The organism is bacterium (assembly GCA_019695335.1).
GTDB lineage: Bacteria > CLD3 > CLD3 > SB21 > SB21 > JABWBZ01.
Window position 1 is genome coordinate 1 of sequence record JAIBAF010000007.1, and the last position, 57,671, is coordinate 57,671.

Consider the following 57,671-nt stretch of genomic DNA (forward strand, 5'->3'; position numbering starts at 1 on the left):
TATTCAATCAAGGCATCGAATCGTACAAACAGCGTGACTACGACAAAGCCCGGCAGTCTTTTACTCAGGCATCCACATCAAAAAAATTGTCGACAGCGCAAATGGTAACATTGCACAAACATCTCGCTTTTATCTACGCGATTCAGAAACAAAATGCCGAAGCAGCCGATGAATTTCTGAAAGCATTTACTCTCGACAAAAGTTTCACTCTCGACAAGGCGGAAATGGGTAATCCCTACTGGACCCCAGCTTTCGAAGACGCACAAAAACAATTTGGCCTTCTGAGCATCAGTGGCAATGATCTGTTTGCAACGGCTAAGGACCATTACGAAAAACGTAACTACGACGAAGCATTGAAATATTTTAATGTAATATTAAAAAAAATTGACCTGGCACTCGATAATAAAATTCAAAGTTATAAGTATCTGGCTTTTATTTATGCCATTCAGAAAAAAACAGATGCGTCTAAAGACGCTTTCAAAAAGGCTTTTCATCTGAATAAAAGCTTTGAACTCGACAAAGGAGAATATGGCAACCCGATCTGGACACCGATCTTTGACGAAGTTAAGAAAAGCATGAGTAAATAAAACAGGAAGAAATTTACAATGGCCTCATTAGTTTTGGTCGATAAAGAAACTGTTTCCCACCGCTATCCTCTTGAAAAAGCCGAGACGACTATCGGCCGCCGCACCGATAACGATATTTTGATCTCCAACATGATGGTATCCGGCAATCACGCCAAAATCGTGAAAAGCGGAGCACAGTTTTTCGCCCACGACCTCGGCAGCACTAACGGTACGTCCGTGAACGGTAAACGTATTAATGGAACCGTTGAAATTTTCCATAACGATCACGTCAATCTCGGCGGAATGGATTTTGTTTTCCTCGTGGACGACAGCGCAACGGTACAAGTTGGCAAAGAAAAGAAAAAACCTTCCGCAACCGATTTTTCGATCATTCGCCTGCGGCCTGACGACACCGGGTATGCCGATCGATTCAATTCGGCACAATTGATGGAGATGATCAATCTGCTTAAAACGCTTGTTTCTGCGCCTAAAACCGATACCAATAAAGTTCTGGCTCAGTGCGTCGAGATCGAACATGCATTGGTTATTCTCAAAGATCAACTCAAGGAATCGGAAAGATTTCAGCAAAAACTCAACACGTTGTATGAAATCGGCAAAATCATCAATCTGATCTTCGATGAAGAAGAATTGCTCAGTACCATTATCGACCTTGCGCTGAAAGTTATGAACGCCGATTGCGGATTCATCATGCTTTACGATGATGCCAAAGAACTCGTCCCTAAAATCTCCCGCAAGATCGAATCGGATGAATTCAGCCAGTCGTCTCCGACATTCAGCAAAACGATTGCTAAAAAAGTTGCCGAAACATGCCAGAGTGTACTGACATCCGACGCACAAAATGACGATCGTTTTCAGGACGGCGCAAGTATCATCTCTCATCACATTCGCTCCGTCATCTGTTCCCCTCTTAAAAATAAAGATCAAAAAGTTATCGGCGTCTTGTACGTCGGCTCCAATGTAATGTCCAATGTGTTTTCCAAAAGCGACGTGGAATTACTGGAAGCCTTTTCCAATCATGCTGCGATTGCTATCGAGAACGCCAAATTATATGAAGACCGCCGCCGCAAAGAAAATTTAAAAAACGCTCTCGAGCGGTATGTGTCGAAACAGATCGCCGAAATGATTATAAGCAATGACGATAACGGCAACTTCCGTTTTATTCCGGAACGCCGTGAAGTGACGCTGATCTTTGCCGACGTGCGGGGTTTTACCACGTTATCCGAAAACATGAGCCCCGAAGACATGGTTGAAATTCTCAATCGTTATTTTACGCGCATGATCAATATCATCTTTAAACACGGCGGCACGTTGGATAAATTTATGGGAGATTCCATCATGGCGTTATTCGGAGCGCCGGCTTCAACCGGTGACGACGCGTACAATGCCATCATGGCCGCGGTGGATATGCTCAAAGACCTGGTGCTTTTTAATCAGGAGCAGGAAAAGCTAGGCAAACCACCATTGCGCGTAGGAATAGGTATTAATACGGGCCATGTCGTTGTCGGAAATATCGGCTCGGATCAACGTATGGAATATTCTGCAATCGGCGATAACGTCAATCTTGCGTCTCGCCTTCAGGGCAGTGCGGCGGGCGGACAAGTTTTGATCAGTAAAGCAACCTATGACAAAGTCAGTGAACGTGTCAAAGCTAAAAAATTAGACCCGATCATGGTCAAAGGTAAAAGTAAGCCGATCGAAATTTACGAAGTTATTTATTAGATTTTTATACAAGACCCAACCCAACCTATAACTATGAATCTTGACCAATTAATTTACGATTGGAATGAAGAGGCGTTGCCGGGTAATCGCCCGCCGCAGCATATCGAACTGAACGACGAAACGTTGCGAGACGGCTTGCAGTCTCCTTCGGTCAAAACGCCGTCGATCGAGCAAAAAATCGAAATACTCCATTTGATGGAAAAGCTCGGCATTCACTCCGCCGATATCGGACTACCGGGCGCCGGGCCACACGTTCTCGAGCATGTAGTCGCACTGGCTAAAGAAATCGTTGCACACAAAATGGGCATTGTTCCCAATTGCGCTGCACGAACTTTGAAAGCCGACATTACACCGATCATCGAAGCGTCCCAGCGAGCCGGCATCAAAATCGAAGCCTGTACGTTCATCGGATCCAGCCCTATTCGCCAATTCGCCGAAGGTTGGTCGATCGATCAATTACTAAAATATACCGAGGAAGCTGTAACGTATGCCGTACAAAACGGGCTCGACGTCATGTTTGTGACCGAAGATACGACGCGAGCGCATCCGGATGACATCAAAAAATTATACCAGACGGCCATTCGCTGTGGAGCGCGGCGTGTATGTATTTCCGATACGGTCGGACATGCTACACAAGAAGGCATCCATCGCATTGTCAATTTCATGCGCGAAATTATCGATCAAACCGGTGAGAACGTCAAAATCGACTGGCACGGACACAACGATCGCGGATTAGCCGTAGCCAACGCCCTCAATGCCATTCAGGCCGGTGCGCACAGAATTCACGGAACAGGCATCGGCGTCGGCGAACGCGTCGGCAATGTGCAGATGGACCAATTGATGGTCAACCTTAAACTAAAAAAATGGATCGATAACGATCTTTCCATGTTGCCGCAGTATTGCAAAAAAGTTTCCGATTATACCGGCATTGCCATTCCGTGGAATTATCCGATTTTCGGACGTGATGCATTCCGTACCGGCACGGGCGTCCATGCCGCAGCAATTTTAAAATCGCTCAACAAAGGCGATATGGAACTGGTCGACCGCGTTTATTCCAGCGTGCCCGCCGGAATGTTTGGGCTCGAACAAGTGATTGAAATCGGCCCGCTTTCCGGAGAATCGAATGTGATTTTCTGGCTCAAACGCCGCAAAATAGAGCCCCGTGATGAATTGGTCAAAAAAATATTTAATGCGGCTAAACAGGCTACAACCGTTTTGACAGACGAACAAATATACGCTCTGTGCAAGTAAGGACGTTGAATGAAACTCATCGCATGCGTTTTGATCGTTTTAATTCACGAAACAGCCATCTCGCAGTCCAATAAATACTGGATTTTTTTTAGCGATAAACCCAATAATACTGTTTTAAAAAAATCTATCGTCGAAAACCTCCCCGAACGCACCGTTCAACGCCGTTTAAAAAATGCGTCCATTGATATCGCCGATGAATACGATCTCCCGATCGATGCATCGTATATTGCGCAAATTGAGTCTTCAGGAATTATTATTCAACGCCGATCCAAATGGTTCAATGCTGTCACGGCTTATCTCGATGCATCCGGTGTTAATACCGTCAAACAATTGCCGTTCGTTAAATCCATTCGTTTGGTTGCTAACGGTGTAAAGGACAATGTTACGCGATCGCGGAATCAATCCTCATCCGCTCTTAATCTGCAATACGGCGCATCACAGAAACAAAATGCCACCATCAATGTCGTCAATGCGCATATCTTAGGTTATTCGGGAAAGGGCGTATTGATCGGCATGATCGATACAGGATTCAATCTTACTCATGAGGCTTTCGACAGTATTAAAGTTGCAGGACAATACGATTTTATTGAAAATGACACGGACGTTTCCGAACCGGTTGGATCGAAAGGCGGCAGTAGTCACGGAACGCAGGTTTTATCGACCATTGCCGGTTATGCCGGCGGACATCTGATCGGGACGGCATTTGGCGCCACTTTCCTTTTGGCACGAACGGAAGATGATGATGGGATCGGCGAGAAAGCCGAGGAAGATCAATGGATCGAAGGACTGGAATGGTTAGAAGAACAAGGCGCCGATATCGTCAGCAGTTCAATTAGTTTTTTCGATGAATTTCAGAATTCCGTCGATAATTATTCTTTATCCGATCTTAACGGAAAAACGGCGCTCACCACGTTAGCGACCAATATCGCTTTTGATAAAGGCGTCCTGGTTTTTAATTCCGCCGGCAATATGGGAAGCCGTGGCGCGCGTTATCTCGGAACGCCATCCGACGGAAAAAAAATGATCGCCGTCGGCGCCGTCAATGGCGACAGCTCGAAAGCTAATTTTAGTTCGTACGGCCCGACAGCCGACGGGCGTAAAAAACCGGATGTGTCGGCGCTCGGCAGGTTCGTACGCGTTGTTGCCGTGAACGATGATTCGGGCTATGACAATTTTGACGGCACTTCCCTCTCAACGCCACTCGTCGCTGGTTTGGCCGCACTGGCGCTGGAAGCACATCCTGACTGGTCGTCAAAACAACTCTACGATGCCCTCCGTAAAACTTCTTCACTGGCTTCGGGCCCGGATAACGAAATCGGTTATGGTATTCCCGATGCTGTACGCCTTATTAATTATTCTCCAAGCGGATCCAGTATTCCTCTTATCGATATTAAAAGCTTTCCTAATCCGGCCAACGCCACGGTTTCGTTCTCATTCAAATCACTGACCAATTCCTCTTATTCGCTCAGTATCTATAATGTTCTGGGCGAAAAAGTTACTGAATTGGCAAAAAACGAATCGATTTCGTTTAATCAAACGGTAACCAAAACCTGGCTTGGAAAAAATCTGGCTGGAAAGGATGTTGCTTCAGGAGTGTATTTCTATCGCATCGTAGTGGACGGCAATGCTGTCGTGCAGAAATTAATGATCGTTAAATGAAGTTCATTCGCTGGATAGTTTAACGAGGCTGCTTTTTAATGCATCAATGATCGTCGGAATATCTTCTTCTTTGCTCGATCGTCCCAGCGTCATTCTTACGGCTCCCCTGCCGTATTGAGGTTCAATGTTCATACCTTTCAACACGTGCGACAATCCAACAGCACCGGATGTGCAAGCTGACCCCGTCGATACGGCTATCCCATTGAGATCGAGATGAATCAACAATTCATCACCTGCTGCGTTGTTGAAGGAAACATTCAGATGTCCGGGTAATCGCTGTTCGGGATGCCCGTTCAGACGGACATTGGGAATTTCTTTTTGTATCGCATCCCAAAGAAGAGTCTGCATTTTTTTTAAGCGCGGTATTTCAGCGTTCATTTCCAATCTGCACAACTCAGCTGCTTTTCCAAATCCAACGGCTCCTGCAATATTTTCCGTTCCGGCACGCTGACCCCGTTCTTGCGAACCGCCGTATAAAATCGGCATCACCTTCACGCCACGTCTTACCCACAAAGCCCCGATACCTTTTGGACCATAAATTTTGTGCGCCGACATCGACATCAGATCGATAGGCATGGTTTTGACATCCAGCGGTAATTTGCCGAAACTCTGCACAGCGTCAGTATGAAATAAAATATTCCTGTTTTTTGCGATGGAACCGATTTCCTGAACCGGATTGATCGTCCCGACTTCATTGTTTACGTGCATGATCGAAATCAGAGTTGTACCCGGTCGAATGGCCGCTTCAACTGTTTGGGGTAAAATCATTCCATATTGATCACATTCGACGTACGTGACCTCAAATCCTTCTTTTTCGAGTTCTTCGAAAATATGTAATACAGCATGATGTTCGATCCGGTTGGCAATTAGATGGTTTCCTCTTTCCCGATGAGCGCGTGCAACGCCGGCAATAGCAAGATTATCCGCCTCCGAACCGCCGCTCGTGAAAACGATTTCGCCCGGAGAAGCATTGATGACCGAAGCGATCTTCTGGCGCGCTTCTTCAAGCGCTACTTTCGCTGCCCGCCCAAAACTGTGCAAGCTCGAAGGATTGCCAAATTCTTCGGTTAAAAATGGAAGCATGGCTTCCAACACACGTTTGTCGACAGGCGTGGTTGCGCTGTGGTCTAAATAAATTCGCTTCATGCCATCAGTAATGTATTAAAAAATTTCGGTGTAATGATATTTAAAACGCGTAACATTGTCAAGCATGGATATAAACGCGAGGCACGCGGGCATTGATCATGCAGGTTACTTCGTACGGAATCGTGCCCATCTTATCGGCGATGTCATTGGCCGTGATTTCTTCGTCGCCCATCTGGCCGATCAAAATCACTTCGTCGCCTATATTGATTCGGTCATCGCCGACATCCACCATCAGTTGGTCCATGCATACGGCGCCTACGACGGGATACCGTTTTCCGCGGATCAAGACATCGGCTTTATTGGTCAACAAACGTGAATAGCCGTCACCGTATCCAATAGGAATTGTGACAATACTGGTTTCACGCTTAGTATAATATTTCAATCCATAACTGATGCCGGTGCCGGCTTGAACACGTTTGAGAAAAACCACTTTGGATTTTAGAGTCATCACTGGTTTCAGTAACAAATTATTTTTCATGTGCGATGACGGCGTCATTCCGTAGAGGACAATTCCCGGGCGCACCATGTCCATAATGCTGGACTGAAGATCGACAACGGCCCCGCTATTCGCCATATGTTTGATCGGAATTTCAATACCATTCTTTTTCAATGTATCGAGCACGTCGTTAAATCGTTCAAATTGAGTATGTGCAAACGATTTGTCCTCATCGTCCGCCGTTGCAAAATGAGAATAGATTCCAACGATTTCGATATTCGGAAGCCGCGCGACACGCGTAACAAATTCTACGGCATGGCGATGCGATACGCCGATACGTTCCATTCCCGTATCAATCTTCAGATGAACGCGCGCCTTCGTGTTCTTTACTTCATCGTTAATATGCTGCGCCAACTCGAGCGATGAGACAGTAATCTCCAGATCGTTCTGAATGAATTTTTTCACCTGATAACCGAGAATACCACCCATCACAAGGATCGGGGCTTCGACATCATGTTGACGAAGAAACATACCTTCTTCCAAAAACCCAACGCCGATATATTCGACGCCGCTCCGAACCGCTTGCTGCGTAACTTCCAGAATGCCGTGCCCGTACGCATTGGCTTTGACAATCGCCATGATTTTTTTAAATCCGACACGACCGCGAATTTGCCGGATATTGTGATCGAGCGCGCCTAAATCCACGATGGCATATGTTGGCCGAATTTCACGCAGAACGTTGAACAAAGTATCCATATTCTCACTTCTTCTTATGCGTGAAAAGCACCGTCAACAACACCACAATAATCAAAACGCTGTATTCCATTCCGCCGTTTCCCGCGCCGACCACAAACCACCCGTAATGACGGTGCACCAACACGATTCCCATAATCATTTGAAATACAAAATAAATGGTCAGCGGCATCACATAAAGATTGACAACCAGCGCAACGCCACCGACTAATTCGCTCAGTGTGATGAACCAGGCCAATATCGTACCTAGCGGGAATCCTTGTCCTCCAAGGAATTCGCCGAATCCGCCAACCGTACCTAAATACATCCGCGTAATACTGTGAATGATGAAAACCGAACTCACACCTAGCCGCAGCATCGCTAACGCAGGCGATGGCTGAAATAATTTGACCATACACACCTCCGGTTACATTTTTCGGATGATTTCTGAAATCAGGTTTTGAAACGATTCTTTGACTCTATTCGCCGTCTCCGTAACTTCTTGGTGACTGAGCGGCGTTGTGCTGATACCGGTGCCAAGATTTGTGATACAACTGATACCCAAAACACGCATAGCCTGATGCCGCGCGACGATTACTTCCGGGATCGTCGACATGCCGACGGCGTCAACACCCATTTTCTGAAACATTTTTACTTCGGATTTGGTTTCATAAGTCGGGCCCGAATGCGCGCAATAAACGCCGCGTTGCGTACGAACTTTCAATTCCAATGCGATCGATTCGGCCATATCGATATAGGCGCGATCATAATCCTCTTCCATATCCGGGAATCGCGGACCCAGACTATCGACATTCATTCCCTGCAACGGATTATCAAAAAAATAATTGACATGACTCGTAATAAACATCAGATCGCCCGGCGCAAATCGTGGATTCAATCCACCCGCAGCATTGGTAACGATCAGTGATCGTATACCTAGAAAATGCATCATCCGCGTGGCGTACGTTACTTGTTCCATCGAATAGCCTTCGTAATAGTGCACGCGGCCTTTGACGGCCAGAATATCTTTACCGTGAATTTTACCAAACACCAGTTCTCCCGAATGACCCTCGACAGTCGACAGAGGATAATGAGGTATTTCAGACGTACGAACCGACGTGGCCTGTTCTAGCATATCGGCAAAAGGACCTAACCCGGAGCCAAGAATAATTGCAATGGAAGGGCTCGATGAAATTTTCGTCCGGACAAATTCTACCGACTCCCGTAATCGGATCAATACATCAGACATGGTTAAATAAGTTTTGATGTGAATGAATACGAAATATTCTGAAGAAGGACTTGAATGCGCTCCGGTTCTTTGGGTGCCAGCTGTGATAATTCTTTTCCGACGCGTATCAGAAAATTATGCGGATCGGGATAGATGGACGCTAAACGTCTGACAATCGTTGCGATCAAAGTATCGACTGGTGCCTGGCACGTATTCTCAAAAATGATTTTAATAAAATTGGTCTCGACCGTGAAAGGATACCAGTCTTCTTCCGAGCACACCCACGCCGGTGATTTTTTGGTCGGTACGTGATCATGAGCAAGTGGCTGGGGCAATTCGTCCGGATGTTTCTTGGATCGTGAACCGATCAACAGAATTTGTAATTCCGTATGAAAAGTAAAAGGCCGATTACCGGGAGTTTCCGCATTGCGTACAATCGCATTACAGATAAAACCGTAAATCCAGCCGATGCCGTCATCAATTTTTACAAGACTTCCGAAAACCGGCGGCGGAATGTGCAACCGTGTATCAAATAACACCAGCGCCCGCCCGGGAGCGCTGTCCACAACATGTCCGAATGCGAGTTTGGAATGCATCATATCACGTAAAAAGTTTGATCACGTCAAAAATAAGTTTGGGTTTTGCTTTCAGGGCAGCTTTGAAAATTCGCATCAGGCTGCGGTCTTGCATCGGGATTTTCAATACTTCCACGGCCAGTTTATTGAACTGATCATCGGTAAAATCAAAAACAGCTTCTTTGATACGGTAAAAACGTTCGTGATCTTTGCCTATTGTCGAATGCCATTCGCGATCGTATTCATATAATCGTTTAGCTGAGAAATCACGTTCGCGGGATGCTTGACCCGCCGTTTTACCCGCCAGCATTCCGGCGTACATGCCGGAAACGATGCCGCCACCCGAAATCGGATTGACCTGATGCGCGGCATCACCAACGAGCATAAAACCATCGCCGGAGATTTTTTTACGCGTCATGGCACAGGGTACGCCGCCGCACAACGTCGATAAAATCGGTTTGCCTGGAAACCGTTCCTCCACAAAATCTTTCAGAAAACTCAGCGCCGAGCGTTTGCCGGAATAATCGCCCGAAATGCCGATGCCGACGTTGGCTGTGCGGTCCCCCTTCGGAAAAACCCAAATGTAACCGCCCGGAACTCTCTTCGTTGAAAAAATGAATTCGCAAGTGTCCTGATCGATGTTAAGATCGGCCATGGTAAATTGCGCGCACGATTCCATGTCAATCATTTTGGTAAATGTGTTATAACCCGCCCATCGCCCGATACGCGATTCGACGCCATCCGCGCCTACAACAATTCCGCTGCGAACATCGATATCAACGCCCATATGTTTGACTTTGACACCGATCACTTTACCGTTATCATCTTTCAGAAGTCCCGTGACATATGCTTTTGTGACGACTTCCGTTCCTTCTTTGGCAGCCATGTTGGCCAGTTCGTAATCGAAGACGCGTCGATCGAGACAATACCCGCTGTCTCCCCAACGCGCATCCACAGCCGTTCCGTTCGGTGCCACAAGGCGAAATCCCGTGATCGTTGCAGCGATCCATTTGGGATCGACGTAATCGAGCACCCGCAAAATGCCTTTGGCACCCACACCTTCAGCGCATCGCACCGGCACTCCTACTTCACGGTCTTTTTCAAGCAGCAGCACGCGCGCTCCGTTTTTGGCCGCATACCGGGCCATAGTGCTACCGGAGGGTCCTGCACCTACTACAACCACATCATAGTGATCTTTACTAATCATTAATGATCCTGATTTAATTACAGATTAACGCGGCCTTCCAAAGCACGCGTCAATGTCGTCATATCGGCAAATTCAAGATCGCTGCCAATGGGAATTCCACGGGCTATCCGCGTCACCTTCACCGGATAATTTTTTAATTTTTCGGCAATAAACATCACGGTCGCGTCGCCTTGTACGTTCGGATTGATGGCCAGAATAATTTCTTTAACATCCGCGGTCAATCGCGGTAAAATTTCCGCAATACGAAGATCACCGGGTCCAATACCATCGAGCGGGTTAAGTAATCCGCCTAAAACATGATACAGGCCGCGAAATTGTTCCGTACGTTCGATGGCCAGTACATCATTCGCTTCTTCAACCACACAAATCACATGACGATCGCGGCGCGGATGCGTACAGATGGAACACGGATCCGTTTCTGTGATATTAAAACAAACCGAACAGCGCCCGATTTTATCTTTAATATCGATCAGTGCCTGGGACAAACTCAACACTTCTTCCTTCGGTTGCTTCAAAAGGTGAAAAGCAAGACGTTGAGCGGTTTTCCGTCCGATGCTGGGCAGTTTGGATAATTCGTGGATCAATTTTTCAAGCGCTTGCGACGTGTATTGCATGACTTATTTGAGCTTCATGCCCGGCAGGATGCCGCCGGTTACTTTATTCATTTCCTGGTTGGCCATATCTTCAGCTTTGTGCAGAGCATTGTTAACGGCGGATAATACCAAATCTTCAAGCATGGTAACATCATCGGGATTAACCACGTCTTTTTCGATGTGAATGGATTTGATTTTGGCATTGCCGGTTGCAACCACGGTGACGGCGCCGCCGCCGGAAGAACCCTCCACCGTGACGTTTTCCAATTCCGCCTGCTGTTTTTCAAATTGTTTTTGCATTTTTTCAGCCTCTTTCATGAGGCTTTTCATATCCAAACCCTTCATAGATACCCTTTCTGAATACGCTAAGATATTGATATTCGAATTAGTTTCAAGCTTTTTGTCCAATCCGGCAATCAGTTTTTCTTAAAGTCGACATTGACCAACTCGCCGTCAAGCATTTCAATGACTTTTTTTAAAGGATTTTGTTGTTCCAATTCGCGTAAATATGTAAAAATCTGGCTTTGTTCTTCCGGAGACACAGTGGTTGAAATTTTCGGTAAACGTTCTTCAGCCTGTTCACCATCGATGGTCGGATAATGGTTGAACAGCGAATCCTGCGTTTCTTGTGGCGCCGCGATCCGTAAATCGATAGGCGTTAATTCAAGATCGCATTTAACTCGGATTTTTTTCCCAATGAAACCCTGCAGCACTTGCGTCAGATAATCTTTCTCTTTATTGATAATTTCAGCATGAAAGTCATGCAATTCATCATTCTTGAAGCCTATGAGGAGCGTGTCATTGACAATATCGTGCGGAAATGTTTCTTCTAAAATAGCGCCAACCCGTATTTTTTCGGTTTTGACGCGTGAGACAATTTCATTCCATCGGGATTCGATATCGGTTATAGCAATGGAAGTTTTTTGAACTTCGGACGAGGAATTCGGATGATTGGTCTTCTGTTGTACAGGCAAAACAGGCGGGGTTGCGGCAACAATATTCGTATTTTCGTTCAGTTTATCATTTTTTTTTTCTGGTTCACTGACGGAAGGTGAACCAGTCTTGGCGCCGTTTTCGATGCGATCCAGACGCTGTAGTAACTCTCCAAGCTGGACGCTGCTATCCATGTGAAGTAACTTCATGAGCGCCAATTCGAATACGAATTTCTGTTTTACGCTCCATTTTATCTTTTGAATGGTATCGGAAACTAAGTTCATCATGCGCATCAGATCGGTTTCGCTGAAATGCCGGCCTTGTTGGAAATATTTTTCCTGGTATGCTTCAAAAACTTCGGTCAGCGACTGGCGTCCGCATGTTTTGGCAACGAGCACGTTACGCAGATGCTCGAGAAATCCGTGAAGAAATTCCGTAATATCCCAGCCGGAATCCAATACTTTGGCGACAAATTCGAACATGTTTTTGACGTCGCGCTGACGAATGACGTCGATCAGTTCAAAATACATCTGCTGATTGATCAATCCGAGCGCCTGGCGCACCTGATCGACCGACACATTCATTCCACAAAATGAAATTACCTGGTCCAGCAGCGTCATCGCATCGCGCATACCGCCATCCGCCATCTGTGAAATGGAAAAGAGTGATTCATCATCGACGGTGATCCCCTCTTCCTTACAGATATAACGCATCCGATCGACCATCTTGGCCGTTGGAACGCGTTTGAAGTCGAACCGTTGGCAACGCGAAAGAATCGTCGGCAAAACTTTATGCGGTTCCGTCGTTGCAAAAATAAAAATCACGCGCTCGGGAGGTTCTTCGAGCGTTTTCAGGAGCGCATTGAATGCGTCCTTTGTGATCATATGAAATTCGTCAATGATGTAAATTTTATGGCCGCCGCGCATGGGCATGAACCGGACTGTATCGCGCAAATTGCGTATTTCGTCGATGCCGCGATTCGACGCGCCGTCGATTTCCAAAACGTCCAGACTTCGTCCGGAAGTAATTTCCTGGCAACTCACACATTGATTACATGGCGTGGGAGTCGGCCCTCCATTTTCACAATTGATGGCTTTCGCCAAAATGCGGGCTGACGTCGTTTTCCCGACTCCGCGAGGCCCGGAAAATATGTATGCATGCGCCAAACGATTCGTAGCAATGGCATTTTTTAAGGTAGTAGTGACATGCTCTTGTCCTACAACATCTTCGAAAACCATCGGGCGCCATTTACGGGCAATGACTAGGTATGACATAAAAACTCTAAAACCGGTAAAAATTCGATTTTAAAATAAAGCCCAAGCTGGTTACGGCACATCCAAGGTAAAGCTTACCGTTGCTTCCTTCCGGACCTGGCGGGGTTCACTGCCTCAAATTGCGTAAGGCTCGGGCATAATTTATTTCTGAAAAATTCTAAAAACAATGTTTCAAAAATTGCGGCTTAAAATAACCATTCACCCCCAAAATGTCAATTAAAATCACGGCGTGATTTTTTACTTTTCCCATCGCGTTGTAACCGGATGAACCGGAGGTTCCGGTACGTCGTTGACAGCAAGTTTGGCCACTTCCTGCGGCGCAATTCGTCCTCCTTTTCCTAAGAATAACGCCCGCAATTCAGCCCTTGCACATACTTTTCCGTCTCGTTCAAAACGCTGTTCAATGTAGAACCATTTTTCGTCCCATGTTAATAGTTGGGTCACGATGTCAAATGATTGAAACGGGTCAATCGATTTTAGAAATTGAATATCGACCGCTCCGACAACCGGAAACCATTTCTTTTTGGGTAATTGCCATAATATTTTTAATTCGGACATAAAATGCGTGCGTCCCAAATCCATCAGCGTCAGGTAACGACCGTTATTCATATGCATATTGACATCCAGGTCGTTGGGCCAGCAACGAAAACGAACTTTGCTTGAATCAAAAATACCAATTTGCTTAACAAAGAGCGATTTAATAAAAATCCGAATCATTCTAAACCATAGGTTCATGGATACTCCAAATGTTAAATCAATCAGAAGCCGTTTGTCAAGAAGTGATTAAGCCATTGAAAAAGAAAAATCATAAAAAAACCAGCGAAGTACACCTTCGCTGGTCGTTATTAAAACCTATTCATATTAACCAATATTACATGATGCCTTGCTTCATTGCTTCGCGTGCCGTCATACCTCCGGCCATCTGTACGATACGTTCATCATAATAATCCGCAATGCGGGCAACCGATTTGATCGACGCCGTAAATTCATTTTCATCCAAATGAGCGCCGGCTAAAGAATGGCTGAAGATAATCGTTCCGTCAAACGTTAATCCAAAAGCGCCGAAATGAATGACGGCATTTTCTCTTAACAAAAATTTCATCAGATTGTCGTCGATATTGGCATTTTGTACGACATACGAAAAAGACTCGACCATCACGTCATCATCATGCCACGGACGAATGACGGTTTGGACGGCTGTAGAGCCTTCAAAAGCAAGGAAGCGGCCGTCTTCATGTTTTTCAAAAGAGCCTTTATATATTTTCTTGAGAAAACCTTCGACTTTGTTCTGAACTTTTATCGTTAATTGCTCGGGAGAAAGTTTGGGCGAGCGTGAAGCTTTTGATTTCTTAACCTTTTTGGCAGATTTGGTCTTTTTCGCCACAACTTTTTTTGCCGCTTTTTTTACTGCTTTTTTCACAGGCTTGGCTTTTTTAACTGCTTTCTTTTTGGTTTTTTTGGCCATAACAAAGTGCTCCTGAATTTATCGAATGTACTCCGAACAGTTATGAAGTTATAAATTTGGCAAAAAATATAAGATCTAAATTGATTCTGTGAAGTTATGCAAATTACAGACTAAAAGTCAAGCAATCATTCGTTTGAAACTGTTTTGTTAGCTTGATTCATGACGTGCCTTATATTGCGGTTAAATCCGGAAAATTTGGTTCGCTTAACGGCGCTCTTCTTGAATCGCTTTTGAAATGATTCTGGATTCATCGAAACCAGTTCATCCAAAGGAAGATTAATGTTCTCCATACGCGGATTAAATGGTTCGACATCTGTTGGTTTCGAAAATTTATTATTCCACGGACAGACGTCCTGACAAATGTCGCAGCCATAAATCCAATTTTGCATTGGCAGATCCGGCAGAACTTCACCGTGATGTTCGATAGTGAGATAGGAAATGCAGCGGGCTGAATTCACGACATATGGTTCAGTAATGGCCTGTGTCGGACAAGCGTCGATACACCGCCGGCACGTACCGCAAAAATCAACCGCCGGCTCATCATATTCCAAAGATTTATTGACGATGATTTCACCGAGAAAAACCCATGAACCCATTTCGCGCGTGATGACATTAGAATGTTTCCCCTGCCATCCGATGCCTGCTTTGGCTGCCCAATATTTATCCATGACCGGCGCCGTATCGACACAACATTTGCCTTCAATCGAAGGATCCATTTCTTGAATCGCATCAAGCAATCGATGCAACTTATTCTTCACAACTTCGTGATAATCATCCCCCCATGCATAGCGGGAAATTTTTCCGACCGATAGGTCGTCAGGAATGGGAGTAGACGTATAATAATTTAACGCAACACAAATAATTGAATGAGCTCCAGGAAGTATTACACGAGGATCTTCACGTTTATCACGGTTGCGTTCCATCCAACTCATTGTACCGTGATAACCACGTGATAACCACTCTTCAAGTAACGGTACGGTATCAATTTTTTCGGCAGGGGCGATTCCGACTTTATGAAAACCGATCTTGAGAGCTTTCGACTTGATTTGCTCAGTAAAATTCATACTCTTATGAATGATTCTAAAGAAACATCAAAGCTTCCTGAATAATTTGTTCTTAAACGATTGACATCCAACCGTCGGAATTATTTTTTTGTAGAACAAAATGGTCAATAACATTACCCAACAGTATAAATCATTTATAGATTTGATTCAAGTTAGCTTTATCACCCACATGTTTAGAAAATTCCTATTGTATTCATTTTCATTGTTTAGTATATATCTAATAAATACTGCACTTTAGAATTCCTATCGATTTTTTGTGCCTCAATCATATCAAAGTCCAGCTAAGGAAGACGCATGTCTGAAGAACTCCAACGAAGTATTTTACATACTTTGTCTTATTTTGATGTATTTCGCCATCCTCTGGCAAGCCGCGAAATTTTTGCAACTTTGCCGACCAATTCCGTCACTGAAACCGATGTGCAGTCAATGCTTGATACAATGGTTGGCATGGATCTTATTCAAGAACACGAACAATTTTACTTTTTACCCGGCCGTTCAGCGCATTTAATTCAGGAACGCAACAACCGGGAAGCGTTAGCCAAAATTCTGCAGAAACGTGCGCGTTGGGTTGCTCACTTATTTAAGCGTTTTCCGTTTGTTCGGGCCGTTTTCCTGACCGGAAGCCTCTCAAAAAATGTGGCGTACGAAAACTCAGACATTGATCTGCTGATCGTCACTGCACCGAGCCGAGTGTGGATTTGCCGAACGTTATTTACGATTTTTAAAAAACTCTTCCTCCTGAATTACAATAAATACTGCTGTTTTAATTTCATTATTTCTGAAAAAGCTTTGTCTATAGAGCAGCGTAATATATACACAGCTATTGAGACGTCAACCGTGATTCCTCTTTGGAATCAGGCAATCTTCCGACAGTTTAACGAAGCCAATCAGTGGATTTTCAACTTTTTACCTAATTGGCGTTTCGATGAGAATCGTACACTGTTGATCTCATCAAGACAATCACTGTTTCAATGGTTCACAGAAAAATGTTTCTTAGTTTTACCGCTCGATCAAATCGACAAAAAGTTGATGAATATGTGGCAGTTCATCTGGTCTAAACGGCATCCTGAATTATCCGAGGAAGAACGCAAACTGCGTTTCCAATGTCATCAGGATGTTTCAACGCGATGGGATATTAATTATTATGAAACGATTCGGAAACAAATAAACAATTAATATGCGAATTCTCTTCAGTCAATCCTATTTTCGCATTTTCGATCCCAAAGAGATGCAACGGCAAATGCCGTATCCTCCGCTTGGTACTTTGATAGCGGCGACGCTGGCACGTAACCAGGGACATAATGTTCAATGCGTCGATGGAATGATGGCGTCTTCATTAGAAGCTTTTGACCGAAGCGTTGAAGAATTTCGCCCGGAGCTTGTGGTCATCTATGATGATGAATTCAATTATCTCACGAAAATGTGCTTATCAAACATGCGGCATGCGGCATTTCACATGATCCGGAAGGCTAAATCCCTGAAAGTGCCCGTCATTGTTTACAGTTCGGACGCAACCGATCATACTCCTATCTACTTGTTCGAAGGAAGCCATGCAATTATTGTTGGAGAAGGTGAAAATACTTTGATGGAAACGGTTGCAGCTTTTTCGAATGAGTGTTTTGAAACAGCCAAACATTCCATCAACGGTTTGAAATTTTTAGATAGCGGACAATTGCATGCAACGCCTAAGCGAGAATGGATCGATGACCTGGATTCACTCCCCGATCCTGATCTGACCATGATCGATATCGCAGCCTATCACAAGCTCTGGCTGAAATATCACGGCTATTTTTCATTAAACATTTCGACAACTCGCGGTTGTCCCTACCACTGCAATTGGTGCGCTAAGCCAATCTACGGTCAGATCTATCACACTCAATCGCCTGCCAAAACCGTACAACAATTGCTCAAGTTAAAAAATAATTATCATGCGGATCACGTGTGGATTACCGATGATATTTTTGGATTGAAACCAGGATGGCTCGAATTATTTGAATCCGAATGCAAAAAGCAAAATATTGTAGTCCCCTATAAATGCCTCACCAGAGCTGACTTGCTCCTAAAAACTAATACTATTAATCATTTGAAAAACTCCGGCTGCCGAACGATTTGGATTGGCGCTGAATCCGGTTCACAAAAAATTCTGGATGCTATGGAAAAAGGTACACGGATAGAGCAGATTTACGAAGCAACGGATAAAGTACAAAAAGCCGGAATAGAAGTGGCTTTTTTCATTCAATTCGGCTACACCGGTGAAACATGGCCTGATATTCAACTGACCCGTAAAATGATCCGTGAATGTTTACCTGCTGAAATTGGCATTTCCGTATCGTATCCGTTGCCGGGAACGAAGTTTTATGAACGTGTCCGCGATCAACTCAGGCACAAGAGCAATTGGACAGATTCTGACGACCTTGACCTAATGTTCAATAACACCTACGAGAAAGCTTTTTATAAAATTCTTCACCGGTTTGTACACGCAGAATACAGGCTGCATCGCATTATTAAGCAGAGGCAATGGAAAAAAATGCCCAGAGCAGTTTATCATTTTTTACGATTTTGCTTTTTTAAAATTCGTCTAATCCCTTACTATAAACATGCCTGACCCATCGATTGCAAATTTAGAGATCGATTTTAAAACTGTCGCGGATGCTTTCACACGTCAATCGACCTATTTTGATGATTATGAAGTCCATAATCCCATTTTGCAATGGATGCGTAAGCAGGTATGGCAACATGTTGAATCATTTTTGAAACCGAACTCGCGAATCCTGGAACTCAACGCCGGTACTGGCATCGACGCCGTTCATTTTGCGCAACTGGGACATGTTGTTCATGCAACGGATATTTCCGAAGGGATGCTTCTGCAGCTAAGAAACAAAGTTCAACAGTATCAATTAGAAAAACAAATAACGTTCCAGCAGTGCTCATTTACTGAACTTGATCAGATATCTCAACAGCCGTTTGATTATATTTTTTCAAATTTCGGCGGACTAAATTGCATCGATGATCTCAAAGTTGTTACTCAACATTTGCCAAGGCTTTTAAGAACCGGTGGAATGGTGACCTGGGTCATCCTTCCCCGGATTTGTCCATGGGAAATGATGATGGTATTAAAAAATCATTTAAAATTGGCCACGCGAAGATTCAAAAAAGGCGGCAGTTCAGCACATATTGAAGGCTTATACTTCAAATGTTTTTATCATTCACCGGCATCGGTTGTGCAAGCTTTCGGAAGAAACTTCGAATTAATCAAACTTCAAGGCTTAGCATCGTTGAGCCCACCGCCTTATTTAGACGATTTTGCCAAAAAATTTCCACGCGCCTATCGTTTGTTAACTTTATTAGATGAAAAAACATCTGCCTATTTTCCATTTAACCACTGTGCCGATCATTATATTTTAACAGTACATATTGCAACTAAATCAACAGTTCAATGATCAAAAAATTCTTTTTTGTGATAATGGCTATCGTGTTATCGTTGACCCTTATTGAGATAGTCCTTCAGGCACTTGTAGTTATAAAACATGGTTGGGAGAATGGGCCGATAAACCCAAGAATTTATTTATCTCCTTACAAGGATAAAAGCTGGGCAAAATCTATGTTTAACGAAATTCGCGAAACAGAACTAGAATATCAGCCATATTTGGATTCACGCACCCGACCATTTCATGGTCAAAATATTAATATAGACAGCCTCGGTTTCAGAAAAACATGGAATGAATCTTTATTTGAGGATACTTTATTGATTTTCGGAGGTTCAACTATTTGGGGATACGGTGCGCGTGATTCAAAAACAATTCCTTCTCTACTCTCCCAAAAAATAGTAACAAAGGGATTCAAAATCACTACTCTTAATTGTGGTGAACAAAGCTATAATTTTACACAAGAAATAATAAGACTTATTTTTTTATTACGCGATGGGTACCGTCCAAAATATGTAATATTTTATGATGGGGCTAACGATGTTTTTCTCACTTATTATTATAATCAACCGGGCAAAACCGCTTTTACTCATCATTTTCAGGATTGGATTGATTTCAGAAAAAGGTCGTTTTTTTCTCAAATAGGCTTTATATCCTGGGAGTGGATTACTATGCACAGTAAAATATATAAAGGCATCTCTCTATTGCTAAATTTAGACGTTATCAAAAAAGATTCTTCTCCGTTTGACAGCATACAATTAACTGCGCTTGCACTATCTTATAAAGATTATTACAAAAAAAATTTCTTATTTCTCCAGCAACTATCGAAAGTTTATCAATTCAAATTGATTTGCTTTTGGCAACCTGTAATTCAAACAAAAAAGACTCTTACTGATGAAGAAAGATTGGTTAAACAACCTGTTATGGACGATCCAGATGGCCAATTGTATCCAATGATTAATCAATTGATGACAACTGATTCTTCGCTTCATTTTTATAACATTAGTAATATATTTGACGAAAACCCTACAACCGTTTTTATTGACAATATCCATATCACCGAGGAGGGCAATCAAATAGTTGCCGATAAAATTTTTGAAATAATCTATCCAATTTTAAATAAAAATATTCACTACTAATGAAGCCACCAACTCATACCCTCAATTACTGGCTTTTGAAAAATCTTGATATCAGTAATTCGGATTTATTTAAAATATTCGGTTTGCTTTCATTTGTATCGATAGGCCATTTAAGTTATCCATGGTTATTAAAAATAATGGCTGATCGGTATTCAGTTGATTTTTATGTTGGTGTTTCCATTAATGTCTTGATCGCATCAATGATTATATTGTTCTTTCTTTCTTCTGTATGCACACATTATTCGGAAAAACAATTATTTTTATGGGGAAATACACTCAGAAATTCAATCAGAATTCAGCTCTATCATACATTATTGAACAATTCTGTTAATTTTATTCGTCAGCAAAAAATAGGTGAGTTATCTGCTCGATGCAGTGAGGACTTAAGTCGAATTCAGTTGATTATCCCAGACATCATCGCCCCATTATACAGAAATGTTTTATTTGGTTCCGGATGTATCGTGTTTATGATCACATTAAATGTCAAGGCAACGCTAACCGTTATATCATTCTCAGTTTTTATTTTGCCCTTGCTCTTTTTTCTAGCAAAACGCAATCAATTATTTGCGGCAAAAACACAGGACGACCATGCTGAAGCCAATGCGCTATTTGAAGAAACGTTGGTAGGGCTCCGAGAAGTCAAGGCGTTTGTCAGAGAAGATTTTGAGCTAAAACGATTTCAAAATTATCAATTTAAAGCACACACACATGAAACACATTCTTTCAATTATACAGCCTTGTTTAACCAAATAATTTACTTATGTGTAACAGGATTATTACTATCCGTTTTTTATTTTACTTATCATGGAACGTTGTTTTCTTCAACTGGCGAAAGTATTGCTTTTTATATGTATTCCTATACTCTCGCAATGAGCGTGCTATCCTCGGCTAAATTGTTTTTTAATTTTAAAAAAATTGCCGCTCCAATTGAAAGAATTAAAAGATTGATCGATGATGTACCGCAGAAAATCACATCGAATAAAATTGAAAAGGAACTACTTGGAGCAATTCAGTTTGAAAACGTCAACTTTGGGTATAATAATAGACCTATAATAAAAAATCTTTCGGCTAATATTGATATAGGTGATTGTCTAATAATCAAGGGACCATCTGGCAGTGGGAAATCAACCATTGCCAACTTATTAATGGGTTTTTATTACCCACAGGAGGGGGCAATCATTTTCGATGATGTTTCATTACTGAATTGGGATTTATCGCGTCTGAGAGCACAAATAGGCTATGTAGGACAAGATCCTTATCTGTTTCGTGGTACATTAAGAGACAATATTTGTTTTGCAATCAAGCCTGTTTCAAAGCTTCGTCTTGAAGAAACGATCTTCAACTGTTGTTTGGAAGAGATGATTTCGCAAATGCCTGAAGGATTAGAAACTGGCATTAATGAAAGAGGACTGAACTTAAGCGGTGGACAAAGAGCGCGGATTGCAATTGCCAGAGCTATTTTACATGACCCTCCGGTGCTTATTTTAGACGAAGCCAACAGCATGTTGGAAGATGGTCTCGAGAGTCGATTATGGAAGAACATATTTATTGATCGGAAACAAAAAACAACTATTGTTATCAGTCACCATACTGAATGTATTTCTTCATTTAAAAACACTAAGCTTATAGATTTAAATGTATCAGTCACAGTTTGAAGAATCTCAGTCCATCAATTCCTGGAATCGACAATCAGATCCAAAGCGCATTCTAATTATTCGCTTTCATGCTATTGGCGACGTTGCCATCACTTTCCCTTCATGTGCTGGCTTATCTACATTATTTCCGAATTGCGAAATCGATTTTTTGACTACAGAATCCTGCCGTACTTTAGTCGAAGTGCCATGTATGTTTACTCGCATTCATATTATCCCTGACATCCATCATAGTACGATTAAACTATGGCAAACATTGTTTCAAATCCAAAAGTTACAAAAATATTCTTATGATATTGTTATTGATTTACAAAGGAACCGGTACTCACGCCTTATGCGTCGATATTTAAATCCCACCGCATGGGGGGAATTCGACAGGTTTTCACCAATTCCAGCCGGACTTCGCACTTTGTATACTTTTAGAAAAACTGGCCTGGCTGTCAACTTGGAGTTCTGCTGTCCTATCAAACCTGAAATAAAAACTAAAGCAACTCAAATCCTTTTTCAAAATGGATGGAATGGTACAGATTTATTAATCGTTATTAATCCTGCCGGCCTATGGAAAACGAGAAATTGGCCGATAGAAAATTACGTGGAATTTATGCGATTGTTAGAATCTTCTTTTCCGGTTACATTTTTATTTCTCGGAACTGAGCGAATAAAAAATAAAGTCGAATTTTTATCAAGCAATACCTCCTTCCGATCAATTAATTTATTGACTAAAACGTCAATAGGAATGGCCTTCGCCATCCTTCAAGAAACTTCGGCAATGATCAGTGAAGATTCCGGATTAATGCACATGGCATGGATATCTGGAATTCCCACAATTGCACTTTTCGGTTCGAGCCGCCACGACTGGTCTACGCCTCTTGGGGCGCATTCGGTATGCTTACATTCCGGAGATTTAAAATGCGGATCGTGTATGCAACCGGAGTGCTCTCTCGGTGATATTCAGTGTTTAAAACGCCGCTCTCCTGAAATAGTATTTAAAATCTTTTGTGAATTAACTAAAGCAAGAACCAACAAGGTATGACCAAAAAAAAATTAAATATTCTTTATTTGGTTCCAGGCTTTTCAAGTAGCGAATCTGTAACAAACTTCCTTCCATATTTGGAAGTTTATATAAAACATATGGCCATGCAACATTCGCATAATCGGTATTGTATACTTTCCTTCCACTATCCTTATCCATCTGGCATTTATTTGTGGAACAATCTTAAAGTGTATTCGGCAGGTGGACGACAACGGAAACATATTTTTCGTATTCTGACATGGCTTCATGTTTTCTTTCTATTTTTCAAAATCCATTCAGAAGAAAAGGTCGATATTATACACAGCTTTTGGTTAACTGAGTGCACATTGATTGGCCAATATTTGTCCAATTTATTTGATATAAAACAAATTGCTTCTATAATGGGACAAGATGTTTTGGAAAATAACCGTTATTTACGGCTTTTGAATTTCAAAAATACGATGCTAACAGCTTGTTCTGATTTTGCGGCATCAAAATTCTCATTTACCAGACAAAAAAAAACAGATGCGGTCATACCATGGGGACTTGACCAAGGCTTATTTGAGTCTTATAGAAATGATCAACCACGGCAAATTGATATTATAGGCATAGGCGCGTTGAGCACGGTTAAGAATTTCACCTTATTTATTGATATTTTGCATGAAATCACAAAAGAGCATCGCCATCTTAAAGCCGTAATCATCGGTGAAGGTCATCAGCGCCCGCTCCTTGAAAAAAGGATAAGCGATCTTAAGCTTGAAGATACGATTTATTTGACTGGCCTTTTGTCCAGAACCAAAGTGATCGAATATTTGTTTCAAAGTAAAATCCTTTTACATACGGCACAATTTGAAGGGATGGGATATGCGATAGCCGAAGCCTTGCATGCTGGCTTAAATGTTATATCATTTGAAGTCGGACACAATTACCGAACCAGTAAGGCTGTCCGATGCCGTTCCGTTCCAGAAATTATTGATCAGCTGAAACGCTTGCTTGAAAGCCGTCTTGACTTCAATCCTGTTTCGACCTGTTCTGTTACAGATACCGTGACATCGTTTGAAAAAATCTATCAACAATTAAGTCAGTAGCCATTTATTATGTTTTCGAAATTTAAAATAGAGAGAGTTGACTCGCAGACAGGCTTTGATTTATTAGCACAAACCTATGATACCACATTAAATCCTGTTAGAGATTTATCCAATGAGATAGTAAAAAACTGGATGACGGATTTATATGGTAAACGATTGTTAGATTTAGGCTGTGGTACCGGCTACTTTTGTGAAATAGCCGAAAAAAAAGGCGCTCAAACAGTAATTGGCATTGACCATTCGGAAAAAATGATCTCTATCGCTCAAAAAAAACTTAAAACAACACAACTTATTTGTCAAAATTTAGAAACTACCCAATGGCCCGATCTAAAATTTGACTTAATCGTGTCAGCATTGGTTGTGGGATATATTTCAAATCTGAAAGACTTCTTTTCGAAGATTGCGCGAGTTTTAGAGAAAAAAGGCGTCTTTCTAATAACAGACTTTCATCCTTTCCAGATTCTTACCGGAGCTGAAAGATCTTTTTTGACACAATCAAAGAATCGAATCGAGATTCATCATTTTTTACATATGATCGAAGACTATATCTCTGCCTGCAACACTAATAATTTCTATATCGCCGACATGAAAGAACTATTGTGGCAACAACAGCCTCTTGTTTTAGCACTACAACTGAAAAAATTATGAAATTATTGTTAAAAAATCTCAGTTGGTTTAGCGAGAATATTGAAAGAGACGGCGATATACGAATTGATAGAGGTTATATTACTGAAATTGGTAAGGGTTTAATTTCTAAAAAACGTGAAAATACAATCGATTATAGCGGACATTTCGTGTATCCGGGTCTTATCAATGCCCATGATCACTTTGAATTTAACCTATATCCGATTCTTGGAACGCCTCCATATTCTAACTATGCTGAATGGTCAAAAGATATTCACAAAAAGAATGAGAGAACTATTCAAGCGATTCAATCTGTTCCCCTATACGATCGCTTAGTATGGAGCGCAATAAAAAATATAATTTCAGGTGTGACTTGTGTAATTCACCATAATCCGTATTACAAGCATTTTCATAAGCAGTGGCCAAATACATTTCCTATCCGAGTTTTAAAAAATTACGCATGGCAACATTCATTGAACCTTCCTGAGCAAACCGGCTCTACTTTTAGTGCTAAAAAACCTTTCATAATCCATGCCGCTGAAGGTACTGACAAATTCTGCCGTGATGAAATCTATCTCCTTGAATCGAGAGGTTGGCTGAAATCTAATACGGTTATAGTTCACGGCATTGCGCTAACTGATTCGCAAATTGACTTGATAAGCCAACGGAACGCAAGTTTAATTTGGTGTCCATCATCAAATCTCAATATATATAAACAAACAGCCCCTATTATTTATATGAAAGATAAAATTAAAATTGCTTTAGGAACAGATTCAACTTTAACCGGTTCCCCAACATTACTGGATGAAATGAAAATAGCTCTAAATACTGGCTTGACCAGTGAAAAAGAACTCTTCGATATGGTAACACGTAATTGTATTCAAATTTTTCCTTCAATCATATTTAATGAAATGCACTGCGGTTCTCCTGCAGATTTATTTATTTTACCGGAAACATCCTCCTCTTACTATGCTAATTTAATGACTGCAAATCCATCGAATATTCAGCTCGTACTTATTGGCGGTAATCCATGCTTAATTGACGATACGTGCATTTCACAATTTAACAAGGATGGCCCTAATGCTCTAATTTGGGGAAAAGCAAAATGGATGTCGGTTGATTTGCAAAGTTTAAAAAAGCGAATATCTAAAATTGTATCCGATTCGATTTTAAATCAAACCAATTTATGGCCGAAGATACAAGCATTGACAGTATGAAAGTTAGTATTGTAATCCCTACACGAAATCGCTTGCAAAACCTGAAACGGCTTCTCCAGTCACTCTCATCGCAAACTAATATTCACGAAGTAATTGTTGTTGATGCGAGTGACATAAAACTATCTCCGTCTGATATCGATGGTTTTCACCTTCCCATATGTATTTGTTACACGCAACCTTCTGTCTGCCATCAGCGTAATTTTGGCATTCAACGTTCCAAATCCGAATGGATACTACTTTGCGATGACGACATTGAATTGCCTAAGGATTATTTACAAAGATTATCAATCTATGCATTAAAGAATAAAGAAGCTGTCCTCATCACAGGTTTGTTTTTGGAAAAAAACATTCATAATGAATGGAGTTACGAATATCCGGTTTCTTTCAAAGGATTAATTTGGAATTTTATCTTTCAACTTCCATTATGGACAAATTTAAATAATATCCCGAAAGGATTTATCAAAAACTTTTATACAAAACGGAGAAACACTTTCACTCTAGCCGGATGGCCATTAGTAACGGATTTTCAATACCCGTCATTTAAAACATCCATCTATAGTTTAGGCGCCGCGTTAGTGCAACGAAAAATTCTTTTACAGATTCCTTTTGACGAAATTTTGGATTCCAATGGAATCGGTGATAATTATGGCGTCGCTATTCAAATACCTCAAGAGCAGCCATTTCATATTTTAATGAATACCTATGTCTACCATCACAAAAGCCCGATTAACCGTTTGAATCGTCATATCTCTTATGGCCGAAGAATTTTGGCGCTGGATTATTTTATGCGAAAAAGTGGCCGTTTTTCTTATTTAAATTTTATGTTCTTACTATGGTCGATCGTTGGGAATTTTGTGAGACAAACTTTAACGTGGCAATGGAATTTAGCTTTTACAAGCGGAAAAATTTTCTTTCTTCTTCTCCTTAACAGAAATTCATACCGCATCCGTATAAAGACAGTAAATAAATAGTTGACCAGCAGCCTATGCTATCAAAAATCTCGAGTACATTTCTGCGTATTGTCAAACCAACAAATGATCGAATTGTTTCCCTTCCCATTGTCGTTCTTATGCCACATAGCGCCTGCAATTGCCGATGCGTGATGTGTGACATCTGGAAAAATAATATTAATAAGTACGAGCTCGATACCGATCGTATTGGAAAAATTGTTAACGATTTAAAAAAATTACGTACTCGTTTGGTTGTATTGTCCGGAGGTGAGGCTTTGCTTCATCCTAAAATATTCGATTTTTGTACAATCATCCGTAATGCCAGAATAAAAATCAGCTTGTTGTCCACCGGACTGCTCTTGGAGAGATTCTGTAATCAAATTATTACACATACCGATGATGTTATTATTTCTCTTGATGGCTCGGAAACTGTTCACAATCTCATTCGCCGTATTCCCGACGCTTTTCTTAAACTCAAAACGGGTGTCCAAAGTATTAAACAATTAAAACCTCATTTTCGCATTACCGGACGATGCGTTATCCAAAAGAAGAACTTTAGAGATATTGAGAACATTATTGTGTCGGCGAAAAACATGGGCTTAGATCAAATTAGCTTTCTAGCCGCCGATACTTTTACATCGGCTTTCAATCACGATACCACAAGATTGCATATAAATGAAATTACCATTGACAAAAACGAATTACCTGAATTCCATCAAATCCTTAAAGATCTTTTTGTCAAATTCAAAATAGATTTTCAAAGCAAGTTTATTGTCGAATCCCCGAGTAAAATGATGCACATTTATCATCATTACGCTGCCGCCAATGATATCGGCAATTTTGAAGCACCCAGATGTAATGCACCATGGGTTTCGGCTGTCATTGAAGCGGACGGAAATGTACGGCCGTGTTTTTTTCACACCTCTTACGACACACTGTCCTCCGGAACGATTGAATCAATTATAAATGCCCCACAAGCCGTTCAGTTTAGAAAAAATTTAGACGTTAAGAAAAATGATATTTGCCGGCATTGTGTATGCTCATTGTATTTCAAACACCGTCTATTTTAAGTCGTTGTGTCTTGCTTTTATTACAATCGTTTTCTATATTAATAACGTTACAATCCTACCCATCCATGTTAAAATAAATCAGAATGAACTATCCGCACACTTTGCAGTTTCCTCATTCTTTTATTACAAATGAACAACGTTTTTATTCTTATCATCAATACTTAAAATCCCGTTTCGGCCATCGGATACATAAAATAACCGTAGACGGCGGGTTTACTTGCCCCAATCGCGACGGCACCGTGGCTTTTGGCGGCTGTACTTATTGCAATAATGAAGGCTTCAGTCCCGCTTCAAATACGTACCGCCCAAAAATTTATCTGAAGCCGTCTACAGGAATTCGGGATCAAATTGACAATAGCTTGCCGCAGATGCGTCGGCGATTTAAAATCGATAAATTCTTTGTCTATTTTCAGGCTTACAGCAATACGTACGCACCGGTCGAACAGTTGAAAAAAATGTATGATGAAGCTTTGAGTCATCCTGATATTATCGGCCTCGTTATAGGCACTCGTCCAGATTGTATTGATCCGGAAAAATTAGACCTGTTAGAATCGTATACTCATAACTATTATATCAGCATTGAATACGGGTGTGAGTCGATTTACGATCGCACGTTGGAATGGGTCAACCGCGCCCATACATATCAATGTTTTGTCGATGCCGTTCAGGCCACAGCCGATCGAGACATCGACGTGTGCGGACATATTATCCTCGGTTTTCCGACCGAGTCTCGCGATGAAATGGTAGCGATGGCCGATGCATTATCGATATTACCGCTGAAATTTATTAAAATTCACAACCTGCACATCGTTGATGGCACCGCACTCGCTCACACCTATAAAACTCACCCCTTTCATGTTTTTGAATTCGATGAATATCTCGAATTAGTTACGGATTTTGTTGAACGACTTTCTCCATCCATTGCGATCGAAAGATTGTACGGCGATGCGCCTCAAGGAATGATGATCGCGCCTACATGGATGACCACCGGTTCCGATATGGCAAAAGCCGTTAATCAAAAATTGATCGAACGTAATACCTATCAAGGTATTCTCTCTGTAAACAGGTTCATGGATACCAATATCAAAAAAACAGAAACGGTTAATTCGCAATAGGAGGCCCGCATGCTTACTCAGAAAGCTATCGAGCGGCTGTCCAAATTAGGCAGCAAAGATTTTTTTATTACCAGCCTTTATCTTAATGTTGACCGTAATGCTAAAACCAACGATTACAAAATTGTCCTGAAAGACCTTCTGAAAGAAAAACGTCAACGGTTAGAATCCGTAAAAATCGAACGTAAATTAACCCGCGAACAGGCGCAATCCATCGAAAACGATTTTGCAAAGCTTGAACAGTTTATTAATTCCGGATACATTCATAAGGATAATCATAAAGGTTTAGTCATTTTCTGCTCTACGGCCAATAATTTCTGGGAGATGTTTGAATTGCCTCAGCCCGTAGCGGATTATTTAAATGTCGATATCGATCCGTATGTGAGACCTTTGAGCGAACTGGTGTGCGATCACCGCAGCTATGCGATTCTGCTGATTGATAGCGCAAAAGCTAAAATGTTTGACGTGCATCTTGGCTTCGTTAAAGAGCAATTTAATATTCAAAATGACGTACAACCCAAAATCAAATACGGCGGTATCGACGGAATGGATGAGCGTAAAGTCGACCGTGCTCATGACGAAATGGTCAACAAACATTTCAAGCATGTTGCGGGCGAAGCTGAAAAACTTATAGGCACCGGCGATATAACGTGGTTAGTCGTGGGAGGACGCCAGAACATGATCAATCAATTTGAATCTTTATTGAGCGGTCCGTCGCGTAAAAAAATTATCGGACACATCGTCGTTGAACCTGAAGCGCCGTTGACCGATGTCTTATACAAAGCCGAAGAAGTTGCCAAACAAGCTGAAAAAAAATATGAAACGGAATTGATTGAAAAACTGCGCGCTGAAGCTCATGGAACCGGCGGCAAGGGAATTTTTGGCCTGCAACCCACCTTGCAATCGCTCCGTCGCGGTGGCGTCAATACACTTGTCGTAGCCAAAGGCTACACGGCGCCGGGATTTGTATGCCATAAATGTTTTTTTATCGGAGTACCTGAAGAAAAAGGCGCCAAGAACACTTGCCCCATCTGCTCCGGCGATGCCCATGACGTCCATGACGTCATTGATGAAGCGATTACGTTCGCATTCATGCAAGGATGTCGGGTTGAAAATACAGCCGAGAATTCGCGCCTTAAGATTATGGGTAACATCGGAGCGATCCTCCGATATTGATTTTCATCAATTGAAACTGACTCTAAACCATTCCATTCATACTAAGGGAAGGAGAACCTTATGAGGTTGTTTGCCGTACTATGTTTTGGTCTTATGATTTCGAAGGGTTACGCACAATCCCATACGGATTTGTTTGCCAAAGTTCAAACTATATTCAACAATCGCTGCGTGAGTTGTCACGGCTCTGATGAACCTACTGGCGGCATGTCGCTTGAGGCCGGAGTCAGTTATAAAAATATCGTTAATGTGCCGAGCAATGAAAATGGCCAACTCCGCCGCATCGCACCGAATGCACCAACGGACAGCTATCTCTTCAGAAAAATATTACAAGAACGCGATCACTGGCCCTATGCCGAAGACGGAATGCCGCTCGATGCCGACAAACTGTCAACCAATGAAATTAATACCATCAAAGAATGGATCAATTCATTCCCTCAAGATGTTTGGGGCAATTCTAAAGATGTGACAATTGCTGATAATAATAATTCCACTCTTGAAAAAGAATCCTTTCTGGCCACTCAATTGATTAATCTGCCCACGACCAGAACTCTCGGACAAAAAACCGCCGAATTTCGCATTCTTCACCGTTTCGGTTTGATCAATGGCGGTGGCAGTAATACGTTCGGATCTTTTTTTGGATTGGATAACGGCGCTTTTACCAGCATCAACCTTAGTCTGGCATTACGTAATGATTTGGACATCCTGGTTCGCAGAACCGGCCCGTTCAAAGATATTGAAGTAGCGGCCAAATACGTCCCGGTTAAACAACGACCGGAAATGCCTGTGTCATTTGGTCTATATGCCGGATTTGACTGGCTTAGTCGGAAAGACACCGGAAAAAATCGCTTCGCTCCAAATATTCAGATCCTCGTAAGCTCTCAAATCAACAACGATTTTTCTGTTTTAGTTGTTCCGACATTTGCATTCAAGAGTAACCACAATGAAGTTGTAATCAAAAACGGAAACGAATATACTGACACGCGCTATACGATGGCCGTCGGGTTTGGCGCTCAATACCAATTCAAACCCAATGCAGCCGTCACAGGTGAATTCATCCCCCGTCTTGACGGTTACAAAGGGATTAAAGACTCGCAGGATCCCCGCTTCAATACATGGTCGCTCGGCTTAATGTACAAAATACGATTGCATGTTTTTCAAGTCTTAGTATCCAACACCCAATTCCTTCACACGACGCAATACACCGCCGGAAGCTCGGCTATTACGGAAAATAAATTATTTAAAGGCGGAGCCAATTTCCATTTTGGTTTCAATATCATCAGGCAATTCAAATGGTAAGGAACAGCATGAAAACATATTTATTACTTTTGGTAATAATGGCTTTGATCATAGTGCAAGGTTGTGGCGAACTGGAAGAAAAAAATCCCGAAGCGAATAGAGTTCCAACCGATGTTCAGGCGATTTTTACAACCTATTGCGCAAAAAGCGGATGTCATGCCGGCTCGTCTCCACAACAAGACATGAACTTATCAGAAGAAGTTGCATACCAGAATATTGTCAATGTCACCAGCATGGAGAATCCGTCGCTGAAGCGTATTAACCCCGGCAACGCCAACAATAGTTATCTCATTCGTAAAATCGAAGGCACCCAATCGGTTGGAGATCGTATGCCGCTTGATCAGGAAGGCCCTGATGGCGGTTACCTTAGTTCCACGCAGATTAATACCATCCGCACATGGATCGATAATGGCGCACTGCCACGTTAGAAATTGCAAAAAAAAGGGCGAGTTTTTCGCCCTTTTTGTTTTATCCAACCAACTCCCGCTTGCTTGTTAATCTATATGTGCTAAATTAATCGACTTCAATAATACATGGAGATGCCATGGCCGATATGCATTCGTTTGACATTGTTTCAAAAATCAACACGCAGGAACTCACCAATGCTGTTCAACAGGCTATCAAAGAAATTCAAACACGATATGATTTTAAAGGCACTAAAAGTTCTATCGAACAAGGCAAAGAAGAAATCGTAATTTTAGCCGATGATGATTTCAAAATGAAAGCTATTATAGATATTCTCCAAAATAAAATGATCAAACGCGGCGTACCCATCAAAGCATTGAAATATGGAAAGCAAGAAGAGGCTTCTGGAAGTATGGTCCGAATGACTATCAAGCTACAGCAGGGTATTGAGCAGGAAAATGCCAAAAAAATTGTCGCTCAAATCAAAGAAAGTAAATTAAAAGTCCAAGCGGCGATACAAGGCGATCAGGTTCGCGTCAGCGGCAAAAACATTGATGACCTTCAGACCATCATGAAAATGCTCAAGGAAAAAGAGCTCGACTTCGCCATGCAATTCGAAAATTATCGCTGATAACATAACCTATTATTACTCAAACGTGAAAGTTCTAGTTACAGGCGGTGCCGGGTATATTGGCTCTCATGCCTTACGGCGGTTGAAACAAGCCGGCCATCAAACGGTTGTTTTGGACAACCTTGTTTTCGGGCACGCTGAATTTGTTTCACCGGATGAATTGATTATCGGTGATCTGTCGGATTCGGCGTTGCTTCAAAAAACTTTCAAGGAAAACCAATTTGATGCGGTCATGCATTTCGCAGCATACGCCTATGTAGGTGAATCGGTTGAAAATCCTGCTAAATATTATCGCAATAATGTAGCGTCAACACTTCAGCTGCTCGAAACGATGGTTGCACACGGCATCAAACAATTTATTTTTTCTTCAACGTGCGCAACGTATGGTTTACCTAAATCCGTTCCGATTACTGAAGATCATCCGCAATCGCCAATCAACCCATACGGCATGACAAAATGGATGGTTGAAAAAATATTAAAAGACTTTGATCATGCCTATGGATTAAAATCCGTATGCTTACGCTATTTTAATGCAGCCGGCGCCGATCCTGATGGAGGTATTGGCGAAGATCATTCTCCGGAAACTCATTTGATCCCGCTCGTTTTCGATACAGCATTGGGACGTCGGCCATACATAACCGTCTTTGGAACTGATTACCCTACTCCGGACGGTACATGCATTCGCGACTATATTCACGTCACGGATCTTGCCGATGCGCATGTGCTGGCCTTGAAATATTTATGCGATCATGGCCGCAGCGAAGCATTTAATCTCGGTAACGGTCATGGCTTTTCAGTCAAAGAAGTTATCCAAGCTTCTGAAAAAATTGTCGGACATGATATCCCGGTAAAATTTGGAAACAGACGCGAAGGCGATCCTCCTGTTCTTATCGGCAGTGCCGATAAAGCAAAAACAATTTTAGGATGGCGTCCTCATTTCGCAGAATTATCTGTCATTATTGAAACTGCGTGGCATTGGCACCGTCTCCGATTTCAGAAAAATAATTGAACAGTAAATAATTTTTAAAGTTCTCGAAAGTAATTCTAATTTTTAACTTTTAATTAATAATTTTTTATGATCTACAGTATGACTGGTTACGGCAAAGCTGAAAAGCTTCAGAATGGCACTTCGATCGCCGTCGAAATACGTTCGCTCAACAATCGATACCTTGATTTGACATTTAAATGCCCCCGCCTTTTTCTTTACCGGGAAAATGAAGTCAAAGAGTTCCTGAAAAAGAAAATTGAACGTGGAAAAATTTCGCTGACCGTTACGGTTCAATCCAATCAGTACAACTTTACCAACATGCGTATCGATCATGATCTGGTAAAACAATATGTGCATATGCTGCGGGAAGCTTCAGAAAAAGCCGGAATCGGAGGCGAGATCAAGCTCGAACACCTACTTAATTTCTCGGACATTTTCTCCGCCAATACCGACGACGAAGAATACAATCTGCTCTGGAAAGATATTCTCGACGCTACGAACCAGGCGATTGATGAATTAAATGAGATGCGGCGAAAAGAAGGCGATCAATTGGCAAAAGACCTGATTGGTCGTGTTCAACTCGTCGAAAACTATCTCAACAAGATTACTGAACTGGCTAAAAACGAAGTCAGCCTTGAATTTGCTAAATTGCAGGAACGGCTTGTAAAGCTTTTAGAACGAACAGATATGGATCCACAACGTTTGCAGATGGAAATTGCCGTCCTTGCAGACAAAGTTGATATTACAGAAGAATTAGTACGTTTTCGAAGCCATAATAAATTGTTCGTCGATCTGATTCATGGAAAAGAAACGCAAATTGGAAGAAAGTTAAATTTCATCGCTCAGGAAATGGGCCGCGAAGCCAATACGATCGGCTCCAAATCATCGCTACCGGAAGTTATTCATACCGTTGTATCCATTAAAGAAGAGCTTGAAAAACTCCGCGAACAAATTCAGAACGTCGAATAATGTTTGAAAATCTAGAATATTGGTGGCAGACTCTTAATGCACTTGACACGGCCACAATTTATCTGCTTATTTTTCTAAGTGGATATCTGGAAAATTGCATACCCCCTATTCCTGGCGATATGGTAACCGTATTTGCCGCCAGTATGGTTGGTACCGGAAGACTCAATTATTTCCTAACATTTTTAACGGCCACCGCTGGCAATCTTTCCGGGTTTATGACCATGTATCATATTGCACGTTACTTTGGAAAAGATTTTTTTGTCAGAAAAAATTATCGTTTCTTTCCTGTGGAAAACATCGAAAAAGCCGAAGCCTGGTTTAACCGACATGGCTATCGAATCATTTTGTTCAATCGCTTTTTGAGCGGACTTCGTTCGGTTATTTCAATTTTTGCCGGAATGGCTCATTTAAAACGAAGGAAGATCATTCCTTTGGCGCTGTTGAGTGCATGTATGTGGGATGGAGTCCTCATTTACGGCGGCTTTTTACTTGGAGATAACTGGAAGGGATTCATTAAAATTGTTGAACAATATAATAAAATTGTAGTCACGCTGATTGTTTTGTTTATTACTATTTTTATAGTCCGAAAATTAGTAATACGGTATAAAACTAAATCGCATAATCGCTCAACCAATGTTAACGAATAAATCCTATCCTTCTCTTTCGTCTACAACTCCTCAAGCACTTAAAATAATTCTGGCGTCCGAAAAAAAAGACATCATCGGAAAAACCGGCCATGAAAAATGGGGATTGGAATTATCTGCAACGCTTACTCAATTTCACGATGGCATTCTCACACATGTGTTCAGCCAATTCTTAAACGAACGATTTGATGAGCAACTCCCTCCTTTGTGTATGATCGCACTCGGAGGTTATGGCCGTAATGAATTGAATATTTATTCGGACATCGACATCAATTTTATTTATTCGTCTACTTCCCGCGGCGAATCCGATGCCATCCATGAAACGGTTCATGCCATAGTACGGTATCTTTGGGACATAGGTCTCGAAATTGGCCATAGTATTCGTAGTATTGATGATGCACTTAATTTTGCTAAAAGCGATTTAGACATTAAAACATCGTTTCTGGAATCGCGATTCATTACCGGACATTCAGGCTGCTTTAATGATTTCCAGGATGTCATGGTTTCAAAAATTTTTAGAAACCACTTCGAAGAATTCGTTCAGGCGCGCTTCGAAATCGCCGATGTGCGTCACCAGCAATTTGGACGTTCCAGCCGTTTGTTAGAACCTAACCTTAAAGAAAGCGCTGGCGGTCTTCGCGATATTCATGAATGCTTATGGCTGACGAATGCTTGGTTGTTACAAGATCAACCATGGCCGGTTACAGACAGCCAATCCATGTGCATACGGGCGCTTCAAAACCTGGCTGAACACAAAATAATCACCTCTGAAAAATTATCAGAAGTAACGAAAGCGTTCGATTTTATTCTAAAAGTCAGAAATCACCTTCATGTTTTAAATCAACGCCGTCAAGATGTGCTCACCTATCCGATGCAATCAAAAGTTTCTGAGAACTTGGCATTCCTTGATAGCAACGATTCACGCGGTGTTGAACTGTTTATGCAGACTTTTTATCTTCACGCCCGCAATGTTGCCAATTGCACAGCCTTGGTACGCTATAAACTTAAGTCTTCAACGAAAAATACTCCCAACATTAGCGGACAATTCGTGGAAGTCGAAAACCAATTCTATGTGGATACCGGGTCAATACCTCAAATGTTGTTCTACCGAGGCGACTTGGACGATGATTTAAAGCGGGTACCGGCACTGCTGATGAAAATTTTCTTATACTCACAAAAATACCATGCCGAATTGAGCGAACAATTAGAAAATGCAGTGCGTGAAAATTTGCAATTGATTAACGAGAGCTTCATTCAATCCAAATCCATCGGGCATGATTTCCAGGAGATTTGGCGTTATGAAGGTCAAGTTGCATTATGTTTAAAAAAAATGCATGACCTCGAATTTCTGGAACATTATCTGCCGGAATTCGGCTTTATCGTCGCCAATTATAATTATAACGTATACCACGCTTTTACAACCGATGAACATCTGATTGTATCCATTCAAAAATTAGAACAACTGTTTTACGAACAAGACGGATCCGCTGCCGGTCATTTAAAAAAAATTTACGATGAACTATCGTTGTATGAAAAATATCAACTGTATTGGGCCGTTTTCCTTCATGACATTGGCAAATCGCGCGGCGGCGATCATTCGGTTATCGGTGCAGAATTGGCAAAAACCATATTTGACCGAATTGGCTTCACAGACGAACGCGAGCCGATTTATTTCTTGATCAGACAGCATTTGACGATGGAGCAAATCGCCTTTCGCCGGAATTTAAAAGATCCGTCGACCATTAAAAATTTCGCTGATACAATCCAAAATCACCGATGGCTCAAAATGCTTTATGTGCTAACGTTTGCTGATATGTCGGCTGCCAATAAAAATGTGTGGACAGAATGGAAAGGCTTGTTGCTTCACGAACTGTATACCAAAGCGGACGCCTATCTTAAAAATAAAGAGCATGGTAGCGGCGAAATATCTAATTGGAACGAATTAGATTACGAATCCATTCAGTTTCAGTCCGATCTGGATGTCAAATTCAGCGATAAAATCAATTATACCGAAATTACCGTTATCACTTCGGATGATCCATACCGGCTATCGCAAATCTGTGGCGCGATGGCCGTATGTGATGTAAGCATCTTTGATGCGCATGTTTTTACGCGCCATGATGGTGTTATTATCGATCAGTTTCGTGTCGTAGATTTTCGAAGTCACCAATCGCTTTCACAGGTTCAACAGAACAAATTAGAATCGGCTTTACAAGATATATTGATCAGAAAGATGGGCATTGAAGAAAAAATTGAAAAGGCCAAACAACGATGGAAAAGGCTGAAATATCAAAATCTGGTTGCTACTGAAATTCATTTTGAAGACGACCACAGGCATTCGATCGTAGACATTTTCACTTCAGACCGTGTTGGCTTATTGTATACCATTACCAAAACGTTATCGGATTTGCAACTCAACATTACGGCAGCAAAGATTGGAACGCGATTGGACGGCGTAGCCGATTGTTTCTACATCACTGAAAAAAACGGCGAAAAAATCACGGCTATCACACGACAGAATGAAATACGCAAAAAATTAACTGAAGCATTAAATAAATAATCGCTACATTTATGTATTCAGTTCAAATTCAATGAAAATTTCGCCGTTCTCGATGAGCACCGGATAATGACGCAGAGCTATTCCACTATGATTAAGACATTCGCCGCTAAGAATATCGTATTCCCATCCGTGCCATGAGCAAACTAATTTTGTTCCTTTGATCTTTCCGGTCGTTGCCAGCGGCGCATTCATGTGTTTGCACAAACCATCCATCGCATGAATAACCCCATCAATTCGATACACTGCAATCTGTCGTGCAAAAATCTTAAGCGTCCTCACTGAACCTTCGGATAATTCCGATTCGCTGCAAACTTTAAACTTCTTTATGCCAGCCATCACTTCACCTGTAATACCAGGCATTTGAGATACTCCGTTTCACGCATCGACAGAAGAATAGGATGATCTTTCGGCTGCCCGTGTGTTTCCAACAAAATTGCATCACGTCCTGCACTCACAATACCTTGTTGTACCGTGTTGCGAAATGTTTCTGGATCAATCGCATGAGAACAACTACAAGTAATAAGAATACCACCTTGCGCAAGCGCCTTGGCAGCCCGACGGTTAATTTCGCGGTAACCTTTGACTGCGTCTTTGACTTCGCTGCGCGATTTGGCAAACGCCGGTGGGTCAAGAATAATTATGTCCCAACGTTCTTTTGCGTCATTAATATTTTTTAATTCATCAAAAACATTAACCGCTTTAAACGAACATTGTGATAACTTATTAAGCTCCGCATGTTCCCTGCATTGGTTCACCGCGGCTTCAGAAATATCCAATCCGACTACTTCTTTCGCGCCAAATCGTGCCGCGTTCAAACTCCACCCACCAATATGAGAAAAGCAATCCAATACACGTTTGCCATTTGCAAACGCCCGAGTCAGTTTCTGATTTTCACGCTGATCCAGAAAAAAACCGGTTTTTTGTCCGTTCAGTAAATCGAGTTGGAAAGTCAATCCATCAATGTCGACAGCAACTTTTTCAGGCATCTCTCCAAACACGGTTTTTTTGGTCAATTCCAAATGTTCAAGCTTGCGAATAGTTGAATCGTTGCGCTCGACGATAGTTTTGGGATTGAATAGCTTTTTAAGCGATTCATAAATCAATGGAAGTAACCGTTCAATACCGGCTGTCAGCGATTGCACTACAAAAAAATCTTCATAACGATCGATCACAAGTCCCGGTAAAAAATCCGATTCACCGAAAACAACACGATAACAGCGCGCATCCGGAATCAGATATTCTCTCCGCTTAGCGGCTTCCCGAATGCGCTCAAAAACAAATTGTTCCTCAACGGTTTCGTGTTGGCGAGTCATCAGGCGCACCGCAATCAGCGAATGAGGATTAACATATCCGATTCCAATAAAATACCCGTTATGATCCGCTACTTCGACCATTTCGCCCGGATCGAATTCTTTGAGGTTACTTTGGATTTCATTGCTGAAAATCCAAAGATGGCCGTTACGCACACGGTCGTCGTTTTTTGATTTGAGTTGAATTGTTTTCATGCAAATATTGGTTTGAGACCGGCAATGTTATTAAATATAAATTGCTTTTGCAAATCCTAATTGATATATTCGCCGCAATTAAAAATAAACTGCGAAAGTTATTGTAAAACATGGTTGTTGAATTCATTCGGAATTTCTGTATTATCGCTCATATCGATCACGGCAAATCCACGCTGGCAGACCGTTTGCTTGAATTTACCCACACGATTAACAAACGGGAGATGGAAAACCAGGTACTCGACAACATGGATCTGGAAAAAGAACGCGGCATTACCATCAAAGCACATGCCATCCGGATGGAATATAAAGCCAAAGATAAAAACTCTTATGTTCTTAATTTGATTGACACTCCGGGACATGTGGATTTTACTTATGAAGTATCGCGCAGTCTTGCAGCTTGTGAAGGCGCTATTCTTGTGGTTGATGCATCGCAAGGCGTTGAAGCTCAGACGATCAGCAATTTATATCTCGCGATCGAAGCCGGATTACACATTATTCCGGTTGTCAATAAAATCGACTTACCGAGCGCAGAGCCTGAACGCGTGTGCCAGGAAATCATTGATCTGATCGGATGCAACCGGGAAGAAATCGTTTTGGCCAGCGCCAAAGCCGGTATTGGCATAGAAGAAATTCTTGAAGAAATTGTAAAAACAATCCCGCATCCTAAAGGCGATGCTGCAAAGCCCTTACAAGCTCTGATTTTTGATTCGGTTTTCGATTCATTCAGAGGCGCTATTGCTTACGTACGCGTGTTTGAAGGTGAGTTGAATGAAGGCGACCGCATCAAATTCTTTTCCACCAATAAAAATCACCTCGCCGATGAAATTGGTTTCTTACGCCTTGATCGCGTAAAAACCGACAAACTGATGCCCGGGGAAGTCGGCTATATCGTCGGCAATATTCGTGAAATCAGCGACATTCGCGTCGGTGACACTATTACGAATACAGACAATCCTGCTGACGAACCGCTAGCCGGCTATAAAGACATCAAACCCATGGTCTTCAGTGGTATTTATCCGACTAACAGCGATGACTTTGAAGAACTTCGATCCTCGCTTGAAAAACTCAAGCTGAATGATTCCTCGTTGATTTACGAACCGGAAACATCGGCAGCGTTAGGTTTTGGCTTCCGTTGCGGTTTTCTCGGATTGCTGCACATGGAAATCGTACAAGAACGTCTCGAGCGCGAATTCAATATAAGCATGATCACAACTGTTCCCAATGTGCGCTATCGCGTCTTCAAAACGAACGGTGAAATGATTGAAGTCAGCAATCCGTCGACTATGCCGTCCGCCGGTGTTATCGAACATGTTGAAGAACCGTATATCAAAGCGCAAATCATCACCCCTTCTGAATTTATCGGCAACATCATGCAACTGGCGATGGAACGGCGCGGTATTTATATCAATACGCAATATATTTCCCCAACACGCGCTGATTTGAGTTTTGAATTTCCTTTGTCAGAAATTATTTTCGATTTTTATGACAAGTTAAAATCATCGACACGTGGTTACGCTTCATTTGATTATGAATACGCCGGTTACAAAGACGGCGACCTGGTCAAACTTGACATTTTGATCAACAGCGATCCAGTTGATGCCTTTTCCAGCATTATTCACCGAGACAAAGCATACGAATGGGGCCGTAAACTCTGCGAAAAGCTTAAAGACCTGATTCCGCGTCAAATGTTTGAAGTCATAATTCAGGCGGCCATCGGAAGCAAAATTATCGCCCGCGACAGTATCCGGGCTATGCGCAAAGACGTAACCGCTAAATGTTATGGCGGAGATATTTCCCGTAAACGGAAATTGCTCGAACGCCAGAAAGAGGGTAAAAAACGCATGAAACAAGTTGGAAGCGTGGAAATTCCACAGGAAGCGTTTCTTGCCGTATTGAAAATTTCAGATTAAAATGAGCGGAACTTCCAATATAAATTCTATCGTAGTTTTGGTTACGATCGGCCGTGAAGACGAAGCAGCTAAACTGGCTAAAACTTTAGTCGATGAAAAATTAGCGGCATGTTGCAATGTGATCGAAAAAATCCGTTCGATCTACAGATGGGAAGGAAAAGTCTGCGATGAAAGCGAAACGCTTTTGATCATCAAAACGATTGGGAAGAACTACGATAGACTTGAAAAACGTATTAAAGAACTTCATAGCTACCAGATACCCGAAATCATAGCATTAGACATTACTCAGGGATCCCCTGCCTACCTCGCATGGCTCGCCGAAAATTCTCAACTTTAAGCAATGGCTAATTTTTTCTTCGGAGGTTCGGTCAATTTTTGATCGGCCATTGACTCATAAACGCGTACAATTTTGCGCGCTTTTTGCGAAACCTGCTCGCATAATCCAGCCAGAACTACCAACGCCGAATCATTTGTTTCGTTCGCCGTAAAATACTTTAATTCTTTTTTGGCGGCATCAAGATGCTTTTGAATCTGTGCGATCATCGTTTTAAAAATGGAAAATGTACGCATCAGCTTCAACAAACTTATACGATTAGCTTCATTTAGATTCTGGATGTATTTTTTGATATCGGCTTTATTATTTTTTGGAACCGCATGGAGCAGTTCGATGATCGGTAAACTGAAATACCCGTTTGCCAAATCGTTGTCCGAATCCTCTATCACTCCCAATAAATCTTCAAGATCGTCCACTAACTGATAGGCGATACCTAATTGATGTCCGAATGAACTCATACGCTGAATGGCCGTTTGATCGGCTGACGTCAAACGGATACCAATTGATGCCGCCATCGCAAAAAGTACCGCCGTTTTATTGGCAATAATTTCGAAATATTCTTTTGACGTAATGTCCCAGTTGTATTGTAATTTATTGGATGTAATTTCGCTGCGGATCATGAGCTGAATCGTATCTAAAAAATACTTTACAACTTCGGCGGGCAAATGCTTGACCATTAAATTAATGCTCTCGGCAAGAAGATAATCGCCGGTTAAAATCGATTTTGAAATGCCGACTTCTTTCTGAGAAGTCAATCGGTTGCGCCGTGACTCCGTACGATCCAATACATCATCGTGAAACAACGACGCCAGATGAAAAAGTTCAATGGCTGCGGAACCGTATGCCAGCACTTTGGTCTCGCTTTCCCCTAATTGTGCCGATGCTCCGACAATCATCGGACGTAGCCTTTTTCCCCCGCTATGCTGCGATTTCAAGAGTTCCTTGAGCGCGGCGCTACCCGTTCTTTCAAAAATCTCATGAATAACCAATTCTGTATCTTTGACCAACGCTTGTAGCCACGGAATGTGTTCAAAATTTTTCATGAATTTCCTTTATTTCCATTGAATCGGAATTTTTCGTAACGTGGACGATGTAACTTCTTCGCCTTGAATGAATCGTTCGAGAAGCACATTGACGGCTTCGGAAATTTTATGCATATCATCGAGGCGCTTTAAAAAAACAGACGCTTTTTTACGGTCCACGGCATTCATCGATGATATGGACGAACGTAACAAATCCGAACTGCGGCTGATCGTATCTAGTACGGGCTCAAGTTCGCGCTTTTTGCGTTCCCGTACAAAGTGGATGATCACTTTCCACATATCTTCGTCCAATTCATAATAATCTTTGCGATCGCCTTTGACGCGAACTTTTCGGATGATTCCCCATTCTTTTAAAGCACGGATATTCATGCTGACGTTCCCCCGGCTTATACCTAACTGCACGCTCATGTCATCCAGTGTAAGCGGTTTGTCGCTTGCAAAAAGAAGTGCATACAGTTGACCCATGACCTTATTGATACCCCAGAACGAACCTACTTCACCCCATCGCTGGGTAAAATGTTCAACCGATTTTTCCAAGGCCTTGTTCATGTGTCCTTAAAAGGATTTAGTATAATTCTGTCAAAGTTTCAAAAAATTCTGAAACTTTGATGTGGCGACAATTTATGCGAATCGCCAAGAATTGTCAAGGAAAGAAGATTTAACTCGAAAATACTGAACCGCTAAGTTTATGAAATCATAAATTGCTTGAATACCAAAACAATTCTGGCTAATTTTGTTTACAAATTTCAAAGGAAAAGTCTTGTATTCTCACGAACATTTCATCCGGCAAACGCTGAAACTCGCTAAAAAAGCTGAAGGAAAGACGTTGACCAATCCCATGGTTGGGGCGGTTCTGGTATGTTTGCGCAATAATCAACGCCATATAATTGGCCAGGGCTTCCACAAAGGATATGGAAAACCGCACGCCGAAATCGAGGCTATCGAAGACGCCAAACGTAACGGATATTCTGATTTGTCCAATTGCACGTTGTATGTAAACCTGGAACCTTGTTGTCACTTTGGTAAGACGCCTCCATGTACTGACCGAATTTTATTGGAGAAAATTCCGCATGTTATTTTCGGAACGCTCGACCCGTTTAAGGAAGTAGCTGGAAAAGGCAAAAAAAAATTACTTGGAAACGGCGTGCAGGTTGAATTCGGGTTTCTTGAAGATGAATGCCGAGAATTGAATAAAGTGTTTTTCAAGCATGTAACCTACAGTTTACCGTGGATTACTTTGAAAATGGCCCAATCGTTAGATGGCAAAATTGCAACCTTGAACGGCGATTCCCAATGGATCAGTTCGGATTCATCACGCAAATTGGTTCACCGGTGGCGTACTGTTTATGACGCAGTGCTGGTCGGCGCCGATACCGTGCTGAAGGACAATCCTTCACTGAACGTCCGTTTGGTCCGCGGCCGTCACCCCAAAAGAATCATACTTGACGGACGACTGCGTCTTCCGGAAAAAGCGGCCGTTGTCCGCGATGCTCTGCGCAATCAAACTATTATTTTAACGTCAGAATCTGCTTCGGCAAAGAAGATCAAACTTTTTCGTGATCGCGGCGTTAAAGTGTATACGTTTAAAACTAATGGGTACCGGATCAATATCCGAAAGGCGCTGAAAAAAATTTTGTACGAAGAAAAAATCACATCTGTCTTGGTAGAAGGTGGCGCCATCGTACACGGCGAATTTCTGAAAGAAAAATTAGCGGACGAAATCGCTGTCTTTATTGCACCTAAATTGATCGGCAATGGACGAACTGCAATTAATGCAAATTTAGCTGGAACCATCAACCGGTCGATTCTATTGAAAAGTGTCACCTACTCAAAATCGGGTGATGATATATTATTGCGCGCACGGTTATAACGTATGGCATCGACAACATTCCATATAACCCTGGCTTTTTCGTACGGCTTCGCTATCGGTTTTGTAAACTCTATTCCCATCGGACCGATCAGCGTATCGATCATTGACACCAGTTTCCGCAAAGGTTTTTGGCAGGCATTCACGATTGGATTAGGTGCGCTGGTAATTGATATCCTGTATTGTACGATTGGGGTGTTTGGTATTACTGTATTTCAATCGCAGATTGAAACCGTATTTTTACCCTTGGGCTTTCCGGTACTGACTTTCTTAGGCGGACGCCTGGTGTACATGGGCATCAAAGACCAGTCTCCGCAAACTTTTCATCCGCCAACTCACAAAGATATTACCAAAAATTTTTCGCTGGGATTTATTCTGTATTTGACGAATCCACTTGCCATCGGATTCTGGGTATTCGCATTAGGAGTCATTTTTTCATATCAGCTCATTCGTCAGCAGATGCATGACCAGATTAGTTTTATCACAGGAATGGCCATCGGAACCACGCTCTGGTTTTTCCTGCTGGCTAAAATCGTGGCCTGGCGCCGCAAAACAATTTCGGAAGATACGATTCGAAAAATTTCAATAGGTACGGGCCTCATTTTAATCGCTTGCGGCTTGTATTTGGGTTATGAATATTTCAAAAAAATAGCATTATAAATTTCGACCAATCTTGTGATAAAAATCGAATTACTGATCTTTGATCTGGACGGGACACTGGTTGACTCCCTCAAGGATATTGCGCAGTCGGTGAATTTCACGCTACAACAGCTTGAAATTCAGTCGCTTCCTGAAAAACAAATTCAATCTTACGTTGGTGATGGAATCTCACTGTTACTTTCCCGGTGTCTGCAGACCCAGTGCGAACCCAATGAGTCTTTGCTGAAGGAAGCTTTGGGCATATACGAAAAGCATCATATGGATCATTGCCTGGATTATTCCAAATTGTATCCTGATGTTGAAGCCGTGTTGTCCCATTTTCAAAATAAAAATAAGATCATCATCAGCAATAAACCTGAAAATTTCACAAAAAAAGTTGTTCAAGGACTCGGCATTGCTCATTATTTCGACATCATTTTAGGCGGTGATAGCCTTCAAGAAAAAAAGCCAAGCCCCTTCCCTGTTTTATTTGCATTGAATAAGCTCCGAAAAGCGCCTCGTAGCGCTGTTATGATTGGTGACGGTCATCAGGATATTGCGTGCGGCAAAGCCGCTGGAATCTGGACATGCGGCGTCACCTACGGCTTTCGTTCAAAAGATGCGGTTGCAGACGCTGATTTCATCGTTGATCAATTGAACAAAATTAAATCCATTTTTAACTGATAGAATCTACATGAATTCCGTCAACACCAAAGATATTTTAAAAAGAGTGCGCCGGATCGAAATTAAAACGCGCGGCTTGGTCAATAACGTTTTCAGCGGCGAATACCATACTGTTTTCAAAGGCCGGGGCATGTCATTTTCCGAAGTGCGTGAATATCAATTCGGGGACGAAATCCGGTTTATCGACTGGAATGTGTCAGCGCGTATGGAACGGCCATATGTAAAAATCTTCGAAGAAGAACGTGAACAAACGTTGATGATTCTCTTCGATGCCAGTGCATCGGGCAATTTTGGAACGTTCCGCCAGATGAAAAGAGAATTAATGGTTGAAATGGCGGCTCTCGTCGCCTTCAGCGCAATTAAAAATAACGATAAAGTCGGATTGCTGATATTTACCGACCAGATTGAAAAATTCATTCCGCCAAAAAAAGGAAAATCCCATGTTTTACGATTGATCCGCGAAATCCTTGGATTTACACCCACTCATAAAGGCACGAATATCGGGGCCGCGCTGGAATATACCCGACACGTGCTGAACCGAAGGAGCATCGTATTTCTCATGAGCGATTTTGTTGACGATCAATTTGAAAAGCCGTTGCGTACCGTTGCCAAAAAACACGACTTGATCGGTATTCGTGTATTTGACCGACGGGAAAGAGAAATACCGAATGTCGGGCTCATGACATTGCAAGATGAAGAATCGGGTGAAAGGATTGACGTCGACACTACATCGACCGTTGTTAGAGAACACTTGAGAAAAAACGTACAAGAATGGACAAAAAAACAAGATACCCTTTTTCGTAAAAGCCGGGTCGATTTGATAGACGTCTCAACAGGCTCAGATTTTGTGGAATCCCTGATCCGGTTTTTTGAAACACGCGAAAAAAGAATGCGGCACGGCTAACCCTCGGTTTCTAATTTTTTCAATATTTTATGCAAAATAATCGTTGACTTAATCGATTAATTGTTTTAAGTTTACAAAAATAAATTCCTAGACTTGAATTTAGAATCAGATTGTGTAAAGTTCAACCCCACCTATCTAACTTACGAGGTATGACGTGGATTTAGTCTATAACAGGGCGAGAGACTTGCGTGATAAAGTTGAATCCGTGATGTTAAAGAAAATCGAATGGCAAATTCTCTTCTCCGTGGATGGTAAACGTTCCGTGTCACAAATCGCCAATAAAGTCCAGCGCGATGAAAATTTTGTTGGACAGATATTGCAATCGCTGGCTGGCAAACAGCTTGTCATCGGCGGCGGAGCTACAACTCCGGCTAAAGACAATGGGGTTGAAACCAAGAAAGCCGAAACCAAGAAAAAAGAGACTAAAAAAGAAGAACCCAAAGTCGAAAAAGTAAAAGAACCGGAACCGGTTAAAAAAGAAACCAAACCGGTTGTTGAAAAGAAGGCGGAAGCATTCGATCTCCAGTCGGTAATGACGGAAGAACCTAAACCGACAGCTACACCGGTCGTGAAACAACCGGCGGCTTCGGCAGCAAAATCCGGCGGTAAAAAGATTCTGGTTGTTGACGACAGTATTGTCATTCAAAAAATGGTCGAAATTGCGCTTGAAAACGAACAGTTCCAACTGAATGCGGCAATGAAAGGCGAAGATGCCGTTCGTTTAGCCAAAGAAAATCAACCGAGCTTGATCCTGTTGGATATCATGCTGCCGGATATGAGCGGACTGGACGTTATGAAAGCTATTCGCGCGCTCGGCGCTCCGTTTGATGCCGTGCCGATCGTTATTCTCAGCGGTAAAGATTCACCGCAAGATAAAGATGCGGCTTTAAATAACGGCGCGAACGATTTCCTTACCAAGCCTTTTCACGATGAAGATCTTCTGGCTAAGGTGCATGAATACCTCGGATAAAACGATCAACGCATAATGAAATCGTAGAACCCTAAACGTTTCCGCTTAGGGTTTTTTTTTCTATTTGAATATTATATGGCGGCTGTAAGCAAAACAAAAAAAATCGTCGACTTCTATTTGCCGGAATTGCTCAATCATTTCCGGAGCATGAGCGAACATCGTTTTTCTCCGATCAATTTCAGTATCATCAAAAAAATTATCCTGTCGGTTATCAATGCATCTGACCGGATGGAGCGCATTGATCAACTGAAAAATTCCCCTTCCCTCACTCCTTTCTTTCAATTCCTCCAGCAAATCCTGGAAATGGCTGAAAAAGAAGAAGTCAAAATCAGCCAGCTCATTGCCAATATTGAAAGTGATTCAGAAAAATTATACAACCTATTTACTCAAATCCTTCCGGCGCATGTTGATCTTAATGCCATGGAGACGGAGCTGCAAACGATTGGCATTACGATTGACCTGAATTATCTCAAAAAAACATACCTGTCAAAAACCGAAGAAAAAGTAACAGTTGCTCCCAAGCCGGTTATTACAAAAACTGAAACTCCAAAACCGGCTAAAAAGCCAATTCCAACTGAATTTGGTAAAGTCGATGATATGATTGGGTTCCTAAATGCGCGCGGGAAAAAAACTTCCGAGAAAAAGGAACCGGTTCCTTTTGATGAAGTCATTGACATGACGGCAGCAGCGGTCAAACAAGTTTTCGGGAAAAAAGTCGCACCGAAAATCGATAACGAAACGATGATTGCATTCCGGGAAGAAGTATCGTCGTATTCCAAAATGATTGAAGACAGTTTGAGCCGGTTACGCCGCCAAAACGATCGCTCGGCGCTCAGAGACATTCAGCAGTCCTCTCGCGCGCTCATTACGGCATCAAAACTGCTTAAATTCAAAGTGTTGACGGACACTTGTCAATCCATGATGACCGTATATACCGAAGCCATAGGAAAAGAATTGGCCGCAACGTCCGAACTTATTGATCTAACGGGCGAGACTATGCACGCATTAAAAACATTTGCTGAAACACAACAACTGACTGAAGAAAATTTCCTGGCTTTATCACGACAATTCTCGCAATTTAAATTTGGCTCCGCTGTTCCTACACCGTCTAAAGAAATAGAAAAAACTCAGAGCGAAGTACAATCGAAAACTGAAGAAAAGCCGAAGGTCATAGAAAAAACCAAGACTGAAGAAAAACCTGTCGTCGCAGTAGAATCAAAATCGGATGAAAAACAGACCGCTGGGGATTTGTCATGGATGGACTCGATGCAAAACGTCATCAGTCAGAATTTTCCGAAAACATCAGCAATGACAACGGAAATTCCTGAACCGGTCAAAGAAACTCCTAAAATTGAAACGAAAGAAGAAGAACACGAAACTACCGTTAAGCTTGATTTACCGCCAGAAACCCCAAAGACCGTCCCTATTGTACGAAAAAAACCGGCTACACCCACCGAACAAAACGTATTGGAGCCGGAAAAGCTTTTGGATATGATGGCCTCGCATGATCCGGACGTTGATTTGACACAGATGAAGATGCCGAGTTTTATTGAAAAAATGAGCGTTGAACCGGAAGATATTGTTGCTACGGCGGCGCCCAAAACTAAAAAGAAAAAATCAGTAACAAAAACCGAAAAAACTGTAATCAAAGAGGCCCCGAAAGTTTCTGAGACACAGGAAATTAAAAAAGCCGAAAAAACGGAAGTTAAATCCCCAATTCAATCAGAACCAACAGAATCAGATGGTTTGCTTCGTGAAATGTTTACAGAAATGGATGCTGAAATTCTTGAAATTTTTGAACAAGAAGCCGGCAGTTATTTCAAAATGTTCGATAAATCCATTGAAAAGCTACGTACCAATCTTAAAGACGACAATGCAATCAAAGACCTCGAACGCGCCAGTCACAGTTTGAAAAGTTCGTCTCGTATGCTTGGCTTCGAAAAAATATCCGGACTCGCAGCATGTATCGAATTAATTACGGAAAGATTTTTCGAGAATGAAATTGTTCTCGATGCGTCGATGCTGCAACTTTTATATGACATTGTGATCGCACTCAAGCAGTTATTCAATCGCGCGGCGGTTGACGCATTGTCCATTGCCGAAAGGCTTGTTGCGTTGGAACGAACTTTATCAACACCGGATATTTTCATGCGCAATTTACCCAGTCTCAAAGCGGGTGCATCTAAACCGGTAACAGAAAAAGCTGTTAAAACCCCTGAGACTCCGATTCCCGAAAAAAATGAGGTCAAAGAAGTCAAAGAAGAAGATCAAGAATCTGGAAAAGATTATTTTGCATCGACCGGTGTCGATGAAGAGATCGTTCAAATCTTCAAAGAAGAGGCCGGCACTTACATTAAATCGATCAGTAATGCAGTCGTGTCTTTGAATAAAGATATCAATAACCTGACTGTAATGCGTGATATTGAAAAATCGGCGCATAGTTTACGCAGTTCGGCGAAAATGCTCGGATTCCTGAAAATCAGCAATCTTGCCCGACCGATTGAAGTATTGGCCGAACGAATTAATAAAGGAAAAGCACAAATCGACCCCGGAATGATTGCTTTATTCGATGAATCGTCTACAGTACTAAAAACCCTCGTCGCTGGCACGGACGTACCCGTTGACGACGTACTGGATCGATTATCAGCTGCAGAAAAGCAACCTGTGAGTACTGCCGATAAGCCCATTAAAAAAGAAAGCGAGGCAGTTGTGAAAAGTAAAAAGATCAAAAAAGAGCCTAAGACTTCACCCAAAGCTTTCACCGATATCCAATTAGATTCCGACCCGATACTCAAACGGCTTGTAACGGGAGAAAATGAATTGCTAAGCGAAATGGCTGAGTCCAGTCATTCGTTAAAATAGATATATTCGATACACTAACCAAGGGGCCACGCATGCGATCCAAAGGTGCGATCATCATTTTATTTGTTCTTCAAACGGCGTTCGTTTCAGCCGCGACAACATCCGGCGTGCTTAAAGGCGATGAGACATGGGAGGGCGTCGTACAAGTCACCGGCGACGTCATCGTTCCCGAAGGCGTCACTCTAACAATCAAACCCAATGCCTTGATCAAGTTTGCCGCTAATAGCGACGATCAGGAAAGCGGTTACGATATTACAAAATGCGAGCTGATCATTGAAGGCGTACTCCGGGCCGAAGGCAAAGACAAATACGAGATTCGTTTTACTTCCGGCAGCTTTACCCTACCCAACGAAACTGCAAAAAACAACCTTCAGCCTCAAGCCAGCGATTGGTATGGGATCATCTTTAAACGCGGCAATCACGATCGCAGCATTGTTTCATACAGTGTAGTGGAATTTGCGTATGATGGCATCACGTGTATTAACGCGTCGCCAAGAATTTTCCGGAACCGTATAGAAGGTAATTACTGGAATGGCATTTTGTGCGATATCATCTCCTCGCCCAAAATCAATAATAACGAAATCCTGAATAACGGTTATGCCGGCATTAATTGCAAAATCAATTCAACGCCGAGCATTACCAATAACGAAGTCACGGGCAATCGCTACGGGATTTTGGTGCAAGACGTGTCGGAGCCGGTTATTGGCGATCTGCGCCTTGGAGAAAATGTTGGCCGGAATGCGATCTACAATAATCTGGAGTTCAACCTCTATAATCATACTAAAAACGTCATTTACGCTCAACGAAACGACTGGGGCGACAATACCAATGCCGATCGCAGTATTCACGATGACGACGAAAACGGCAAGTTTGGGCTCGTAGTTTACACCCCTGTTTACACTTCCGGTAAAGTTTCATTTGTTGAATTCCAAACTTTTGCGCCCATTGACAATAAAGCCGCCGAGGAAGAAAAAGCCAAACGCGAAAAAGAAATCGAAGCGCTCAAGAAAAAACTCGAAATTAAAAAAGAAGATAAAACCTCTCAAAGTAAAACCAGCGGATTGGAAGAAAAATCCAACGAAGAGCAAAAGAAAATCCTGGCCGAACAGCAGAAAGAAAAAGAGCGACTACAACTATTGGAAGAACAAGCTCGTCAACAGGAGCAAATACGGGTTGAGCAAGAAAAACAACTGGCCGTTCAGAAAAAATTAGAAGAAGATAAGAAAAAAGAAGACGCTAAGAAAACTGAAATAAAGAAAGAAGTTAAAACAGAAGCATTTATTCCTACAAAAATGGCCAATGAATTGGATAATAATCCCAAACCGGTTACAAAAGTCAATCCTGTGATGCCCGATCTGGCCAAAAAAGCTAATTTGAGCGGAACAGTATCATTGCGTGTTCTTGTCGGAACGGGCGGTATTCCTGAAGAAATATATGTTTCAAAACGCATTGGTAATAAAGATTTTGATCAAATGATCAACGATGCCGCTATCGGAGCCGTCAAACAATGGACTTTTGAAACAGGGTTGTCGGGCGGTCAAACTGTAAAATATTGGACGGTCGTTACGATTCTGATGAAATAAAAAAAAATAAATCTCACAAGGCTGTATTGATTTCAATACGGCCTTTTTTTATGCTCTTTAAGAACTTCTCAAAACTGCTGTTGCAGAACCTTTCCTTGTTCTATTAACACTCAAAGGTTTCCATGAATACTTATAACCCAATTCCCTACCAATTCGAACGTATGACAGAATCTACAATGATTCACCGAGCAAAAGAATTTTATGAGCACATGAATCATCGCCGTAGCATCCGTTTTTTTTCGGACAAGACTGTACCCCGCGAATGCATCGAATATGCGATTCGCACGGCCAATACGGCTCCTTCCGGCGCGCACAAACAGCCGTGGACATTTGTTATTATCGACGACCAGGAATTAAAAAAGCAAATTCGTATCGCTGCAGAAAAAGAAGAATTTATCAGTTACGAAGGCGGACGAATGACGCCAGAATGGTTAAATGCACTCGCGCCTTTGGGCACGGACTGGAAAAAACCTTTCCTGGAAATCGCGCCGTACATTATTGTTTGTTTCCGTCAAAACTATGCTGTGGACCCTCAAGGTAATCACATAAATCATTATTATGTTCATGAAAGCGTGGGAATCGCATGCGGCTTGTTGATCGCCGCTATTCATACTATGGGTTTGGTTACATTAACCCATACTCCCAGCCCGATGAATTTTTTATCAAAAGTCCTAAACCGACCCGAGAACGAAAAGCCATTTATATTATTTCCTGTAGGTTATCCGGCTGAAGACGCGACAGTTCCAGATCTGACTCGTAAACCTCTGGATCAGATCATTCAGTGGAATGACGGGCGCAAGTAAGATAATATTTGATTTTGTGGCATCCTTTTTTTATATATGCCCCTTACGAAAGTATCGCTGATAATGCCAGCGCATGGATAGGAGACAGGATCGTGTTCAAAGAAATCGAAACCCAAGACGAATTACCACAGCTCGAAAAAGAGATTCTTTCTTTCTGGAAAACGAACGCTATTTTCCAAAAAAGCGTCGATCAGAAAGATCCGGCTAAGCCCTATGTTTTTTACGAAGGCCCGCCAACCGCTAACGGGAAACCCGGTATTCATCACGTTTTAGCTCGATCAATCAAAGACTTCGTTTGCCGCTACAAAACCATGCAGGGATACCGCGTCGAACGCAAAGGCGGGTGGGACACGCACGGATTGCCGGTGGAAATTGAAGTTGAAAAGTCGCTTAAAATCAGCGGCAAAAAAGATATCGAAGCTTTTGGTATGGAAGCATTTAACAAAAAATGCTTTGAAAGCGTATGGACTTACAAAGAACTATGGGATGAACTCACTGATCGCATGGGTTATTGGGTCGATTTGAAAAACCCTTATGTCACATGCGACAGTAATTATATTGAATCTGTATGGTGGGTACTCAAACAATTTTATAACAAAAACCTCATTTACAAAGGTTTTAAAGTTGTTCCCTACTGTCCTCGTTGCGGAACACCGTTATCGTCCCATGAAGTGGCGCTGGGTTATAAAGACGTCAGCGATCCGTCTATTTATGTCAAAATGAAATTAAAAAATGAGGATAATACTTATTTCCTTGTGTGGACGACAACGCCATGGACATTAATTTCCAATGTGGCTTTAGCGGTTGGACGAGACATCGATTACGTTAAAGCGCATTACAAAGACCAGTTTCTCATTTTGGCCGAAGCGCGCGTCAAGGAAGTTTTAAAAGAAGATTATGAAATCATTGAACGTTTCAAAGGCTCTCAATTACTTAATAAAGAATACGAGCGTTTGTTTGATTACGTTCCTGTCGATAAGCGTGCTTTTTTTGTCATTCATGGAGATTTTGTTACTACCGAAGACGGAACGGGCATCGTGCACACGGCGCCGGCATTTGGCGAAGACGACTATCTCGTCTGCAAGGCCAATGACCTTCCATTTGTACGACCGGTCGATGCGGCAGGAAAATTTGAAGACATTGTAACGGATTTCAAAGGCAAATTTGTCAAAGATGCGGATCCTGATGTCATTACTAATGTCAAGCGCCGAGGCCTGTTATTTCGTTCGGAAAAATTCATGCACAGTTACCCGCATTGCTGGCGCCATCATACGCCGCTGATCTATTATGCACGGGACGCATGGTACATCCGGACAACGTCTTTCAAAGATCAGATGGTAGAAAACAATGCCAAGGTTAACTGGTTCCCTCCGGAAATCAAGGAAGGGCGCTTTGGCAATTGGCTCCGTAACAATATTGATTGGTCGCTTTCACGCGATCGTTATTGGGGAACTCCCCTGCCTTTATGGATCCATGAAGAATCCGGCGAAATGATATGCATTGGGAGCCGTGAGGAATTGCAAAAAGGAAAAATGAAAGACGGAACCTCTGTTCCGAAGGACATCGATTTACATCGACCTTATGTCGATAACATTGTTTTCGAAAAAAACGGAAAAACATTTGCGCGAACACCGGAAGTAATTGACGTATGGTTTGATTCCGGCGCGATGCCTTATGCTCAATGGCATTATCCGTTTGAAAACAAAGAAATTTTTGAACGCCAATATCCGGCGGATTTTATCTGCGAAGGCGTCGATCAAACACGCGGGTGGTTTTATTCCCTGATGGCTATTTCAACGTTTTTATTTGGCCAATCACCTTACAAAAATGTAGTTGTCAACGAACTTGTGCTTGATGGACAAGGCCGTAAAATGAGCAAATCTATCGGCAACGTCGTCAATCCTTTTGAAATGTTGGATCAATTTGGCGCCGATATTGTTCGCTGGTATTTATTGGTTAATACGCCTGTCTGGCTTCCAAAACGGTTTGACGTCGAGGGCGTGGTAGAGATTAAAAAGAAATTCTTCCGCCCGTTACTGGAAACGTACAAGTTTTTTGCCCTGTATGCCAATATCGACGGATTCGATCCTCGCGAAAAAGAAATTTCATATCAGGAACGTCCTGAAATGGACCGTTGGATTCTCTCTCGTTTGCAAACGACCATTGCTGAAGTCACGGAACACCTGGAAAGATATGATACGACCAAATCGGGCAAACTTATCCAAGAATTTGTTGACCAAGACTTGTCGAATTGGTATATTAGGCTTTCTCGGCGCCGTTTCTGGAAAGGCGAGAAAGGTCTTGACAAATCATCGGCTTACCAGACGCTGTATGAGATTTTGGTTTCGTTGTCTGGGCTGATTGCTCCTTTTTGTCCGTTTTTATCCGAACGAATGTATCGGAATCTTACTGCGGAAACAAGTAATCAGGCCATGAGTATTCACCTTTCGAATTTTCCGAAAGCTGCTGCATCGAAACAAAACAAAGCGCTGGAAGAAAAAATGAGTTCACCTCGCCGTGTCGTCCAACTTGGGCGTGCGTTACGTGAACTGAAATCTCTGAAAGTCCGTCAACCGCTGTCTAAAATTATCGTGGTAACACACGAATCGGCTGTTCGCAACGACGTAACGGATTTCAGCGATATCATCAAGTCCGAGCTCAATGTCAAAACGATAGAATTTGTCACGGACAGCGGTTCACTGGTCCGTCATAAAGTCAAACCCAATTTTAAAGCACTCGGACCGAAATTCGGTAAAAATGTCAATCGTGTGGCCGAAGTTATCAAAGGATTTGATGACCGTCATATTGAATCCATTATGCATAACGGGCAAACGTCCATCCACTTTGAAGGACATGAGTATGAAATTACTAAAAACGAAGTGGACATTCTGCATGAAGAAAAAGAAGGATTAGCGGTCCAAACCGACGGTAACCTTACTGTGGCGCTGGATACACATTTGACACAGGAATTGATCGAAGAAGGATTTGCAAGGGAGTTTATCAATCGTGTTCAGAATATTCGTAAAGATGCCGGATTCGAAGTGACCGAAAGAATACAAATTCGATACAGCGGTGGCTCGGCATTAGCAGCCGCTATACACAATCAAAAAAAATATATTATGGCTGAAACGTTATCCGTCGATATTCTTGCAGAATCAGGGAATGGTGACTTCATGAAAACGGTCGATATTAACGACGAAGAAGTGACGATCAGCGTCCAACGTGTAAAAAATTAATTGATACGACCCGTCAACCATATCACAGAGGATTGTCTATGAAGAAAAAAGATCTCGAGTATTTCAAAAAATTGATCATTGAGGAACAAAATAAAGTCCTCAAAGATATGGGATACATCAAAGAAAACCTTCTGGATTCGACGATCCGCGATGCTTCAGGCGACCACTCGGCTTATGCATTTCACATGGCCGATCAAGGAAGCGATACGTACGACCGTGAAAAAACATTCATGCTGGCCTCGCGTGAAAATAAATATCTCTCCGAACTCGTGGACGCGATGAGGCGAATTGAAGAAGGAACCTACGGCGTATGTATGATCTGCGGCAAGGACATTGAAAAAGAGCGGCTCGAAGTGGTGTTAGTTGCAAAATATCACGTGGAATGCAAACGCCAACTCGAAAAAGTAAAAAGTAAAGACGCTCAAGAAACTTCGAATTATTAAAACAGGACAGCCTTTGAAAATATATTGGGTAGCCTTTTGGATTGTTATTTTCGATCAAATATCTAAGATCGTCGTTAAAAATTATATGATGTTGCATGACTCCATCCCCCTTATTGGTACGACTGTGCAACTGACATTTTTAGAAAACCCGGGTATGGCGTTCGGTATCCGTTTTTTTGAGACCCACCCCTTCTGGGGACGATGGTTTTTTTCAGTAGTCTCTGTCGTCGCTTCAATCGGTTTGATCTGGTACATTTATAAAATGCGGCATGAAAAATTCCTGTACCGATTGTCTCTCGGTTTAATTTTAGGCGGCGCCGTGGGTAATTTGATCGATCGTGTACTCTTTGGAAGAGTTGTCGATTTCGTCGATGTGGATATTCCCGATGTCTTTGGTATGCAACGATGGCCGGTTTTTAATATCGCTGATTCGTCCGTTGTCTGCGGCATGATTATCATGACCGCATTTGTATTGTTCGCAAAACCCCATTCCGTACATCCGCCGAATGATGAAGAAATCATTTCCGGCGAACAAAAAACTATAACGGAATAAATTTTCTGACTTTTCGTTGAAATGAACCGGCACCGATGTATACGATAATGATTAATGAATTAATATATGTCTATAACTTAAGGAGAACTTATGAGCCATCCTGTTACTTTAACTGATGACAACTTCGAAAGTGAAGTGTTAAAGTCCGATAAAACCGTTATGGTGGATTTTTGGGCTACATGGTGCGCACCTTGCAGAATGATCGCTCCGGTTGTCGAAGAAATGGCTAAAGAATATGAAGGTCAAGCCAAAATTTGTAAAATCGATGTCGATGCCAACCCCGCAGTTCCCTCAAAATACGGCATCATGAGTATACCGAGCCTTCTGTTTTTTAAAAATGGTCAACTTGTCGATAAAATCGTCGGAGCCGTGCCCAAAAGTCAGTTGGTCTCACGGCTGAGTTCTGCAATGTCCAAATAATTCTTTCTCACCAGAGGAACCGCTGCACACTTTGTGTTGACAGATTTCTTACTAACAAAAAAACCGCTTTTAGTTCAAAAGCGGTTTT

Annotated in this window: 54 protein-coding genes and 1 other RNA gene; 38 read left to right on the forward strand and 17 right to left on the reverse strand. The window is 42.1% G+C overall.

Features of this window, described 5'->3' with window-relative positions; translation table 11 throughout:
- The 4 genes from K1X84_02810 to K1X84_02825 form a co-directional block, all read left to right on the forward strand.
- The coding region (locus tag K1X84_02810; protein ID MBX7150545.1) for a hypothetical protein at positions 1-587 on the forward strand (587 nt) is incomplete at its 5' end.
- Positions 588-605: 18 nt separating this feature from the next.
- On the forward strand, positions 606-2,306 hold the full coding sequence (locus K1X84_02815; protein ID MBX7150546.1) for a GAF domain-containing protein: 1,701 nt from the start codon (positions 606-608) through the stop codon (positions 2,304-2,306).
- Positions 2,307-2,339: 33 nt separating this feature from the next.
- On the forward strand, positions 2,340-3,557 hold the full coding sequence (locus K1X84_02820; protein MBX7150547.1) for a LeuA family protein: 1,218 nt from the start codon (positions 2,340-2,342) through the stop codon (positions 3,555-3,557).
- A gap of 9 nt (positions 3,558-3,566) precedes the next feature.
- A complete protein-coding gene (locus tag K1X84_02825; GenBank protein MBX7150548.1) occupies positions 3,567-5,216 on the forward strand; it encodes a S8 family peptidase in 1,650 nt (549 codons plus the stop codon).
- Positions 5,217-5,219: 3 nt separating this feature from the next.
- Here K1X84_02825 and K1X84_02830 read toward each other — a convergent pair whose 3' ends face one another.
- The 13 genes from K1X84_02830 to queG all read right to left on the reverse strand — a co-directional run bounded on the left by K1X84_02830 (position 5,220) and on the right by queG (position 15,869).
- The gene (locus K1X84_02830) at positions 5,220-6,362 is read right to left on the reverse strand and encodes a cysteine desulfurase (protein MBX7150549.1); all 1,143 of its coding nucleotides are present in this window, start codon (positions 6,360-6,362) and stop codon (positions 5,220-5,222) included.
- A 58-nt stretch (positions 6,363-6,420) separates the two neighbouring features.
- On the reverse strand, positions 6,421-7,554 hold the full coding sequence (gene alr, locus K1X84_02835) for an alanine racemase (GenBank protein MBX7150550.1): 1,134 nt from the start codon (positions 7,552-7,554) through the stop codon (positions 6,421-6,423).
- A gap of 4 nt (positions 7,555-7,558) precedes the next feature.
- Complete coding sequence (locus K1X84_02840) at positions 7,559-7,945, reverse strand: DoxX family protein (GenBank protein MBX7150551.1); 387 nt, start codon at positions 7,943-7,945, stop codon at positions 7,559-7,561.
- 12 nt (positions 7,946-7,957) lie between these two features.
- On the reverse strand, positions 7,958-8,779 hold the full coding sequence (locus K1X84_02845; protein MBX7150552.1) for a purine-nucleoside phosphorylase: 822 nt from the start codon (positions 8,777-8,779) through the stop codon (positions 7,958-7,960).
- Between the two features lie 2 nt (positions 8,780-8,781).
- The gene (locus K1X84_02850) at positions 8,782-9,357 is read right to left on the reverse strand and encodes a hypothetical protein (protein ID MBX7150553.1); all 576 of its coding nucleotides are present in this window, start codon (positions 9,355-9,357) and stop codon (positions 8,782-8,784) included.
- A gap of 1 nt (position 9,358) precedes the next feature.
- Complete coding sequence (locus K1X84_02855) at positions 9,359-10,540, reverse strand: NAD(P)/FAD-dependent oxidoreductase (protein MBX7150554.1); 1,182 nt, start codon at positions 10,538-10,540, stop codon at positions 9,359-9,361.
- Between the two features lie 17 nt (positions 10,541-10,557).
- A complete protein-coding gene (recR, locus tag K1X84_02860; protein MBX7150555.1) occupies positions 10,558-11,154 on the reverse strand; it encodes a recombination mediator RecR in 597 nt (198 codons plus the stop codon).
- Between the two features lie 3 nt (positions 11,155-11,157).
- A complete protein-coding gene (locus tag K1X84_02865) occupies positions 11,158-11,478 on the reverse strand; it encodes a YbaB/EbfC family nucleoid-associated protein (protein ID MBX7150556.1) in 321 nt (106 codons plus the stop codon).
- Between the two features lie 71 nt (positions 11,479-11,549).
- Entirely contained in the window at positions 11,550-13,340 is a 1,791-nt protein-coding gene (dnaX, locus tag K1X84_02870; GenBank protein ID MBX7150557.1) for a DNA polymerase III subunit gamma/tau, read from the reverse strand.
- Between the two features lie 37 nt (positions 13,341-13,377).
- Positions 13,378-13,476: signal recognition particle sRNA small type (gene ffs / locus K1X84_02875), an RNA gene on the reverse strand.
- A gap of 101 nt (positions 13,477-13,577) precedes the next feature.
- Complete coding sequence (locus K1X84_02880; GenBank protein MBX7150558.1) at positions 13,578-14,075, reverse strand: thioesterase family protein; 498 nt, start codon at positions 14,073-14,075, stop codon at positions 13,578-13,580.
- A 136-nt stretch (positions 14,076-14,211) separates the two neighbouring features.
- Positions 14,212-14,805 (reverse strand): YbjN domain-containing protein, encoded by a 594-nt coding sequence (locus tag K1X84_02885; protein MBX7150559.1) that lies wholly within the window; start codon positions 14,803-14,805, stop codon positions 14,212-14,214.
- A gap of 125 nt (positions 14,806-14,930) precedes the next feature.
- Positions 14,931-15,869, reverse strand: a complete 939-nt coding sequence (queG, locus tag K1X84_02890; protein ID MBX7150560.1) for a tRNA epoxyqueuosine(34) reductase QueG — start codon at positions 15,867-15,869, stop codon at positions 14,931-14,933.
- Positions 15,870-16,163: 294 nt separating this feature from the next.
- Between queG and K1X84_02895 the strand changes: the two genes are divergently transcribed.
- From K1X84_02895 to K1X84_02990, 20 genes are all read left to right on the forward strand, one after another.
- The gene (locus tag K1X84_02895; protein MBX7150561.1) at positions 16,164-17,045 is read left to right on the forward strand and encodes a nucleotidyltransferase domain-containing protein; all 882 of its coding nucleotides are present in this window, start codon (positions 16,164-16,166) and stop codon (positions 17,043-17,045) included.
- Between the two features lies 1 nt (position 17,046).
- Complete coding sequence (locus K1X84_02900) at positions 17,047-18,474, forward strand: B12-binding domain-containing radical SAM protein (protein ID MBX7150562.1); 1,428 nt, start codon at positions 17,047-17,049, stop codon at positions 18,472-18,474.
- Positions 18,467-19,309, forward strand: a complete 843-nt coding sequence (locus tag K1X84_02905; protein ID MBX7150563.1) for a class I SAM-dependent methyltransferase — start codon at positions 18,467-18,469, stop codon at positions 19,307-19,309. The genes K1X84_02900 and K1X84_02905 overlap by 8 nt, the downstream gene beginning before the upstream one ends.
- Positions 19,306-20,433 (forward strand): hypothetical protein, encoded by a 1,128-nt coding sequence (locus K1X84_02910; protein ID MBX7150564.1) that lies wholly within the window; start codon positions 19,306-19,308, stop codon positions 20,431-20,433. Before K1X84_02905 ends, K1X84_02910 begins: the two co-directional genes overlap by 4 nt.
- Positions 20,433-22,088 (forward strand): ABC transporter ATP-binding protein/permease, encoded by a 1,656-nt coding sequence (locus K1X84_02915; protein ID MBX7150565.1) that lies wholly within the window; start codon positions 20,433-20,435, stop codon positions 22,086-22,088. Before K1X84_02910 ends, K1X84_02915 begins: the two co-directional genes overlap by 1 nt.
- Positions 22,069-23,118, forward strand: coding sequence for a glycosyltransferase family 9 protein (locus K1X84_02920; protein MBX7150566.1), 1,050 nt, complete (start codon positions 22,069-22,071; stop codon positions 23,116-23,118). Before K1X84_02915 ends, K1X84_02920 begins: the two co-directional genes overlap by 20 nt.
- Positions 23,115-24,185: a glycosyltransferase gene (locus K1X84_02925; GenBank protein MBX7150567.1), complete on the forward strand. Its 1,071-nt coding sequence runs from the start codon at positions 23,115-23,117 to the stop codon at positions 24,183-24,185. The genes K1X84_02920 and K1X84_02925 overlap by 4 nt, the downstream gene beginning before the upstream one ends.
- A 9-nt stretch (positions 24,186-24,194) precedes the next feature.
- Positions 24,195-24,833, forward strand: a complete 639-nt coding sequence (locus tag K1X84_02930; protein MBX7150568.1) for a methyltransferase domain-containing protein — start codon at positions 24,195-24,197, stop codon at positions 24,831-24,833.
- Positions 24,785-26,026, forward strand: coding sequence for an amidohydrolase family protein (locus tag K1X84_02935; protein ID MBX7150569.1), 1,242 nt, complete (start codon positions 24,785-24,787; stop codon positions 26,024-26,026). Before K1X84_02930 ends, K1X84_02935 begins: the two co-directional genes overlap by 49 nt.
- Positions 26,023-26,997, forward strand: coding sequence for a glycosyltransferase family 2 protein (locus K1X84_02940; GenBank protein ID MBX7150570.1), 975 nt, complete (start codon positions 26,023-26,025; stop codon positions 26,995-26,997). Before K1X84_02935 ends, K1X84_02940 begins: the two co-directional genes overlap by 4 nt.
- Positions 26,998-27,011: 14 nt before the next feature.
- On the forward strand, positions 27,012-28,046 hold the full coding sequence (locus K1X84_02945; GenBank protein MBX7150571.1) for a radical SAM protein: 1,035 nt from the start codon (positions 27,012-27,014) through the stop codon (positions 28,044-28,046).
- Between the two features lie 83 nt (positions 28,047-28,129).
- Positions 28,130-29,161 carry a TIGR01212 family radical SAM protein gene (locus K1X84_02950; GenBank protein MBX7150572.1) on the forward strand — a complete coding sequence of 344 codons (1,032 nt, stop codon included), beginning with the start codon at positions 28,130-28,132 and terminating at the stop codon, positions 29,159-29,161.
- A gap of 9 nt (positions 29,162-29,170) precedes the next feature.
- On the forward strand, positions 29,171-30,334 hold the full coding sequence (locus tag K1X84_02955) for a hypothetical protein (GenBank protein ID MBX7150573.1): 1,164 nt from the start codon (positions 29,171-29,173) through the stop codon (positions 30,332-30,334).
- Between the two features lie 60 nt (positions 30,335-30,394).
- Positions 30,395-31,630, forward strand: a complete 1,236-nt coding sequence (locus K1X84_02960) for a hypothetical protein (protein ID MBX7150574.1) — start codon at positions 30,395-30,397, stop codon at positions 31,628-31,630.
- Between the two features lie 8 nt (positions 31,631-31,638).
- The gene (locus tag K1X84_02965) at positions 31,639-32,058 is read left to right on the forward strand and encodes a hypothetical protein (protein MBX7150575.1); all 420 of its coding nucleotides are present in this window, start codon (positions 31,639-31,641) and stop codon (positions 32,056-32,058) included.
- 125 nt (positions 32,059-32,183) lie between these two features.
- On the forward strand, positions 32,184-32,666 hold the full coding sequence (locus tag K1X84_02970) for a YajQ family cyclic di-GMP-binding protein (protein MBX7150576.1): 483 nt from the start codon (positions 32,184-32,186) through the stop codon (positions 32,664-32,666).
- 25 nt (positions 32,667-32,691) lie between these two features.
- Positions 32,692-33,675, forward strand: coding sequence for a UDP-glucose 4-epimerase GalE (galE, locus tag K1X84_02975; GenBank protein ID MBX7150577.1), 984 nt, complete (start codon positions 32,692-32,694; stop codon positions 33,673-33,675).
- Between the two features lie 66 nt (positions 33,676-33,741).
- A complete protein-coding gene (locus K1X84_02980; protein ID MBX7150578.1) occupies positions 33,742-34,623 on the forward strand; it encodes a YicC family protein in 882 nt (293 codons plus the stop codon).
- Positions 34,623-35,270, forward strand: a complete 648-nt coding sequence (locus K1X84_02985) for a DedA family protein (protein ID MBX7150579.1) — start codon at positions 34,623-34,625, stop codon at positions 35,268-35,270. Before K1X84_02980 ends, K1X84_02985 begins: the two co-directional genes overlap by 1 nt.
- Positions 35,257-37,827, forward strand: a complete 2,571-nt coding sequence (locus K1X84_02990; GenBank protein MBX7150580.1) for an HD domain-containing protein — start codon at positions 35,257-35,259, stop codon at positions 37,825-37,827. The genes K1X84_02985 and K1X84_02990 overlap by 14 nt, the downstream gene beginning before the upstream one ends.
- A gap of 9 nt (positions 37,828-37,836) precedes the next feature.
- On the opposite strand, the gene K1X84_02995 is transcribed toward K1X84_02990, so the two are convergent.
- Positions 37,837-38,187: a Rieske (2Fe-2S) protein gene (locus K1X84_02995; GenBank protein ID MBX7150581.1), complete on the reverse strand. Its 351-nt coding sequence runs from the start codon at positions 38,185-38,187 to the stop codon at positions 37,837-37,839.
- Entirely contained in the window at positions 38,163-39,332 is a 1,170-nt protein-coding gene (locus K1X84_03000; GenBank protein ID MBX7150582.1) for a class I SAM-dependent rRNA methyltransferase, read from the reverse strand. Before K1X84_03000 ends, K1X84_02995 begins: the two co-directional genes overlap by 25 nt.
- Positions 39,333-39,442: 110 nt before the next feature.
- On the opposite strand from K1X84_03000, the gene lepA reads away from it, so the two are divergent.
- Both lepA and K1X84_03010 read left to right on the forward strand, forming a co-directional pair.
- Positions 39,443-41,242 carry a translation elongation factor 4 gene (gene lepA, locus K1X84_03005; protein ID MBX7150583.1) on the forward strand — a complete coding sequence of 600 codons (1,800 nt, stop codon included), beginning with the start codon at positions 39,443-39,445 and terminating at the stop codon, positions 41,240-41,242.
- Between the two features lies 1 nt (position 41,243).
- A complete protein-coding gene (locus K1X84_03010; protein ID MBX7150584.1) occupies positions 41,244-41,579 on the forward strand; it encodes a divalent-cation tolerance protein CutA in 336 nt (111 codons plus the stop codon).
- On the opposite strand, the gene K1X84_03015 is transcribed toward K1X84_03010, so the two are convergent.
- A complete protein-coding gene (locus K1X84_03015; protein MBX7150585.1) occupies positions 41,576-42,619 on the reverse strand; it encodes a polyprenyl synthetase family protein in 1,044 nt (347 codons plus the stop codon). The genes K1X84_03010 and K1X84_03015 overlap by 4 nt on opposite strands.
- 9 nt (positions 42,620-42,628) lie before the next feature.
- Positions 42,629-43,168, reverse strand: a complete 540-nt coding sequence (locus K1X84_03020) for an HTH domain-containing protein (GenBank protein MBX7150586.1) — start codon at positions 43,166-43,168, stop codon at positions 42,629-42,631.
- A gap of 211 nt (positions 43,169-43,379) precedes the next feature.
- Between K1X84_03020 and ribD the strand changes: the two genes are divergently transcribed.
- From ribD to trxA, 12 genes are all read left to right on the forward strand, one after another.
- Positions 43,380-44,489, forward strand: coding sequence for a bifunctional diaminohydroxyphosphoribosylaminopyrimidine deaminase/5-amino-6-(5-phosphoribosylamino)uracil reductase RibD (ribD, locus tag K1X84_03025; protein MBX7150587.1), 1,110 nt, complete (start codon positions 43,380-43,382; stop codon positions 44,487-44,489).
- Positions 44,490-44,492: 3 nt separating this feature from the next.
- Positions 44,493-45,146 carry a LysE family translocator gene (locus K1X84_03030; GenBank protein ID MBX7150588.1) on the forward strand — a complete coding sequence of 218 codons (654 nt, stop codon included), beginning with the start codon at positions 44,493-44,495 and terminating at the stop codon, positions 45,144-45,146.
- Between the two features lie 15 nt (positions 45,147-45,161).
- A complete protein-coding gene (locus tag K1X84_03035) occupies positions 45,162-45,809 on the forward strand; it encodes an HAD-IA family hydrolase (GenBank protein ID MBX7150589.1) in 648 nt (215 codons plus the stop codon).
- Between the two features lie 10 nt (positions 45,810-45,819).
- Positions 45,820-46,713, forward strand: coding sequence for a DUF58 domain-containing protein (locus K1X84_03040; protein MBX7150590.1), 894 nt, complete (start codon positions 45,820-45,822; stop codon positions 46,711-46,713).
- Between the two features lie 154 nt (positions 46,714-46,867).
- Entirely contained in the window at positions 46,868-47,683 is an 816-nt protein-coding gene (locus tag K1X84_03045) for a response regulator (GenBank protein MBX7150591.1), read from the forward strand.
- Between the two features lie 75 nt (positions 47,684-47,758).
- Positions 47,759-50,545: an Hpt domain-containing protein gene (locus K1X84_03050; protein ID MBX7150592.1), complete on the forward strand. Its 2,787-nt coding sequence runs from the start codon at positions 47,759-47,761 to the stop codon at positions 50,543-50,545.
- A gap of 32 nt (positions 50,546-50,577) precedes the next feature.
- A complete protein-coding gene (locus K1X84_03055; GenBank protein ID MBX7150593.1) occupies positions 50,578-52,128 on the forward strand; it encodes an energy transducer TonB in 1,551 nt (516 codons plus the stop codon).
- A 122-nt stretch (positions 52,129-52,250) separates the two neighbouring features.
- Positions 52,251-52,931 carry a nitroreductase family protein gene (locus K1X84_03060; protein ID MBX7150594.1) on the forward strand — a complete coding sequence of 227 codons (681 nt, stop codon included), beginning with the start codon at positions 52,251-52,253 and terminating at the stop codon, positions 52,929-52,931.
- 92 nt (positions 52,932-53,023) lie between these two features.
- The gene (ileS, locus tag K1X84_03065; protein MBX7150595.1) at positions 53,024-56,167 is read left to right on the forward strand and encodes an isoleucine--tRNA ligase; all 3,144 of its coding nucleotides are present in this window, start codon (positions 53,024-53,026) and stop codon (positions 56,165-56,167) included.
- A gap of 38 nt (positions 56,168-56,205) precedes the next feature.
- On the forward strand, positions 56,206-56,610 hold the full coding sequence (locus K1X84_03070) for a TraR/DksA family transcriptional regulator (GenBank protein ID MBX7150596.1): 405 nt from the start codon (positions 56,206-56,208) through the stop codon (positions 56,608-56,610).
- A 13-nt stretch (positions 56,611-56,623) separates the two neighbouring features.
- Positions 56,624-57,163 carry a signal peptidase II gene (gene lspA / locus K1X84_03075; GenBank protein ID MBX7150597.1) on the forward strand — a complete coding sequence of 180 codons (540 nt, stop codon included), beginning with the start codon at positions 56,624-56,626 and terminating at the stop codon, positions 57,161-57,163.
- A gap of 90 nt (positions 57,164-57,253) precedes the next feature.
- Positions 57,254-57,583: a thioredoxin gene (gene trxA / locus K1X84_03080; GenBank protein ID MBX7150598.1), complete on the forward strand. Its 330-nt coding sequence runs from the start codon at positions 57,254-57,256 to the stop codon at positions 57,581-57,583.
- The last annotated feature ends 88 nt before the right edge of the window (positions 57,584-57,671 follow it).

Excerpts from the sequence above, each read along its gene's own strand:
- K1X84_03060 (MBX7150594.1), top strand. The coding sequence starts at position 52,251 with ATGAATACTTATAACCCAATTCCCTACCAATTCGAACGTATGACAGAA.
- K1X84_03015 (MBX7150585.1), bottom strand. The coding sequence starts at position 42,619 with ATGAAAAATTTTGAACACATTCCGTGGCTACAAGCGTTGGTCAAAGAT.
- K1X84_03040 (MBX7150590.1), top strand. The coding sequence starts at position 45,820 with ATGAATTCCGTCAACACCAAAGATATTTTAAAAAGAGTGCGCCGGATC.
- K1X84_02940 (MBX7150570.1), top strand. The coding sequence starts at position 26,023 with ATGAAAGTTAGTATTGTAATCCCTACACGAAATCGCTTGCAAAACCTG.
- K1X84_02845 (MBX7150552.1), bottom strand. The coding sequence starts at position 8,779 with ATGTCTGATGTATTGATCCGATTACGGGAGTCGGTAGAATTTGTCCGG.
- K1X84_02920 (MBX7150566.1), top strand. The coding sequence starts at position 22,069 with ATGTATCAGTCACAGTTTGAAGAATCTCAGTCCATCAATTCCTGGAAT.
- K1X84_02830 (MBX7150549.1), bottom strand. The coding sequence starts at position 6,362 with ATGAAGCGAATTTATTTAGACCACAGCGCAACCACGCCTGTCGACAAA.
- lepA (MBX7150583.1), top strand. The coding sequence starts at position 39,443 with ATGGTTGTTGAATTCATTCGGAATTTCTGTATTATCGCTCATATCGAT.
- K1X84_03070 (MBX7150596.1), top strand. The coding sequence starts at position 56,206 with ATGAAGAAAAAAGATCTCGAGTATTTCAAAAAATTGATCATTGAGGAA.
- K1X84_02980 (MBX7150578.1), top strand. The coding sequence starts at position 33,742 with ATGATCTACAGTATGACTGGTTACGGCAAAGCTGAAAAGCTTCAGAAT.
- K1X84_02915 (MBX7150565.1), top strand. The coding sequence starts at position 20,433 with ATGAAGCCACCAACTCATACCCTCAATTACTGGCTTTTGAAAAATCTT.
- K1X84_02850 (MBX7150553.1), bottom strand. The coding sequence starts at position 9,357 with ATGATGCATTCCAAACTCGCATTCGGACATGTTGTGGACAGCGCTCCC.
- recR (MBX7150555.1), bottom strand. The coding sequence starts at position 11,154 with ATGCAATACACGTCGCAAGCGCTTGAAAAATTGATCCACGAATTATCC.
- K1X84_02820 (MBX7150547.1), top strand. The coding sequence starts at position 2,340 with ATGAATCTTGACCAATTAATTTACGATTGGAATGAAGAGGCGTTGCCG.
- K1X84_02950 (MBX7150572.1), top strand. The coding sequence starts at position 28,130 with ATGAACTATCCGCACACTTTGCAGTTTCCTCATTCTTTTATTACAAAT.
- K1X84_02960 (MBX7150574.1), top strand. The coding sequence starts at position 30,395 with ATGAGGTTGTTTGCCGTACTATGTTTTGGTCTTATGATTTCGAAGGGT.
- K1X84_02925 (MBX7150567.1), top strand. The coding sequence starts at position 23,115 with ATGACCAAAAAAAAATTAAATATTCTTTATTTGGTTCCAGGCTTTTCA.
- K1X84_03050 (MBX7150592.1), top strand. The coding sequence starts at position 47,759 with ATGGCGGCTGTAAGCAAAACAAAAAAAATCGTCGACTTCTATTTGCCG.
- K1X84_03010 (MBX7150584.1), top strand. The coding sequence starts at position 41,244 with ATGAGCGGAACTTCCAATATAAATTCTATCGTAGTTTTGGTTACGATC.
- K1X84_03030 (MBX7150588.1), top strand. The coding sequence starts at position 44,493 with ATGGCATCGACAACATTCCATATAACCCTGGCTTTTTCGTACGGCTTC.
- K1X84_02825 (MBX7150548.1), top strand. The coding sequence starts at position 3,567 with ATGAAACTCATCGCATGCGTTTTGATCGTTTTAATTCACGAAACAGCC.
- dnaX (MBX7150557.1), bottom strand. The coding sequence starts at position 13,340 with ATGTCATACCTAGTCATTGCCCGTAAATGGCGCCCGATGGTTTTCGAA.
- K1X84_02885 (MBX7150559.1), bottom strand. The coding sequence starts at position 14,805 with ATGGCCAAAAAAACCAAAAAGAAAGCAGTTAAAAAAGCCAAGCCTGTG.
- K1X84_03000 (MBX7150582.1), bottom strand. The coding sequence starts at position 39,332 with ATGAAAACAATTCAACTCAAATCAAAAAACGACGACCGTGTGCGTAAC.
- K1X84_02910 (MBX7150564.1), top strand. The coding sequence starts at position 19,306 with ATGATCAAAAAATTCTTTTTTGTGATAATGGCTATCGTGTTATCGTTG.
- K1X84_02985 (MBX7150579.1), top strand. The coding sequence starts at position 34,623 with ATGTTTGAAAATCTAGAATATTGGTGGCAGACTCTTAATGCACTTGAC.
- K1X84_02990 (MBX7150580.1), top strand. The coding sequence starts at position 35,257 with ATGTTAACGAATAAATCCTATCCTTCTCTTTCGTCTACAACTCCTCAA.
- K1X84_02965 (MBX7150575.1), top strand. The coding sequence starts at position 31,639 with ATGAAAACATATTTATTACTTTTGGTAATAATGGCTTTGATCATAGTG.
- K1X84_03055 (MBX7150593.1), top strand. The coding sequence starts at position 50,578 with ATGCGATCCAAAGGTGCGATCATCATTTTATTTGTTCTTCAAACGGCG.
- K1X84_02815 (MBX7150546.1), top strand. The coding sequence starts at position 606 with ATGGCCTCATTAGTTTTGGTCGATAAAGAAACTGTTTCCCACCGCTAT.
- K1X84_02855 (MBX7150554.1), bottom strand. The coding sequence starts at position 10,540 with ATGATTAGTAAAGATCACTATGATGTGGTTGTAGTAGGTGCAGGACCC.
- K1X84_02955 (MBX7150573.1), top strand. The coding sequence starts at position 29,171 with ATGCTTACTCAGAAAGCTATCGAGCGGCTGTCCAAATTAGGCAGCAAA.
- trxA (MBX7150598.1), top strand. The coding sequence starts at position 57,254 with ATGAGCCATCCTGTTACTTTAACTGATGACAACTTCGAAAGTGAAGTG.
- K1X84_03020 (MBX7150586.1), bottom strand. The coding sequence starts at position 43,168 with ATGAACAAGGCCTTGGAAAAATCGGTTGAACATTTTACCCAGCGATGG.
- K1X84_02995 (MBX7150581.1), bottom strand. The coding sequence starts at position 38,187 with ATGCCTGGTATTACAGGTGAAGTGATGGCTGGCATAAAGAAGTTTAAA.
- K1X84_02945 (MBX7150571.1), top strand. The coding sequence starts at position 27,012 with ATGCTATCAAAAATCTCGAGTACATTTCTGCGTATTGTCAAACCAACA.
- K1X84_02900 (MBX7150562.1), top strand. The coding sequence starts at position 17,047 with ATGCGAATTCTCTTCAGTCAATCCTATTTTCGCATTTTCGATCCCAAA.
- queG (MBX7150560.1), bottom strand. The coding sequence starts at position 15,869 with ATGAATTTTACTGAGCAAATCAAGTCGAAAGCTCTCAAGATCGGTTTT.
- K1X84_02865 (MBX7150556.1), bottom strand. The coding sequence starts at position 11,478 with ATGAAGGGTTTGGATATGAAAAGCCTCATGAAAGAGGCTGAAAAAATG.
- alr (MBX7150550.1), bottom strand. The coding sequence starts at position 7,554 with ATGGATACTTTGTTCAACGTTCTGCGTGAAATTCGGCCAACATATGCC.
- K1X84_02840 (MBX7150551.1), bottom strand. The coding sequence starts at position 7,945 with ATGGTCAAATTATTTCAGCCATCGCCTGCGTTAGCGATGCTGCGGCTA.
- K1X84_02930 (MBX7150568.1), top strand. The coding sequence starts at position 24,195 with ATGTTTTCGAAATTTAAAATAGAGAGAGTTGACTCGCAGACAGGCTTT.
- K1X84_02880 (MBX7150558.1), bottom strand. The coding sequence starts at position 14,075 with ATGAACCTATGGTTTAGAATGATTCGGATTTTTATTAAATCGCTCTTT.
- K1X84_02895 (MBX7150561.1), top strand. The coding sequence starts at position 16,164 with ATGTCTGAAGAACTCCAACGAAGTATTTTACATACTTTGTCTTATTTT.
- K1X84_02905 (MBX7150563.1), top strand. The coding sequence starts at position 18,467 with ATGCCTGACCCATCGATTGCAAATTTAGAGATCGATTTTAAAACTGTC.
- K1X84_02970 (MBX7150576.1), top strand. The coding sequence starts at position 32,184 with ATGCATTCGTTTGACATTGTTTCAAAAATCAACACGCAGGAACTCACC.